The organism is Arthrobacter sp. 'calajunan' (genome assembly GCF_046940185.1).
Taxonomy (GTDB): domain Bacteria; phylum Actinomycetota; class Actinomycetes; order Actinomycetales; family Micrococcaceae; genus Glutamicibacter; species Glutamicibacter soli.
The window spans coordinates 114,692-172,362 of sequence record NZ_JBKZDY010000006.1; the positions used below are offsets into that span (position 1 = coordinate 114,692).

The 57,671-nt window shown below is 59.4% G+C and carries 52 protein-coding genes and 6 pseudogenes (2 of these 58 running past the window's edge); 37 read left to right on the forward strand and 21 right to left on the reverse strand.

Features of this window, described 5'->3' with window-relative positions; translation table 11 throughout:
• Positions 1–817, reverse strand: partial view of an APC family permease gene (locus tag RF641_RS11250; protein WP_237562315.1) — the 5' portion only. The gene continues 530 nt to the left of window position 1, outside the view; only the first 817 of its 1,347 coding nucleotides appear in the window; its start codon is at positions 815–817; its stop codon lies off the left edge, out of view.
• A gap of 204 nt (positions 818–1,021) precedes the next feature.
• A complete protein-coding gene (locus tag RF641_RS11255) occupies positions 1,022–1,711 on the reverse strand; it encodes a hypothetical protein (RefSeq protein WP_161449062.1) in 690 nt (229 codons plus the stop codon).
• Positions 1,712–1,767: 56 nt separating this feature from the next.
• Between RF641_RS11255 and RF641_RS11260 the strand changes: the two genes are divergently transcribed.
• Positions 1,768–3,342, forward strand: coding sequence for a hypothetical protein (locus tag RF641_RS11260; protein WP_161449060.1), 1,575 nt, complete (start codon positions 1,768–1,770; stop codon positions 3,340–3,342).
• A 372-nt stretch (positions 3,343–3,714) separates the two neighbouring features.
• On the opposite strand, the gene RF641_RS11265 is transcribed toward RF641_RS11260, so the two are convergent.
• On the reverse strand, positions 3,715–4,611 hold the full coding sequence (locus RF641_RS11265) for an NADP-dependent oxidoreductase (RefSeq protein ID WP_161449058.1): 897 nt from the start codon (positions 4,609–4,611) through the stop codon (positions 3,715–3,717).
• Between the two features lie 305 nt (positions 4,612–4,916).
• On the opposite strand from RF641_RS11265, the gene RF641_RS11270 reads away from it, so the two are divergent.
• Together RF641_RS11270 and RF641_RS11275 are read left to right on the forward strand one after the other, a co-directional pair.
• Positions 4,917–5,330, forward strand: a complete 414-nt coding sequence (locus RF641_RS11270) for a winged helix-turn-helix transcriptional regulator (RefSeq protein ID WP_161449055.1) — start codon at positions 4,917–4,919, stop codon at positions 5,328–5,330.
• Positions 5,331–6,165: 835 nt separating this feature from the next.
• A pseudogene (locus RF641_RS11275) lies at positions 6,166–7,363 on the forward strand (IS110 family transposase).
• Between the two features lie 31 nt (positions 7,364–7,394).
• Here the strand turns inward: RF641_RS11275 and RF641_RS11280 are convergent.
• The 5 genes and pseudogenes from RF641_RS11280 to RF641_RS11300 form a co-directional block, all read right to left on the reverse strand.
• The gene (locus RF641_RS11280; RefSeq protein WP_161449052.1) at positions 7,395–7,691 is read right to left on the reverse strand and encodes a hypothetical protein; all 297 of its coding nucleotides are present in this window, start codon (positions 7,689–7,691) and stop codon (positions 7,395–7,397) included.
• Positions 7,692–8,049: 358 nt separating this feature from the next.
• Positions 8,050–8,511, reverse strand: a pseudogene (locus RF641_RS11285) (DUF4913 domain-containing protein).
• Positions 8,508–9,356: a hypothetical protein gene (locus RF641_RS11290; RefSeq protein WP_161449043.1), complete on the reverse strand. Its 849-nt coding sequence runs from the start codon at positions 9,354–9,356 to the stop codon at positions 8,508–8,510. The pseudogene RF641_RS11285 and the gene RF641_RS11290 overlap by 4 nt, the downstream one beginning before the upstream one ends.
• 238 nt (positions 9,357–9,594) lie before the next feature.
• A complete protein-coding gene (locus RF641_RS11295; RefSeq protein WP_053799201.1) occupies positions 9,595–10,041 on the reverse strand; it encodes a nuclear transport factor 2 family protein in 447 nt (148 codons plus the stop codon).
• The gene (locus tag RF641_RS11300) at positions 10,038–10,805 is read right to left on the reverse strand and encodes a hypothetical protein (protein ID WP_161449040.1); all 768 of its coding nucleotides are present in this window, start codon (positions 10,803–10,805) and stop codon (positions 10,038–10,040) included. The genes RF641_RS11295 and RF641_RS11300 overlap by 4 nt, the downstream gene beginning before the upstream one ends.
• A 210-nt stretch (positions 10,806–11,015) precedes the next feature.
• Between RF641_RS11300 and RF641_RS11305 the strand changes: the two genes are divergently transcribed.
• Positions 11,016–12,200 carry a thiolase family protein gene (locus RF641_RS11305; RefSeq protein WP_424573194.1) on the forward strand — a complete coding sequence of 395 codons (1,185 nt, stop codon included), beginning with the start codon at positions 11,016–11,018 and terminating at the stop codon, positions 12,198–12,200.
• A gap of 88 nt (positions 12,201–12,288) precedes the next feature.
• Here RF641_RS11305 and RF641_RS11310 read toward each other — a convergent pair whose 3' ends face one another.
• Entirely contained in the window at positions 12,289–13,752 is a 1,464-nt protein-coding gene (locus tag RF641_RS11310; protein ID WP_424573195.1) for an MFS transporter, read from the reverse strand.
• A 218-nt stretch (positions 13,753–13,970) separates the two neighbouring features.
• Entirely contained in the window at positions 13,971–15,437 is a 1,467-nt protein-coding gene (locus tag RF641_RS11315) for an MFS transporter (protein ID WP_424573196.1), read from the reverse strand.
• Between the two features lie 287 nt (positions 15,438–15,724).
• On the opposite strand from RF641_RS11315, the gene RF641_RS11320 reads away from it, so the two are divergent.
• From RF641_RS11320 to RF641_RS11335, 4 genes are all read left to right on the forward strand, one after another.
• On the forward strand, positions 15,725–16,480 hold the full coding sequence (locus RF641_RS11320; protein WP_424573197.1) for an SDR family NAD(P)-dependent oxidoreductase: 756 nt from the start codon (positions 15,725–15,727) through the stop codon (positions 16,478–16,480).
• A 132-nt stretch (positions 16,481–16,612) separates the two neighbouring features.
• Complete coding sequence (locus RF641_RS11325; RefSeq protein ID WP_190264283.1) at positions 16,613–17,800, forward strand: Rieske 2Fe-2S domain-containing protein; 1,188 nt, start codon at positions 16,613–16,615, stop codon at positions 17,798–17,800.
• Between the two features lie 85 nt (positions 17,801–17,885).
• A complete protein-coding gene (locus RF641_RS11330) occupies positions 17,886–18,164 on the forward strand; it encodes a hypothetical protein (protein WP_047120458.1) in 279 nt (92 codons plus the stop codon).
• A gap of 123 nt (positions 18,165–18,287) precedes the next feature.
• Positions 18,288–19,547 (forward strand): NADH:flavin oxidoreductase, encoded by a 1,260-nt coding sequence (locus tag RF641_RS11335; protein WP_424573198.1) that lies wholly within the window; start codon positions 18,288–18,290, stop codon positions 19,545–19,547.
• A gap of 40 nt (positions 19,548–19,587) precedes the next feature.
• Here RF641_RS11335 and RF641_RS11340 read toward each other — a convergent pair whose 3' ends face one another.
• Both RF641_RS11340 and RF641_RS11345 read right to left on the reverse strand, forming a co-directional pair.
• Positions 19,588–20,703 (reverse strand): PrpF domain-containing protein, encoded by a 1,116-nt coding sequence (locus tag RF641_RS11340; RefSeq protein WP_424573199.1) that lies wholly within the window; start codon positions 20,701–20,703, stop codon positions 19,588–19,590.
• Between the two features lie 70 nt (positions 20,704–20,773).
• Complete coding sequence (locus RF641_RS11345) at positions 20,774–21,754, reverse strand: alpha/beta fold hydrolase (protein WP_424573200.1); 981 nt, start codon at positions 21,752–21,754, stop codon at positions 20,774–20,776.
• Positions 21,755–21,981: 227 nt separating this feature from the next.
• Here RF641_RS11345 and RF641_RS11350 point away from each other — a divergent pair, with 227 nt between their 5' ends.
• A complete protein-coding gene (locus RF641_RS11350) occupies positions 21,982–22,569 on the forward strand; it encodes a TetR/AcrR family transcriptional regulator (protein ID WP_204676051.1) in 588 nt (195 codons plus the stop codon).
• On the opposite strand, the gene RF641_RS11355 is transcribed toward RF641_RS11350, so the two are convergent.
• Both RF641_RS11355 and RF641_RS11360 read right to left on the reverse strand, forming a co-directional pair.
• Positions 22,566–23,099 (reverse strand): N-acetyltransferase family protein, encoded by a 534-nt coding sequence (locus tag RF641_RS11355; protein ID WP_424573201.1) that lies wholly within the window; start codon positions 23,097–23,099, stop codon positions 22,566–22,568. The two genes, RF641_RS11350 and RF641_RS11355, sit on opposite strands and share 4 nt — an antisense overlap.
• Positions 23,100–23,101: 2 nt before the next feature.
• Positions 23,102–23,452 carry an ArsR/SmtB family transcription factor gene (locus RF641_RS11360; protein WP_424573202.1) on the reverse strand — a complete coding sequence of 117 codons (351 nt, stop codon included), beginning with the start codon at positions 23,450–23,452 and terminating at the stop codon, positions 23,102–23,104.
• A 98-nt stretch (positions 23,453–23,550) separates the two neighbouring features.
• Here RF641_RS11360 and arsB point away from each other — a divergent pair, with 98 nt between their 5' ends.
• The 7 genes from arsB to RF641_RS11395 all read left to right on the forward strand — a co-directional run bounded on the left by arsB (position 23,551) and on the right by RF641_RS11395 (position 28,357).
• Positions 23,551–24,636 carry an ACR3 family arsenite efflux transporter gene (gene arsB, locus RF641_RS11365; protein WP_424573203.1) on the forward strand — a complete coding sequence of 362 codons (1,086 nt, stop codon included), beginning with the start codon at positions 23,551–23,553 and terminating at the stop codon, positions 24,634–24,636.
• A 3-nt stretch (positions 24,637–24,639) separates the two neighbouring features.
• The gene (locus tag RF641_RS11370; protein ID WP_120991767.1) at positions 24,640–25,050 is read left to right on the forward strand and encodes an arsenate reductase ArsC; all 411 of its coding nucleotides are present in this window, start codon (positions 24,640–24,642) and stop codon (positions 25,048–25,050) included.
• A 9-nt stretch (positions 25,051–25,059) separates the two neighbouring features.
• Positions 25,060–26,457, forward strand: coding sequence for an FAD-dependent oxidoreductase (locus RF641_RS11375; RefSeq protein WP_424573204.1), 1,398 nt, complete (start codon positions 25,060–25,062; stop codon positions 26,455–26,457).
• Between the two features lie 570 nt (positions 26,458–27,027).
• The gene (locus RF641_RS11380) at positions 27,028–27,201 is read left to right on the forward strand and encodes a hypothetical protein (protein WP_183043243.1); all 174 of its coding nucleotides are present in this window, start codon (positions 27,028–27,030) and stop codon (positions 27,199–27,201) included.
• Between the two features lie 36 nt (positions 27,202–27,237).
• A complete protein-coding gene (locus tag RF641_RS11385; protein ID WP_424573205.1) occupies positions 27,238–27,528 on the forward strand; it encodes a transposase in 291 nt (96 codons plus the stop codon).
• Complete coding sequence (locus RF641_RS11390) at positions 27,525–27,812, forward strand: IS3 family transposase (RefSeq protein ID WP_120991762.1); 288 nt, start codon at positions 27,525–27,527, stop codon at positions 27,810–27,812. Before RF641_RS11385 ends, RF641_RS11390 begins: the two co-directional genes overlap by 4 nt.
• On the forward strand, positions 27,743–28,357 hold the full coding sequence (locus RF641_RS11395; protein WP_424573206.1) for an IS3 family transposase: 615 nt from the start codon (positions 27,743–27,745) through the stop codon (positions 28,355–28,357). The genes RF641_RS11390 and RF641_RS11395 overlap by 70 nt, the downstream gene beginning before the upstream one ends.
• 245 nt (positions 28,358–28,602) lie before the next feature.
• Here the strand turns inward: RF641_RS11395 and RF641_RS11400 are convergent, their stop codons facing one another.
• The 3 genes from RF641_RS11400 to RF641_RS11410 are packed head-to-tail and all read right to left on the reverse strand — an operon-like array spanning position 28,603 to position 30,987.
• Complete coding sequence (locus RF641_RS11400; RefSeq protein WP_082344903.1) at positions 28,603–29,643, reverse strand: LacI family DNA-binding transcriptional regulator; 1,041 nt, start codon at positions 29,641–29,643, stop codon at positions 28,603–28,605.
• A 38-nt stretch (positions 29,644–29,681) separates the two neighbouring features.
• On the reverse strand, positions 29,682–30,011 hold the full coding sequence (locus RF641_RS11405) for a hypothetical protein (RefSeq protein ID WP_053799185.1): 330 nt from the start codon (positions 30,009–30,011) through the stop codon (positions 29,682–29,684).
• Positions 30,012–30,015: 4 nt separating this feature from the next.
• On the reverse strand, positions 30,016–30,987 hold the full coding sequence (locus RF641_RS11410; protein ID WP_220668566.1) for a DUF6772 family protein: 972 nt from the start codon (positions 30,985–30,987) through the stop codon (positions 30,016–30,018).
• A 99-nt stretch (positions 30,988–31,086) separates the two neighbouring features.
• Here RF641_RS11410 and RF641_RS11415 point away from each other — a divergent pair, with 99 nt between their 5' ends.
• The 14 genes and pseudogenes from RF641_RS11415 (at position 31,087) to RF641_RS11480 (ending at position 47,390) form a co-directional block, all read left to right on the forward strand.
• Complete coding sequence (locus RF641_RS11415; RefSeq protein WP_053799183.1) at positions 31,087–32,400, forward strand: MFS transporter; 1,314 nt, start codon at positions 31,087–31,089, stop codon at positions 32,398–32,400.
• 45 nt (positions 32,401–32,445) lie between these two features.
• Positions 32,446–33,459: an NAD(P)-dependent alcohol dehydrogenase gene (locus tag RF641_RS11420; protein WP_424573207.1), complete on the forward strand. Its 1,014-nt coding sequence runs from the start codon at positions 32,446–32,448 to the stop codon at positions 33,457–33,459.
• A 1-nt stretch (position 33,460) separates the two neighbouring features.
• On the forward strand, positions 33,461–34,957 hold the full coding sequence (locus RF641_RS11425) for an FGGY-family carbohydrate kinase (RefSeq protein ID WP_424573208.1): 1,497 nt from the start codon (positions 33,461–33,463) through the stop codon (positions 34,955–34,957).
• A 28-nt stretch (positions 34,958–34,985) separates the two neighbouring features.
• Positions 34,986–36,236, forward strand: a complete 1,251-nt coding sequence (locus RF641_RS11430; RefSeq protein WP_082344901.1) for a phospholipase D-like domain-containing protein — start codon at positions 34,986–34,988, stop codon at positions 36,234–36,236.
• Positions 36,237–36,808: 572 nt separating this feature from the next.
• Positions 36,809–38,043: pseudogene (locus tag RF641_RS11435) on the forward strand (IS3 family transposase).
• 20 nt (positions 38,044–38,063) lie between these two features.
• Complete coding sequence (locus tag RF641_RS11440; protein WP_424573259.1) at positions 38,064–38,258, forward strand: LPXTG cell wall anchor domain-containing protein; 195 nt, start codon at positions 38,064–38,066, stop codon at positions 38,256–38,258.
• Positions 38,259–38,693: 435 nt separating this feature from the next.
• Complete coding sequence (locus RF641_RS11445; RefSeq protein WP_220668565.1) at positions 38,694–38,972, forward strand: response regulator; 279 nt, start codon at positions 38,694–38,696, stop codon at positions 38,970–38,972.
• Positions 38,948–39,256: pseudogene (locus tag RF641_RS11450) on the forward strand (IS481-like element ISAar28 family transposase); the annotation flags it as partial. The gene RF641_RS11445 and the pseudogene RF641_RS11450, both read left to right, overlap by 25 nt.
• Before the next feature lie 283 nt (positions 39,257–39,539).
• Positions 39,540–39,722, forward strand: coding sequence for an FDLD family class I lanthipeptide (locus RF641_RS11455; RefSeq protein WP_424573209.1), 183 nt, complete (start codon positions 39,540–39,542; stop codon positions 39,720–39,722).
• A 105-nt stretch (positions 39,723–39,827) separates the two neighbouring features.
• The gene (locus RF641_RS11460; protein WP_424573210.1) at positions 39,828–41,111 is read left to right on the forward strand and encodes a lanthionine synthetase LanC family protein; all 1,284 of its coding nucleotides are present in this window, start codon (positions 39,828–39,830) and stop codon (positions 41,109–41,111) included.
• A gap of 86 nt (positions 41,112–41,197) precedes the next feature.
• Positions 41,198–44,182 carry a lantibiotic dehydratase gene (locus tag RF641_RS11465; RefSeq protein ID WP_424573211.1) on the forward strand — a complete coding sequence of 995 codons (2,985 nt, stop codon included), beginning with the start codon at positions 41,198–41,200 and terminating at the stop codon, positions 44,180–44,182.
• 59 nt (positions 44,183–44,241) lie between these two features.
• The gene (locus RF641_RS11470) at positions 44,242–45,975 is read left to right on the forward strand and encodes an ABC transporter ATP-binding protein (protein ID WP_424573212.1); all 1,734 of its coding nucleotides are present in this window, start codon (positions 44,242–44,244) and stop codon (positions 45,973–45,975) included.
• A 279-nt stretch (positions 45,976–46,254) separates the two neighbouring features.
• Positions 46,255–47,049, forward strand: coding sequence for a Clp protease N-terminal domain-containing protein (locus tag RF641_RS11475; protein WP_424573213.1), 795 nt, complete (start codon positions 46,255–46,257; stop codon positions 47,047–47,049).
• 32 nt (positions 47,050–47,081) lie between these two features.
• Entirely contained in the window at positions 47,082–47,390 is a 309-nt protein-coding gene (locus RF641_RS11480) for a hypothetical protein (RefSeq protein WP_424573214.1), read from the forward strand.
• A 189-nt stretch (positions 47,391–47,579) separates the two neighbouring features.
• Here RF641_RS11480 and RF641_RS11485 read toward each other — a convergent pair whose 3' ends face one another.
• Positions 47,580–48,287 carry a DNA-binding response regulator gene (locus RF641_RS11485; protein ID WP_424573215.1) on the reverse strand — a complete coding sequence of 236 codons (708 nt, stop codon included), beginning with the start codon at positions 48,285–48,287 and terminating at the stop codon, positions 47,580–47,582.
• Positions 48,288–48,531: 244 nt separating this feature from the next.
• On the opposite strand from RF641_RS11485, the pseudogene RF641_RS11490 reads away from it, so the two are divergent.
• The 4 genes and pseudogenes from RF641_RS11490 to RF641_RS11505 all read left to right on the forward strand — a co-directional run.
• Positions 48,532–48,727, forward strand: a pseudogene (locus RF641_RS11490) (ISL3 family transposase); the annotation flags it as partial.
• 51 nt (positions 48,728–48,778) lie between these two features.
• Positions 48,779–50,066, forward strand: a pseudogene (locus tag RF641_RS11495) (IS3 family transposase).
• Between the two features lie 62 nt (positions 50,067–50,128).
• Positions 50,129–50,410 carry a hypothetical protein gene (locus tag RF641_RS11500; protein WP_424573216.1) on the forward strand — a complete coding sequence of 94 codons (282 nt, stop codon included), beginning with the start codon at positions 50,129–50,131 and terminating at the stop codon, positions 50,408–50,410.
• Between the two features lie 28 nt (positions 50,411–50,438).
• Entirely contained in the window at positions 50,439–50,675 is a 237-nt protein-coding gene (locus RF641_RS11505; protein WP_424573217.1) for a hypothetical protein, read from the forward strand.
• A 510-nt stretch (positions 50,676–51,185) separates the two neighbouring features.
• Here RF641_RS11505 and RF641_RS11510 read toward each other — a convergent pair.
• Both RF641_RS11510 and RF641_RS11515 read right to left on the reverse strand, forming a co-directional pair.
• Complete coding sequence (locus RF641_RS11510; RefSeq protein WP_120991755.1) at positions 51,186–51,524, reverse strand: ATP-binding cassette domain-containing protein; 339 nt, start codon at positions 51,522–51,524, stop codon at positions 51,186–51,188.
• Positions 51,521–52,561 carry an ABC transporter permease gene (locus RF641_RS11515; protein WP_424573218.1) on the reverse strand — a complete coding sequence of 347 codons (1,041 nt, stop codon included), beginning with the start codon at positions 52,559–52,561 and terminating at the stop codon, positions 51,521–51,523. Before RF641_RS11515 ends, RF641_RS11510 begins: the two co-directional genes overlap by 4 nt.
• Positions 52,562–53,086: 525 nt before the next feature.
• Here RF641_RS11515 and RF641_RS11520 point away from each other — a divergent pair.
• Positions 53,087–54,742 carry an AMP-binding protein gene (locus RF641_RS11520; protein WP_424573219.1) on the forward strand — a complete coding sequence of 552 codons (1,656 nt, stop codon included), beginning with the start codon at positions 53,087–53,089 and terminating at the stop codon, positions 54,740–54,742.
• Positions 54,735–55,421 carry an enoyl-CoA hydratase/isomerase family protein gene (locus RF641_RS11525; RefSeq protein ID WP_424573220.1) on the forward strand — a complete coding sequence of 229 codons (687 nt, stop codon included), beginning with the start codon at positions 54,735–54,737 and terminating at the stop codon, positions 55,419–55,421. Before RF641_RS11520 ends, RF641_RS11525 begins: the two co-directional genes overlap by 8 nt.
• A 215-nt stretch (positions 55,422–55,636) precedes the next feature.
• On the opposite strand, the gene RF641_RS11530 is transcribed toward RF641_RS11525, so the two are convergent.
• Positions 55,637–57,193: an FAD-dependent oxidoreductase gene (locus RF641_RS11530; protein ID WP_424573221.1), complete on the reverse strand. Its 1,557-nt coding sequence runs from the start codon at positions 57,191–57,193 to the stop codon at positions 55,637–55,639.
• Positions 57,194–57,447: 254 nt separating this feature from the next.
• On the opposite strand from RF641_RS11530, the gene RF641_RS11535 reads away from it, so the two are divergent.
• On the forward strand, positions 57,448–57,671 hold the 5' end (the start) of the coding sequence (locus tag RF641_RS11535; RefSeq protein WP_424573222.1) for a hypothetical protein. 817 nt of this gene lie beyond the right edge of the window; only the first 224 of its 1,041 coding nucleotides appear in the window; the start codon lies at positions 57,448–57,450; the stop codon falls past the right edge of the window.

Below are 57,671 nucleotides of genomic sequence, written 5' to 3' on the forward strand. Positions count from 1 at the left end.
AATCTCTAGCCTCAGTAATTTCCTGAACACTGAGGCTGCTGGTGACCGCCACGGTAATCAATAAGTAGAGCACCGTGCATAAACTGATAGCGATGATAATCGACCGGGCAATATTACGTTTAGGGTCACGTAGATCCGCACCTTGGTTAGTGATCGTGGTGAAACCCTTGTACGCCAAAATGCACAATGCTGTCCCAGCTGGTACCCCTAGCCACCCCATCGCCAGAGAAGATTCCTGGGACGTAGTCAACAACTGACCAAGAGCTGAAGAGCCTGCCGCAATAATTCCCGCGACTGCAAGTAGGGCGATACCCAATATTTTGACTGCAGCGGTGATAGTTGCGGATCTCTCAACCCAGCGGTTCCCGAAAAGATTCACCGCTGCCGCCGAAGCGATTGCTACTACGGCAAGTACAGGTACCCACACTGCTGAATCCTGCATCCCAAACAGACGTAAAAAATATGTGCCGAACGTGCGTCCCAGTAAGCTTTCTGCCAGAACCATAGAAACATACATAAAAAGCGAAAATGAACCAGCGATAACACCAGGACCGTAAGCAGCTTTTAGAAGCATCGCAATACCACCCGAGGATGGATTTGTGGCTGAATAGCGGATGTACGAGTACGCACTGAACCCCACTACTATTGCCCCAGCGAGAAACGCCCACGGTAGATACCCGCCGGCAATTTCCGCTACCTGACCTACCAGGGCAAAGATCCCCGCACCGATCATTACCCCTGTTCCCAGGGCTACCGATCCAACCAGTGTCAGCTTCGGGCTCTTTCCCTCGGTCATGTCGCCCCAATCGTTGCTCATTCATGCCAGACATCAATGTTCGTGAGTATACCGATCTTGGAGCTACTTGAAGAAGGGGCGGGCCTAGCGTTCAGAAGCCTCCCATTCCCCGAGACACGGGAGTTCCCGCAGCTACTGAAACTCCCGTAGTTTAAGAGCCCATAATTTTGATTATGTAAAGTTTGGAATACTAATGTTTCTTGGCGGATGACGTTGGCCTTAGCCCTAACAGGTCCTTGCGGGTTCTGACATTTCCTTAAGATGCCCTGGGCCTCTTAGCCAGTGGGTTCCCCATGCATCCGTGAATCTTACCTGCACACAGTCGATTAATAGTGAGAACGGAATATCGGCATTATCGACCCAGTCAGATTTTTCAGGAATCCGCTCTCCGGGCAAAACAGTGCCGATGACCATTTCTATATTGTGATAATCTTCCGTCTCCATACCTCCCGAAGGGATCAGGAGAACTACTCCATCAATCGGGTATGGAGACGCATTGATTAGCTCTAGCTCTACTCGCATGCGTGTAGGCTTCGATTTGTCTTCAGTCCATCGGGAGCTCACTGCAACTTCGCGTGCGTGCGCAAGTCTACGGTTCTGTTCGTCCTCGATATGCCTCAGGGCCTCAGCTTCGCGTTGCTTAGTCTGCCCTTGCAAGGACAAGCTAGCGTAAATCAAGCCCCCCAGGGTTGCAAGGCCTGCCACCCAGGTCCCAACATCGCCCCAGACTGTCGCCATGGGAGCTATGCTCCAGCGCCAAAGGATAAAAATCGTTACAAGAGGGATGGCGAGAGTCCAGAAGTAACCATGCTCTCGACCTGTTTTGGGCCATAGCAAAGCCAAAAAATTTCGTCCTTCTCGCCAGGCTTGCTTCCACCAGCTAGTAGTGTGCCCCGATTCATCATGTCCCTTCATGGATAATAGTCATACCCTATGCGTGCTCTCTTGATGAGTCTCCGTAATATCGAAGCATGACGATCAACGCTTTCCCCTTTCCTGTCGATGCCAATGGTGAAGCCAAACCTAGGCCTGCTCTCTGCTGGTGGGTGCCATTGCCGGACCCTATAGGCCTAGCGGATGGCATGGAGTTGCATTTTGCTACGAGCAAGCCACAGGCGCACTTATTGAATGGAACTCCTGATTCGTCAAAAGCGCCTCCTGCCCATGAATATGACATAACCTTCTTGGTCCAACAGGTCGATGTTTCCTGGGACCAATCTCCCGGGGAGCTTGCCGCATTTCAAATGGCGAAATTGGAACAAAAGCCGACTGGTGAGAGCGTCTCCGTAAAGAAGCCAGGAAGCCACTCTGAAGCCCTTACTCGACGCATCAGTATCATACGGGCAGCCGTCAGCAACGCCACGGGAGTCGAATTCGATTCTGATTCCATTAGTAGCGCCTTTGACACCGTCATACGCCAGATAAGACGAGTGCAAGCTTCTTACTCATTAGTGTCTCAGTGGCCCATGACTTTCGCAGCTCGGGAAGTACTGCCGATGATCATACCGTTTGAAACTTTTTCGCCTGACGCAGAGGAAAACCATGAAAGAAACTTGAGCCTCTACCACCTGCATACAAACGGTTTAGAGCAAGCCGCTACCCCAGAGCCGCTGACGGACCAACAAGAACAGATGCTTCACATCGCTATAGATCGTGATCATGCTGCGTTCGCAAGCTACCATCGATTGCGTCATGACGCATTAGTTAGTCTGCGCCGTCGTGGTGACTACCGTTCATCGCTTCTATCATCTGCTAGCGCGGCAGAAGTTTATCTGGACGAGCTTTTGCTGCACATGATGTGGGAAGAGGGGATACGCCCAGAAGATGCAGGAGAGACATTCGCTGATCCTCGAACTGGGACCATAAAGCGACTCAAAACCGAATATGTGCCTCGCTTGCACGGAATATGGAATCCCACCCAAAGCGGTCCGACTCAAGCATGGCGAGATAACATTGCACGAGTTCGGAACCGCACGATTCATGCCGGTCATGAACCGGGAATCCGTGAGGCAGAGCTTGCCTATGAATCGCTCATCGATCTAGAACGTCATGGAGCCGATCTAGTAGCGGCACGTAATAGCAAGTATCCTCGCACGGCTCTGGCGATTTGCGGTGAAGAGGGCCTGCGTCGCCGCGGCAAGTTTACTCAGCGAATTCAGCGATTGATGCAAGATCCGTCGGAGCCGAGGTGGGTCGAGACTTTTGTGCGGTGGAAAAGCGAGACTATGAGGGAACGAAATCGTAGTGACGGTTTTGGTGAGGAACCAGTGGTCAATCGTGCCTCACTCCTGATGGTTGGACATCAGGAGGGCCCCGATTGGGTGCTTCACGATCCCGTTGCAGCAATGGCCGCGCGAGTGACACCAGATCTTTCTGCTTTTCCGGAAGAGCAAGCCACTGGGATCGAGTCAATGCTTGAAAACCTACATGATGGAGTAGCCCATATTCTGGATGTTCACGGATTCGTACCCAATGAAGAATGGGTTGGGCAACATCGCCGTATTCCCGGTCTCGGCACCATGGTAAATTGGGAGGATTTTTACTAACCCATGCTGTCAGCATGGGGCCATTCGCCACCTCATTGTTACTTATTGGTACGAGGAGCGCAGAGGGCCTGCCGAACTACCCGTCCGGTGAGATGTCTTGCAATCTATAGGTTGCAAGACGTCTCACCGCACGCCACTCCCTGGCAAAAAATCCACAGAATCTCAACGGTCCAAAATTCTCACAACTATGTATCGCAACCAATGGCGTAAAATCATGTCTGCACCATTAGTTGCGAGACACTTCTTGAAGGACCGATGACTAAACTGATCGGCTACGCCCGCGTATCCACCAATTCGTTCGTTGGGGTCCATGGATGTCCCGGGCCCCGGGTTGCTCGCCGTGGTGGTGGGGATGGGCATCGGCCTCCTGAGTCAGGGGATGAGGACGAGCCGTCCGCGCAGGCTACCTTCAGCCAACCTGGCGTGGGCTGCCGTTACCTCATCGAGCGGGTAGGTCTGTGCGACGCGGGCCCTAATTTCACCTTGGTCGGCGAGGCGGGAAAGCTCGGCGAGCTGGGCGCCGTCGGCCCGCACGTCGAGCGCATCGACACGGACGCCGCGTTCCGAATCCGGTTCCTGTCCCGGCCACAAGCCGACGTAGGAGCCACCGTCCTGGACTGCGGCGATCGCCTCGTTCCCCAGGCCTGCGGCGTCGAGCACACCGTCGAAGCCGGCAGGTGCAAGGTTCGCCCCGCGGGTCAGGAAGTGGTTGGCGCCGCGAGAGACGAGGAACGGTATGTCGCCGGCGGAGGCCAGCGCGGTGACCTCCAGGCCCTGTCGGTGGGCCAACTCCACTGTGTGCCCCCCGACCCCGCCGGCCGCTCCCGTGACGAGCAGGCTTTGCCCCGGCCGCACCGCCAGCAGGCCCAGGGCCTGCGCTGCGGACAGCGCGTTCAGGGGCAGCGCCGCGGCATGGACATCGTCGAGGGAGGCAGGGGCCGGGGCGATGGCTTCTGCGTCAAGCACGACGTAATCGGCATGTGTGCCCAGCGGCTCATTGTGGCCCGTGGCCAGGCCTATGACCCGGTCCCCGACAGGCCAGTTGACCCCGGCCCCCACGGCATCAATCGTGCCGGCAACATCCCAGCCGAGGCCGATCCGTTCCCCCTCACCGCCGAAGACCCCCGAACGCATGGCAGCGTCCACCGGATTCAGCGCAGCCGCGCTGACCTTGATCCTCACCTGCCCGGGTCCCGGTACAGGTACCGGGACCTCTGTGATCTCGACTGCCTCGGGTCCACCGAAGTGGGAAACTGTTGCGGCGCGCATGAACATGGCCTTCCTATGGTTTGGGTGTGGGCGGTCGTTTCTGCCGCATCGGCTGAACCTTCCGCTGTTGGGTGCGTGCGAAGCCGAACGTCAAACGTGACGGCCCGGGGTGATGGTCTCGACCGTGCAGGTCCTGTCGGTCTCGGCCAAATGATTGAAAACGAAGATGGCCATTCTTTTCAAGTGCCTTGGTCGGATGGCCCTAAACCGGTTTCTTACACATGGTGCGTAACTCCATAATGGGACAGTATTGAATTCGATACAAAAGGCACACGCGTGTGCGTAACAGGAAGGGCAGGTGCGCCATGGAATCCGACCCGAGCATCCGGCAGGCTGGGGCACTGTCCGGGCCGTGTTCCCGCTGGCCGGCGGAACACGGGGAAACCATCCGGCAGATCATCGAGCGGGCGGGCAACAAGTGGGCCGTGCTCGTGGTCAGTTCGCTTCAGGGCGGGCCCCTGCGCTACACCGACTTGCTTCACTCCATCCCGGGTCTCTCCCAGCGAATGCTCACCCACACCCTCCACCAGCTGCGGCGTGACGGTCTCCTCACCAGAACCGCCTATCCCGAGGTGCCCCCACGGGTGGTGTATGCACTGACTGATCTGGGCACCACCCTGCTCATCGCCATCACCACTCTGATCGACTGGGCCGGAACCCACCACAACGAGATCCAGGACAACCGCACCCGATTCGACACGGCAGAGGCCATCACCTGACGCCCCGTGCCGGCCGGACACCAAAAGCATGCAGGGCAAGGCCGATCGGGGGCAAGAGGGCACTTCCTTATCTACCACCGGAGTCCGCGTCCGCCCGCGCTCCATGGACCCGTCGGGATACAGACAACCCGCCGCGGAGCCGGCATCACCGGACCAACCCGTCACCTATTATCGGCTGTAGGCCGACCTGAGGCACCGGCGGCTGCCCTGAAGAGCTAACAGGATCGCCTCCAAAGCAGGAATGCCAGGGCTGGCTCGCGCCAGGTGCTCACGACCAACCAGCCACAGCCGGGTCCGAGACAGCGCAAGAGTACAGTCCATTTGAATAACGGCTGATACCAGTACTAAGCCCGGGACCGGGCCCCCTGTCTGTCAGGGTTTGAATAGAGGGTCAGCAATCACCGGGTAAGTATTATCTGAACTGTGTTCGACCTTCTGGACTACGAGATTGTCTCTGATCTCATAAGTAGTCCGAACTGGGCGTCCAGCACTGTCTACAGCCCAGGGTGCTGCAACAGTTCCATAAATTTCTTCGTTCGCATCCTGAATAAGGACATGCTCTTCGACAATCTCAGCAGACCCGTTACCTTGTTGATAGCTCCCTCACCCGAGGATGATGGGAGCTGTCGGCCGGCCAATCCCGGCATGGTGTCTTGCCCCTGCATATCCAATAGTCCGGGGGGTGTTGCCACCGGGATTGGATGGCAGCGAGGTGATTGCTAATCAGGGGCACGGCGCCAGGAACACTGGACGCCAGTCGTAACGTGGGTGTAAGGCTTTGCTACCGACGGTTGGTCGACCGTGAACAAATCATCGGTTCAAAGGAGCACCGGTCATGAACACCACGGAAATCGATATTGTCCTCGGGCTCGACGTCGGAAAGACCGACCATTGGGGCTGCGCCGTGACGGTGGAGGGCACCACCATCTGGAATAAAACTCTGCCCAACGACGAAGCAAAGCTCACCAAGGTCTACCAGGATCTCAGCGCTAAGGGCGCCGTACTGGTGGTCGTGGACCAGCCTGCGACCATCGGTGCCCTGGCCGTCGCGGTCGCCCAGCACCTGTGCATCACCGTGGCCTACCTGCCCGGGCTGACCATGCGACGGATCGCGGACATGTATCCGGGCACGGCCAAAACTGACGAAAAGGACTCGTTCATTATCGCCGACGCGGCCCGCACCATGCCGCATACGCTGCGCAGCCTGCAGGTCTCGGACGAGGAAGAAGCAGCCCTGGGCATGCTCACCGGCTTCGACTTGGATCTGTCTCGCCAGATCACCCAGACCAGTAACCGGATCCGCGGGCTGTTCACCCAGATCCATCCCTGCCTGGAGCGGGTGGTGGGCCCGTGGCTGGAGCATGATGCGGTGCTCGAAGTCCTCGCCGCTTGGCCTATCCCAGCAGCGCTGAAGCATGCCGGCAAAGCACGGATCGACGCGAAACTGACAAAGCACGGAGCCCGCCGGCACACCGCCTGGGCCGGCGCCATTCTGGACGCCGTGGATGAGCAAACAGTGGTCGTGGTCGGCACTGAGGCGGCCGGGATGGTCATTCCCCACTTGGCCCGGCAGCTAATCGCCCTGCATGCCCAGCGAGCCGACGTAGCCTCCCATCTTGAAGCTATGGTGGAGTTCCGCCCTCTTTGCCCGGTCCTGACGTCCATGCCAGGGGTTGCGGTCAGGACCACTGCGGTATTCATTGCCGAGACCTCCGGCAAGATCTTTGATAGTGCCGCCGCCTTGGCTTCCAATGCTGGGTTGGCGCCCGTCACCCACCAGTCGGGCACCTCGATCAAATCCGAACGCGTCAGCCATTGAAGGCAACAAGAGATTGAAGCGAGCGTTGTTCCTTTCGGCCTTTGCGTCCATCCGTTTCGACCCTGCCAGCCGCGCTTACTATGACCGGAAACGGGCCCAGGGAAAACGTCATAACCAGGCGCTCATCGCGTTGGCCCATCGCAGGCTGACAGTGTTGTTCGCGATGATCCGCGACGGGTCACTTTACGATGCTCCGGTGGCGGATGCTGCTTGACAAAATACATAGGGGCACCCCCCATCAGGGATTAGATCGTAGAAAATTCCTGGGGCTGTGAAGCATCTGTAATCGCTACGGATAACCGAACCGAAGCATCTTGCAGAGGTTGAGCAATCAGCCTCGTTCCGTCTTCAACTTCATAATGGACAGAGCCCTCCGATGATTCTTTACCCTCGGAGAGACTCTTATTGGGCAGAGGAACTAATCGGGCCGTTCCGCTAGAGTCAGTAATCTCAATTTTTGCAGATGATCCTGAATCGATAGCCACCTCAGTGCGGTCAATTTTCGCCTCGAATCGGCCACTTTCCATATCCGTCTCAGCCATCGGTATCTCTTCAGGAGCATAATCAGTGATCAGTTGCTCTCAGGAGCTGCTTGGTGTTTCTTCACTCGCGTATGCCGGGAAAGCAAGTGTCGAACTACACACGATACCGAGCACAGTTACAGAAGAAATATGCCGCCAGCGTCTCATGTCACCTTTACTTTTGAATTGATGAAGAACTTCAACAAAGAAGCAATAAACTGCTTCTGTCTGAATAAATTAAATCAAACAGTAGCATGTATAAACTTCACTTCGGCAAACGAGGAAGTTGAGCCAGCATTAATCGTGCTCCAGCGCCTCTGCAGTAGCTATTGAAGCAGTTTCCTTATCTTCCCGTTGGTTCGTTCCTGCGACAACAGCCCTATTGCACGGATGACCGGAAGTACCCCTCCGGAGCCTCAGCCACAGGGAACATCTCCGGTAGCTGCGGGTGCATGACCTTGTCATACGCGTGGAACGGGCCATCCTGCGCGGTGAGCCGATCCATCAGCGGGTAGAAGTAGTCCCGGTAGAACACCAGGATCTGCTGCGGGCCGTCCCACCGCATCTGCTCCCACGTCTCCTACAACGCGGTAATCACCGAATACACTTCAGGGTACTCATGCCAGTTCGGCGCCCACGCACGCCCCGAAGGCCCATACTTCCGCAGGTAACGCGGCAGCGCGTAGCCGCGCAACCTCTGCTGCGCATCCTCATACACGAAAGGCCGCTCCGGCTCCGCGTGCCCGGTGTCCCGCGACGGGGCCGCTGGCCGTGCCGTCTGCTCCTGGGTCTCGTCGCCGTCCAGATCCAGCTCATCGTTATTCGGTGGGATGCCGATCATCGCGACAGCTCCTGTCCTTGGATTCGAGCCGGGGCCGCCGCGGACACAACGCGTTTGCGGTGCTTCATCGCCGGCTGCGGATTCTGCGTGCTCGGCGGCAACGGGAAATCAGCATCCTTACCACCCTTCTGCTTCCACACAGCGATCACCCGTTCAGAGGCGGCACTGTGCTGATCTAACGGCAGCTTGCCCGCATCCTCCGGGCCAGCCCCAGCCGGGGCCGGCTTACCGGCTTCTTCGGCTTCGGCAGTTTTAGCGTTCGCCCGGTCAAGGTGTTCTTCGCCCTCGAACCGTTCAGCTTGCCCCTGATGAGCGGCCTCATCCTGCTGGGCTTCCGCCGCCTCGGCAGTAGCGGTCTGCGGTGGCAGCTTCGCGCCTTCGGGCACCAGGTGCGGGAACTTCCCGGCAATCGCCCGGTCTACCTCATCGTCGTTCCCATACCAGGACGGCACATGACTGATGGTGTCGCGTCCATTAATAGACCGGTCACTCACCGTATCCGCTGGCATGCTATCAAGCAGACGCAACGCTTCCTGCTTGCTGATCTCCACATCACGTTCCAGAGCGTTGTTGTAGTCGTAATTCCGGAACGTTCCCTGCGGCTGCGCAAACCACGGCTCCTGACCCATGGGTGGCGGCTCCGCGGTGGCTCGCTGACCAGCCAAATAGTCGTCCAGGGCATCATGCAAAGCCCGGTGCCGGTCGGTGGCCGCCGTGGGATGATCCCGGTTCAGATCCTCCACATTGATCCCGAACTGGTTCCGGATACGATCAGCACCAGTCATGAACACGCGACTGGTGCTATTGTTTGCGCCGTGTTTAGTAACCAACGCCAAAAGAGTCACCTGTCCAGCACTTGCCTCAGAACCGGTTGCATGCCAGAACTTATCGAGTACTGATTCATTGCCGGTTATCTAAGTTACGGCGCTTCAGCCTTCGCTCCGTCTTGTGTCAGCACGGAAAAACTGAACGCACCACAGCGTCATGAATGTAGCAAATACAACTTGGTTAAATCGATCGCTTCGAACCCTTGTCTCGGCTCATGCCGCGATAGTTCCCATGTCTGCCGCATCACGAGCACCACTAGTTGCTGAACAACTGTCGCGCCCATTCGCTGCCGGTCAGCAGCCGGTTCTCGCGCTTGGACACTTTCCAGCCCTCGGCGGTGCGGACGAACTCCCAGCGGTTGGCGCTGACGCGCTCGGCGGTCCACGGCTCGCCGCGGCGGGCGAAAACCAACGAGTGGTTCGTGGCCACTGCGGCGTCCCCGTCGATGCGCAGCGACGGCGCGGTGCCGACGTGCGCGCATCCAGCGGCCATGAAGTCCTTGTGGGTGTCGAATTCGACCAGCCCTGCCAGGTCTTCGTACTGCAGCGTGATGGTGTCGAAGGAGTAGGTCCCGCCTTCCGCCCAGAGCCTCTCGATGGCCTGGCCGTTGCCGGAGTCTGCAAACGGTCCGTAGCTTGCGATCAAGTCCAGGATTTCAGCCCGGTCTTCCAGCGCTTGCAGGCGCTCTTCAATGCTTTTCACCAGTCCCTCCAAGGAATGATTGTGCTCAGTGTCGAGGAGAAGAGGACTTCTCCGGCCTGTGGTGCCGAGGGTTCGGCGGCAAGCTGATGTTCGGTGCTGCGGATGGCGGAACCGGTCATTCGCGGTTCCCCGTCCAGATACAGCAGGCGGATGCGCAGCTCACCCGGCTGGTGGCTGACGGTGTCCGCAAAAGGCAGCGTGGTGTGCTGCTGGGCGTGGCTGAAGGAGAACGTCCAGCCGCCGGCAACCCCGGGGACCTTCAGCAGTTCCGGCATCAGTTCGGTGTCTTCCCAGCGGAAGCTGTCGTGCGCGTCCAGCCCGTGCGGCTCCGGGTAGCGGGTGAGCGTGATGTGCATGCCCTGGTTCGGGCGGAACGGCAGCACGTCGGGGCTGACCAGTGCGTGCGGCGCGGAGTAGCCCTTGACCGGGCGGAAGAAGGCCAGCAGTTTGCGCTCGACTCCCGGGATGATCGGGCCGCGACCCCACTGGAACGACGCTTCGCCCAGGCGGTCCCAGGCGTCGACGCTCTGCTCTACCGGGTCACGGAACCAGTACATCGCCACGAAGTCGGTGTCCGCAAACGTCGAGTCCGCCGCGTGCGCGGGGTCCTGCTCGCGCACCCGCGCCCAGCGGTCTCCCCAGGCCACGCCGGGCAGGGCCAGGTTCTCGGGGCGGTGGTCCAGTTGGTGCCAGCGGTTGTACTCGCCATGCAGCGAGGCATCGGCCAGCTGCACGAAGGAGAAGAACGCCAAATCGGAGAACATGAAAACCCTTACTCCGGAAGCTTCCGGGTCGCCGCGCGGGCCCGGTGAGGGTCCCCGCCCTCCATGCTCGCCCAGCCCCAGCCGCCGGCGCCCGAAGGATCCCGGAGAACGGGATCATCTCACGCCTGCCACTAGGACTTTTTTGTAACGTGACAGGCAAGAGGCACGCCGCGGGCCTGCCCCAGTAAACCCTGAGCTAAGGAAGCCGATTTGTCTACAGAAAAGATCGCCATTCTCGACGGCGCACGCACGCCCGTAGGCCGCTACGGCGGAAGCCTCAATTCGGTTCCGGCCCATGAGCTGGGCCAAGTTGCAGCCCGCGAGGCGCTGTCCCGCAGCGGGGTCTCCGCGGAGCAGGTCGACGAGGTCGTTATGGGCTGCGTGGGCCAGGTCGGACCCGACGCCTACCTGGCCAGACGCGTGGCCCTCGGCGCCGGACTGCCCGACTCCACGCCTGCCTTCACCGTCAACCGGCTGTGCGGCAGCGGGCTGCAGGCCATTTGGTCCGGAGCCCAGCAGCTGGCCTGGGGCGGCTCGCAGTTCATCCTCGCCGGCGGGGCCGAGTCCATGTCCCGCATGCCGTTTCTGGACTATGACGCCCGCGGCAACTCGCGGCTGGGCAACCGCACGGTGCTGGACGGCACCGTGGCCATGCTCACCGACCCGTTCTCCGGGCAGCACATGGGTGTCACCGCGGAGAACGTGGCGGACAAGTACGGCATCAGCCGCGAGCAGCAGGACGAGTTCGCCGCCGAAAGCCAGCGCCGCTCGGGCACCAGCGAAGCCCTAGCCGCGTTCGCCGAGGAAATCACGGAGGTCACCACGGGCGGGCGCAAGCCGGTGACCGTCAGCCTCGACGAGCACCCGCGCCCGGACACCACGGCGGAAAGCCTGTCGCTGCTCAAGCCCGCCTTCCGGAAGGACGGCAGCGTGACCGCCGGCAACGCCTCGGGCATCAACGACGGCGCCGCCGCGGTGCTGCTGGCCAAGCAGTCCACCGCGCAGGAACACGGCCTGCGTTCGCTGGCCACCATTGAACATGTCACCACCGCCGCACTCGACCCGGCCTACATGGGCTATGCCCCGACCTTGGCCCTGCACAAGCTGTTCTCCGAAACCGGCCTGTCTCCGCAGGACATCGACACCTTCGAAGTCAACGAGGCCTTCGCCGCGCAGGCGTTGGCAGTGATCCGGGACGCCAAGCTGGATCCGTCGCGCGTGAACCCCTACGGCGGGGCCATCGCCCTGGGCCACCCGATCGGCGCGACCGGAGCCATCCTCACGCTGCGTGCGGTCAAGGACCTGGTGCGCCGCGACCTGACCTATGCGGTGGTCACCATGTGCATCGGCGGCGGGCAGGCGCTGGCCGCGCTGATCAAGCGCAGCGGCGCCTGAGAGACCGCCGCACCGCGAAAAGAGAAGCCGGGGAGGGAACCGAATGATGGTTCCCTCCCCGGCTTCTTGCCTTCAGGTGCTCAGGTGTTTAGCCTTCGACGGCTCCGACCAGATCCTCGTCACCGGCGGCGGCCTGCGCGTTCTTCTTGTCGCGGATCAGCCAGGAAACCACGAAGCCGATCAGGCTGGTGACCAGGACGATCGTGTAGGTCAGCGTGTAGGCGGACTCGCTCGGCACCCCGGTGCCCTCCACGGTGGAGGAAGCCAGCGCCATGGTGGTCACGGTGGTGCCCACGCCCATGAAGATGGTGCGGGTGACCGTGTTGATGCCCATGCCCTCGCTGGTGTTCTCCACCGGCACCGACTCGGCGACCAGGTTCGGGAACGCGGTGTAGGCGAACATGGTGCCGATGAACACCACGTTGATCGCGATAATGTAGCTCAGCACGCTGTACTGCGCCCAGAACAGCGCCCCGTAGCCGATCACGCAGATGACCACGCCGATCAGCAGCGAACGGCGGGCACCCACCTTCGCGGCGATCTTCCCGCTGATCGGCGAGCAGATGAACGCCACGGACGCGGCGCCGAAGATGACCAGTCCGCCCATGGTCGGCGACAGACCCAGGCCCACGCCGAAACCGGCCGGGGAGAGCATGATCATCGGGCCGATGATCTGCGCGGCGACCAGCGGGCCCACGCTCAGGATCGCGGTGGCCAGCTGGGTCAACGCCATCTTGTTGGTCTTCAGCAGGCGCAGGTTGATCATCGGGTTCTGGACCCGCAGTTCCCACCAGATCCAGATCGCGGCGAGGGCCAGGCCGCCGAGCACGAACTGCAAGGTGCGGGCGCTGGTGATGCCCCAGGCGGCCGCGTTCGAAACTCCGTAGAGCACCAGTGCCACGGCCGGGGCGAAGAGCAAGCCTCCGATGTAGTCGATCCTCCGGTCGTCCTTGCTCAGTCCGGTGGAACGGTCAAGCATAGTCATGGCCATGACCGCTGCGATCAGGCCCAGGATGCCGGAGACCATGAACAGGCCGTGCCAGTTGCCCAGGTCCAGCAGCACGCCGGCCACCAGGCTGCCGCCTGCACCGGCGATGAAGGATACCGCGGCGACCAACGCGATGGCGCCGGGGACCTTGTCCTTCTCGATCCCCGCACGGGCGATGCCCAGGCCCAGCGGCAGCGTTGCGCCCGCCGCGCCCTGGAATGCGCGGCCGATGATGACCCCGATGATGGAGCCTGCCGTGAAGCTGATGATCGAACCGACCACCGAGATGCACAGCACGATCACCAGCATCTTCTTGCGTCCGTAGATGTCTCCCAGGCGGCCGCAGATCGCGGCGGAGGCCGCGGCGACGAGCAGGAAGGAGGTGGCCGCCCAGCCGGCGGTGGCCGCGTCCGTCTGGAACTCGGCCATTAGGCTGGGCAGGGCGATGAAGATCATCGCGGATTCAAAGGTGCCGACCAGTTCCGTGGCGATCAGCACGGTGATGATCTTTGCATAGCTTGACCGAGTGGTCGCGGCTTGCTGCTTGTCTAGAAACGACGCCATCGTGTTTCCTTTGCTGTTGTCAGTGCATGGTTGCGACAGCGCCCGGGGAACCGGGCGCTGGGTAATGCGTACTGAAAGAAAGTCCGGAACGGCGCGCGAGATTTGGGATGCGCCACCGGCGGACAGGTCCCCGCCCCGGACCGCTCGATGCGTCGAGCAAGCCGGGGCGGGTGGAATATGGCGGGTCCGGGCGGTGCCGGACCCGCTGCGCGCGGGGCCTAGCGTCCCTGGACGCTCAGGGTGGAATCCTGCGGATCCGCGGCGTCGGTGCGCGGCGCATCCTTGATGCGCAGCGCCAGCAGGAAGCCGATCACGCAGGAAGCGCAGATGATGATGTAGGCGGTGTTGAACGCTGACTCGGTGGAGACCATGGTTCCCTCCACGGTGGAGGAGGCCAGCGCGACGGTCAGCACCGTGGTGCCCACGGCCATGAAGATCGTGCGGGTCACCGTGTTGATGCCCATGCCCTCGCTGGTGTTCTCCAGCGGCACCGATTCGGCGACCAGGTTCGGGAACGCGGTGTAGGAGAACATGACGCCGATGGAGATCACATAGGTGTTGATGATGAAGGTGAGCAGGTTGTTGTCGGCCCAGAACATCATCGAGTAGCCAATAAAGCTGATCACGATGCCGATCAGCAGCGCACGCCTGGCGCCCACGGCCGCGGCGACCTTGCCGCTGAACGGGGAGCCGACGAAGCTGAGCGTCGCGGCGCTGAAGATGATCAGGCCGCCCACGGCAGGCGAGACGCCCAGGCCGGCCGGGTCGGTGGCCGGGGCCAGCAGGATCAGCGGGGTCAGGATGCCCACCGCCACCAGCGGGCCGATGCCCAGCACCGCGGTGCACAGCTGGGTCAAGGCCATCTTGTTGACCTTGAGCAGGCGCAGGTTGATCATCGGGTTGGAAACGCGCAGCTCCCACGCGACCCAGAGGGCCGCCACTGCCAGGCCGCCGAGCACGAAGCCCAGGGTCCGTCCACTGAATACGCCCCAGGCGCTGGCGTTGGTCAGGCCGTAGAGCACCAGGGCCACGGCCGGCGCGAAGAGCAGGCCGCCGACGTAGTCGATGCCGCGGACTTCGCCGCGGGCCACCGGTGAGGTCTTCAGCATGGTGATGACCATCAGCGCGGCGATCAGGCCCATGGCGCCGGAAACGATGAACAGCGCCTTCCAGTTGCCCAGCTGCAGCAGCACGCCGGCAATCAGGTTGCCGCCAGCGCCGGCCAGGAACGAGGACCCGGCGATCAGCGCGATCACGTTCGGCACCTTTTGAGTGGGCAGTTCCTGGCGGGCCAGGCCCAGGCACAGCGGCAGCGTCGCCCCGGCCACGCCCTGCAGCGCACGGCCCAGGATCACGCCTTCCAGCGAACCGAAGGTGAAGCTGATAATCGAGCCGACCACGGAGATCGCCAGCACGATCGCCAGCAGCTTCTTGCGCCCGTACATGTCGCCCAGGCGTCCGCAGACCGCGGCGGAAGCAGCGGCCACCAGCAGGAAGGCCGTCGCGGCCCAGCCGATGGCGGCTGCGTCGACGTTGAACTCGTGCATCATGCTGGGCAGCGCGATGAAGATCATCGCCGATTCAAATGTGCCGACGAATTCGGCGACCAGCAGGACGCTGACAATTTTCGCGTAGCCAGGGAACTTGGCCGTTTTCGGTGAGGCATGCTGCCCGGAGGACGCCATGGCGCTTCCTTTTCTGTGCGGTGTGAGTGATGTACGCCCGCGGTGCATCGGTGGTTCCCGGGGCTTCCTTCCCGGGAGTGCGCGGATCGCCAAGCGTCCTGCGCGACGCAGTTAACTGCGTGGATCGGGGGCCGGATGCCGGCCGCCCTGCGCGAGCGTGAAATTAGTATGTTGCCGATCCGAAACCCGCTCCGCGCAAAGTCCCAGACAGTGGGATATGAGGAGATCCTCGTCACATCCGCTTGGCACACTGGGTGCGGAAGCGTTGGCAACGAATAGGAGCAGGCATGGGTGTACTCGACGGCCGGGTGGCTTTGATCACCGGAGCGGGCCAGGGCATAGGCCGCGGCATCGCCCGCGCACTGGCGTTCGAAGGAGCGAGCGTAGCGCTCGCCGGACGCACCGCGCAGAAGGTGGAAGACACTGCCGCCCAGATCCGCGCCGAAGGCGGCGACGCCCACGCGTTCACATGCGACGTCATCGACCCGGAACAGATCGAAAAGCTGGTCGGGGACGTGGTGGAGCATTTCGGCTCCCTGTCCATCCTGGTCAACAACGCGCAGACCACCGTGCACGGACAGCTGCTGGATTTGCCGGAGCAGGACTACCTGCGCGGCATGGAATCCGGCCCGCTGGCCACCTGGCGCTTGATGCGCGCCTGCCACCCGCACATGCAGGGCAATGGCGCCATCGTGAACCTGGGATCCGCCGCCGGCGTGCGGTGGAACCCGACCGGCTACGGCGGCTACGCGGCCGCCAAGGAAGCGATCCGCGTGCTGACTCGCACGGCGGCCTGCGAATGGGCAGCCGACGGCATCCGGGTCAACGCAATTCTTCCGCTGGCCACCTCGCCCTCCCTTGAGCATTGGGAGCGCATCAACCCGGAGGAAGCCCGCGAGTACATCGCGACGATTCCGCTGGGGCGCATGGGTGACACCGAGAAGGACATCGGCCCGGCGGTCGTGTTCCTCTGCTCGGAAAACTCCCGCTACATCACCGGGCATTCCCTGCCGGTGGACGGCGGGCAAGTGCTCATGCGCTGAGCAACCCTGCAAGACCCCCAGCTCGCTGCACCAAACAGGCCTTCACCGATGATGGCCCTGCCATCGGTGCGCAGCTACCCTTCGGCGGCACCTTACGGATCGCCGGCACCACACCAACGCAAAGGAGAAGCCATGTCCATTGACATGACCGAAATCACCGATTCCGAGCAGTTCGACGAAGTCCGCCTGATCGACGCGGGCAGCAACCCGACCCGCTTCGCCCGCGGCTGGCACTGCCTGGGCCGCTCCAAGGACTTCCGCGACGGCAAGCCGCACACCATCAAGGTCTTCGGCACCAAGGTCGTCATCTGGGCCGACACCAAGGGCAAGCTCAACGTGCTGGACGCCTACTGCCGCCACATGGGTGGCGACCTGTCCAAGGGTGAAATCAAGGGCGACGAGATCTCCTGCCCGTTCCACGACTGGCGCTGGGGCGGCGACGGCAAGTGCAAGGACGTGCCGTACGCACAGCGCGTGCCGCTGCGCGCCCGCACCGCCGCCTGGGAAACCATGGAGGTCAACGGCCTGCTGTTCGTCTGGAACGACCCGCAGGGCAACCCTCCTCCGGCTGACGTGACCATCCCGGAGATTCCGGGCTTCGGCACCGACGAGTGGAGCGACTGGTCCTGGAACACCTTCCTGGTCGAGGGCTCGAACTGCCGCGAGATCGTGGACAACGTGGTGGACATGGCGCACTTCTTCTACGTGCACTACCAGATGCCGCAGTACTTCAAGAACATCTTCGAGGGCCACGTCGCCGCGCAGCACATGCGCTCGACCGGCCGCGACGACATCCACACCGGCGTGCAGCTGGACATGCCTGACTCGGAGACCATCTCCGACGCCGCCTACTACGGCCCGTCCTTCATGCTGGACACCGTGTACACCGTTGCCGGCGACACCACCGTTGAAACCAAGCTGGTCAACTGCCACTACCCGATCTCGCAGGACTCGTTCGTGCTGATGTTCGGCACCTCGGTGCACACCATCGACGGCGTCACCCAGGAGCAGGCCGACGCGATGGCCGACATGTTCACCGAAGGCGTCGAGACCCAGTTCAAGCAGGACGTGGAGATCTGGAAGCACAAGACCCGCATCGAGAACCCGCTGCTGACCGCCGAAGACGGCCCGGTCTACCAGCTGCGCCGCTGGTACGAGCAGTTCTTCGTGGATGTCGAGGACATCACCGAGGACATGGTCGCCCGCTTCGAGTTCGAAGTGGACACCACCAAGGCACTGGAAACCTGGAAGGTCGAGGTCGCTGAAAACGTGGCCAAGGGCATCGTTCCGGAACAGGATCCAACCAAGGCCAAGGCCTAGCCTTTACCGACTAACCACGCACCCGGCGCATCGATGCAGGGGAAAAGTACTATCGGCCCGGAAACGGGCCAGCGAGGAGCACCTCATGAAACAGATCGATTGCCAGCAGTGCGGGACCGCCGTCCTGGTGGAGAAGTTCAGCATCCCGCACACCAGTGTGCAGTGGGTCAGCGATGCGGCGACCTCGTGCCCCCGCTTCGCCGAAGCCACGGCCGATGCCCGGGACAGCGTGTGCGGCACCACCGCACTGAGCTGCTCGTCATTGAGCCAGAGCATCGATGACGCGGTGCGCGAGGGCCGCCTGCCTATCAAGTCCCGCGTGGAGCCGGTCATCGGCGACGCGCTTGTCGCCGACGCCCTCTAGGAATTTCGGCGGCGCACCCGGCAAAGGGGCTCCCACCACGGTCCGCACCATGGTGGGGGCCCCTTGTCTCTGTTTGTTATCCCCTATCCCACCACCCGGCCTCGTGCCGCGAAAAGGATGAGCATGACCACGACAATTCCCGATCCGTTCGCCCCGGTCACCCTGGGCCCGGTGACGCTGCGCAACCGCATCATCAAGGCCGCCACCTCCGAGGGGCGCTCCCCCAAGGGCCTGGTCACCGACGACCTAATCGACTTCCACTTGGGCTTCATCCGCGGCGGCGCGGGCATGACCACGGTGGCCTACTGCTGCGTCTCCCCCGAGGGCGCCTCGGCGCCGGGCCAGATCCTGATGAGCGAGAAGTCGCTGCCAGGGCTCAAGCGGCTCACCGACGCGATCCACGCCGAGGGCGGGGCGATCTCCGCGCAGCTGGGCCACGCGGGCATGGTCGCCTCCAAGAAGATCACCGGCGTGACCTCCATGGGGCCGAGCAAGTTCGTGAACCCCTCCTCCATGGAATACTGCCGCGCCATCCGCCGCGAGGAAATCACCATGGTCATCGAGCAATTCGGGGCGGCCGCCCGGATCGCGGTGGAAGCCGGCTTCGACGCCGTGGAGCTGCACTTCGGGCACAACTACCTGCCCAGCTCCTTCCTCTCCCCGCTGCTGAACCGCCGCAAGGACGAATACGGCGGCAGCATCGAGAACCGTTCGCGCTTCGTGCGCGAGATCGCCCAGCGCGTGCGTGCGGAGGTCGGGGACAAGATCGCGGTCATCGCCAAGATCAGCATGGACGACGGGCTGCCGGGCAGCATCTGGCTGAACGACTCGATCCGCACCGCGCAGCTGCTGGACGAGGACCGCAACCTTGACGCGATTGAGCTGACCCAGGGGTCCTCGATCATCCGTCAGATGTACCTGTTCCGCGGCGACGTGCCGGTCTCTGACTTCGCGGCGGTGGTGAAGGAACCGATGAAAACCGGCGTGCGGCTGTTCGGCAAGTTCGCCCTGGGCAGCTTCCCGTACAAGGACCTGTACATGCTGGACGCGGCGCGCCAGTTCGTGCCGGTCATGAAGCACACCAAGCTGATCCTGCTCGGCGGCATCAACAACCGCGAGCACATCGACACCGGCATGCGCGAGGGCTTCGACTTCGTGGCCATGGGCCGCGGGTTGCTGCGCGAGCCCGACCTGGTCAACCGCATCCGCGAGGATTCCACGGTCACCAGCCGCTGCATCCACTGCAACAAGTGCATGTACACGGTCTACGGGCGCACGCACTGCGTCATGGAGCCGAACAGCCACCACGGTGCGCTGCCGGAAGCCGACTCGCCGTATGCGGTTGACCGCGAGCGGTTGCTGCCGCTGAGCAGCGTCGGCTAACCGCCCGCTCTGAAAGCATCGTGCGGCTGCCGCGGGATTCCTACCGCGGCAGCTGCACGAAGCCCTTCATCAAGACCCTCGCGGTGCGCAGCAGCGAGGTGTGCGCCAGCTTTCCCGCGTTGTCGAAGTGCGCGGCGGCGGACACCGAGCCCGACGGCGTGCCCAGGCGGATAACCTCGCCCTGCAGGCCGCTGGCCAGCGCGGCGGGGATGCTGCCGGGAACCTGCGCCGCGGCCGCCAGGCACATGGCCCCGGTGCCCGGAACCGCCTTGTGCGTCTGCCCCATGGAAATCACCCGGATCACCAGATCCGACTCCGCGGCATCGCTCAGCGTCCCGTCCAGCAGCATCGCGGGAGCGGGAGCCGCGGCGAGCACGATCTTCGGCATCACCAACGCGGCATCTTCAGACGTCGCGCACAGCCCCATGGCCGCGGAGCCGGCCCGGCGGATCTTCTCCAGCAGTTCCATCACCGGTTTGTTCGCGTCGATCTGCTCCGGGCTTTCGGTGCCTTCCAACCCCAGCCGGGACGCCTCGATGACCACCGTGGGCAGCGCGGCGTCGACCAGGGTGACAGGGTAGTCGTGCCCCTCGACGCGCAGCGTATCCACCGGGTTGCCGGTGGGCAGCAGCCCCGCGCTGCGGCTTCCCGCCGGGTCGGGGTAGCTCAGTTCAATGGGCGCGGCGGTGCCGTGCACCCCGGGCAGCGACAGCTCGCCGCCTACCGCGGCGCGCCCTTCAATGACAGTGAGGACCACCCGGACGATTTTCGCGGTATTCGTGTTGTACAGCGTGAATTCCCGCCGACCGTCCCGGGCTTTGACCAGCCCTGCTTCCAGGGCGAAGGGAACCACACCGGAGGACAAGTTGCCGCAGTTCCCGGCGTAGTCCGTTTCACCGGTATCCACCGCGACCTGCCCGAAGGTGTAGTCCAGGTCCACCCCCTCGCGCTGCGAGCGGGAAACCACCATGACCTTGGACAGCGAGGAGATCCCGCCGCCCAGGCCGTCCAACTGGCGGCCGAAGCGGTCCGGGGAGCCCAGCGCCTCGGCGAAGGCCCGGTTCCGGTCGGATTCATCCTCAGGAAGCCAGTCCTGAGCGAAAAACAGGCCCTTGCTGGTTCCGCCGCGGACGAATGCCGCCTCAATCCACTGCACGCAAACTCCTCATTGCCGTCCTCGCAGACCGCAACGCGGCCCCTGCGGCAATTCTAGGTGGGCATCAGCCTCAGGCGTTCACCCGGTCCATGTCGTGCAGGAATTCAAGGAACTTGTCGGTGACCTGCGCGGCGCGCTCCATGGCGATCAGGTAGCCGCCCCCGGGCACGGTCTGCACCGAGCGCACGTCCTCGTGCTGCGCGTCGAGCTGCGCCTGGATGCCGTCGCCGTACTGTTCGGCCAGCTGCAGGTCGGTCTCCGAGCCCAGGAAGTAGTACGGGACATTGGTGCGTCCGGCCGCGCGGGCATTGCGGTATTCCCAGTTCAAATCCGCCACCCGGTACCAATTGATGCCGCCGCCGAAACCGCTGCGGGAGAAGTCGCTGACATAAGTTTCCAGCTCCCATTCATCCAGCCAGGACCAGGGCAGGGCCGGCGGCTGCGGCAGCGCCTGGCGGTAAGCGGTTCCCGGCGGGTTGGCGTACACCGCGGCGAAGTCTCCGTCGGTGGACAGCACGTGGAAAATCTTGGCGATGATCTCGCGCGGGTGCGCGTCGTAGTCCGCCCGGGCGCCCTGCGGGTCCACATGGTAATAGGCCATGTGGTTGAATGCTTCCTTGCCGCGCTCGATCTCGGTCTGCGATGGCAGCGCGTCGTAGTGCGGCAGGCCGGCGTATTGCAGGCCGATCAGCGCGCGCACCCGTTCGGGGTGTTCGGCGGCCAGGTCGTAGGCGGCGAACATGCCGTAGTCGGTGCCGGAGACCACCGCCTGCTCCGCGCCCAGGTGGTCCAGCAGGCCAACCAGGTCCGCGGTGATGACATCGGCCCGGTAGGCCGCAAGCTCCTCGGGTGCTTCGGTCTGCCCCATGCCGCGCAGGTCCGGTGCCACCACGCGGTAGCCGGCCTCGGCGAGCGCGGTGATCTGGTGGCGCCAGCTGAACCAGGTGTGCGGGAAACCGTGCAGCAGCAGCACCAGCGGGCCCTGGCCTTCTTCCACGTAGTGCATCTGGATGCCGTTGATCCGGGCGTAGTGGTGGGTCCAGTTCCTCATGGGCTGCTCCTTCGGGGAAAGAAATCGACGGCGGTCCGTTCGCGCCGCCCACCATTACATCCCGGCGCCATGGCGGGCCGAGCGGTGCATCCCGGTGGCCGGGACGCGCCCCGCGCCAATAACGAGCGCTTGGTTAGTTGTTAGGATGGAATTCGACCCCGCAGCGCCCGGCGCGCGGCGAATACCCGGAACCTCCTGCACCTGCACCTTCTGCGAAAGAGCGACATATGGCTGAAAAGACCGCCCCGGCCCGACGGACTGTCATCCTCGACAACGCTGCCCGGCTCTTCGCCGAGCAGGGCATCGGAGGCACCTCGGTGCGCGAAATCTCCGCCTCGGTGGGCATGCTTTCGGGCAGCCTCTACCACCACTTCGCTTCCAAGGACGAAATGGTCGAGGAGATCCTGACCGAGTTCCTCGAGGAGCTGCAGGGCCGCTACCGCAGCGTCACCGATTCGGGCACCGAACCGCGCGAGGCGCTGAACCAGCTGATCCGCATCACCCTGGAAATCATCCGCGACTTCCCGTACGCCACGCAGATCTACCAGAACGAGGTCGCGTACATCCAGAAGCTGCCCAAGTCCACCGGTGCGCGCGCCATCAGCAGCGACATCGCCAAGCTCTGGGTGGAAGTCATCGAGCAGGGCATCGCCTCCGGCGTGTTCAAGAAGGACCTGGATGCCCACGTGGTGCACCGCCTGATCCGCGACGCCCTGTGGCTGACCGCCCGCTGGTTCTCCCCGTCCAAGAAGTACACGCTGGACCAGCTGACCAAGGACTGCAGCGCGCTGTTCCTCGACGGAATCGTGGCCTAGGTTTCCGCTGCTGCGCCCGGCTCCAGGCGCAGCTCGTACAGGACCGTGTCGATCCACTGGCCCGCCAGGGGGCCTGCCGGCGCTTGGGCAATGCGCTCCCGGTAGCCCACTTCGCGGAATCCCGCCTTGCGGTGCAGCGCCCTGCTCGCGTGGTTCTCCGCGAAGATGGCGCACTGGATCGTCCAATAACCCCGCGCCCGGGCCCGGGCGCCCAGCGCTCCGAGCAGGGCGGTGCCCACGCCCCGGCCCGCCTGCGCTGCGTCGACGTATACCGAATGCTCGATCACGCCGCGATAGGCCCAGCGTGCGGACACCGGCGACGCGGCAATCCACCCGATCACGGCACCGTCCCGGTCGACCGCGACCAGGCCCAGCTGTGCAATTTTTCGCGCCGAGAAGTCCTCCCAGGAAGGGACGGTGCCCTCGAAGGTGGCCAGCCCGCCGGCGACGCCCTGGCGGTAGATGCGTTCCACGCCCGGCCACTGCCCAACGGCCATCGGGCGCAGCTGAACACCGGCGGGCGGCTTCACGTTCAAAGCTCCGAGATCAGCGCGGCGGCTTTGTCCAACGACCCCGGAACCAGGGTGTAATAGGCCCAGGTCCCGCGCTTCTCGCGGGCGAGCAGCCCGGAATCCACCAGGATCTTCAGGTGGTGCGAGACCGTGGGCTGGCCCAGCTGCAGCAGTTCGGTCAGATCGCACACGCAGGTGCCGTCCGCGGGCCCGTGCTTGACGATGGACAGCAGCCGCAGGCGGTTCGGGTCGGCAATCGCCTTCAGCAGCCGCGCGGCCTCGCGCGCCGCGGCTTCGGCCAGCGCCGGCGCGGCACAGGTGGCACAGCAGGCTGCGCTCGCGGCGTCGTCCGCCACCGGGGTTGCCGTCATCTGGAGCACCTACCTAAATTGACATTCTTCGATATAAGTCATCATACTCGAACCGGAAACATATATCGATGAACATCAATATTGCCTAAGGATGCTTCGTGCCACCAACGACAACTCCCGCTGCGCGCCGGGCTCCGGGGAAGCTCTCCACCCTGGACCGCTACCTGGCGGTCTGGATCCTGCTGGCCATGGCCCTGGGCCTCGGCCTGGGCCGGCTGGTCCCGCAGCTCGGCCAGATCGTGGATTCCGTTCAGGTCGCCGGCGTCTCGCTGCCCATCGCGCTGGGACTGCTGGTCATGATGTACCCGGTCCTCGCCAAGGTCCGCTACAACGAAACCGGGCGCGTGCTGGCCGACAAGAAGCTGATGATCACCTCGCTGGTGCTCAACTGGCTGCTGGCCCCGGCCTTCATGTTCCTGCTGGCCTGGCTGTTCCTCCCCGACCTGCCCGAATACCGCACGGGACTGATCATCGTGGGATTGGCCCGCTGCATCGCCATGGTGATGATCTGGAATGACCTGGCCTGCGGCGACCGCGAGGCCGCCGCTGTGCTCGTTGCGGTCAACGCGATCTTCCAGGTCGTGGCCTTCGGCGTCCTGGGCTGGTTCTACCTGCAGGTCCTTCCCGCCTGGCTGGGCCTGCCGACCACCAGCGCGGAGTTCTCCGTCGGCGCGATCACGCTCTCGGTCCTGGTGTTCCTGGGCATCCCGCTGCTGGCCGGATTCCTCACCCGCACCGTGGGCGAAAGGGCCAAGGGCCGCGACTGGTACGAGGGCGCCTTCCTTCCCAAGATCGGCCCGTGGGCGCTGTACGGGCTGCTGTTCACCATCGTGCTGCTCTTCGCCCTGCAGGGGGATGCGATCATCAGCAACCCCTGGGACGTGGCCCGCATGGCCCTGCCGCTGCTGATCTACTTCGTTGTGGTGTTCGGCGCCGGGATGCTGATCGGGCGCGCCCTGAAGCTGGGCTACGAGCGCACCACCACCCTGGCCTTCACCGCCGCCGGCAACAACTTCGAGCTGGCCATTGCGGTCGCCATCGCCACCTTCGGCGCCACCAGCGGCCAGGCCCTGGCCGGGGTGGTCGGCCCGCTGATCGAGGTGCCGATCCTCGTCGCCCTGGTCTACGTGGCGCTCTGGTCGCGCAAGTACTTCCCCACCCCGGCACAAGAGCTGAAAGGCTAGCCCATGACCACTCCCAAGCCATCGGTCCTGTTTGTCTGCGTGCACAATGCGGGGCGTTCGCAAATGGCCGCCGCCTATCTGCAACGCCTTTCCGAAGGCCGGATCGAAGTCCGCTCGGCAGGTTCGGCCCCGGCCGACCAGGTGAACCCGGCCGCCGTCCAGGCGATGCGCGAAGAGGGCATCGACCTGTCCGCCCAGACCCCCAAGATCCTGACTACGGCGGCTGTGCAGGCCTCCGATGTGGTCATCACCATGGGCTGCGGGGACACCTGCCCCATCTTCCCCGGCAAGCGCTACGAGGACTGGACGCTGGATGATCCAGCAGGCCAGGGCATCGAGCCGGTGCGCAAGATCCGCGACGAGATCCGCACCCGCATCGAACATCTCATCAGCGAACTTCTCCCGCAGCGTTAGGAACCCGCCATGAAGAACGGCCATCCCATCGTGATCATCGGCGCAGGTCCCATCGGGCTGGCCGCCGCCGCGCACCTCAGCGAGCGCGGAGAACAGTTCCTGGTCCTCGAAGCAGGCGAAGCTGCCGGGGCGTCCATGCGCGAATGGGCGCACATCAAGCTGTTCTCCCCGTGGAAATTCAATGTCGACGCGGCCGCCCGGCGGCTGCTGGAAACCCCGGCGGGAAACTGCCTGGGCGACTGGGCCATGCCGCGGGAAACCTCCCTGCCCACCGGCGGCGAACTGGTGGAGCACTACCTGCTGCCGCTGGCCGCGCACCCCGCCCTGGCGCCCTCCATCCGCTACCTGCACCGCGTCATCGGCGTTTCGCGCGTCTTAGACGACGGGATCGGCCTGGACAAGACCCGCACGGCAGGTCGCGACCAGGCGCTGTTCCTTGTCCGCACCCAGTCCCCCGAAGGCATCCGTGACGTCACCGCCAGGGCGGTGATCGACGCCTCCGGCACCTGGAATACCCCCAATCCCGTCGGACGCGCGGGGCTCGAAGCCCCGGGCGAGGCAGAAGCCCGCTCCCGCGGCGCCGTCACCTCGCCGCTGCCCGATCCGCTGGGCGCGGACCGGGACGCCTTCGCGGGCAAAACGCTGCTGGTGCTCGGCGCCGGGCATTCGGCGGCGAACACCCTGATTTCCTTGGGCCGGCTGAAGAGCGCCCACGCGGACACGAAGATCCTGTGGGGACTGCGCGGAACCGCCAACCCGGTCAAGCTCTACGGCGGCGGCGCGGCGGACCAGCTCCCGGCCCGCGGGCAGCTGGGCACCAGCCTGCGCCGCCTGGTCGATACCGGGCAGGTCGACCTCATTGAAAACCTCTCCATCGTGCGCCTGGAAAATGGCGAGCGCACCCTGGTCGTAGGCGCCGACGGGCGGGAACTGCACGTGGACTACATCGTTCCGGCCACCGGCTTCCGCCCGGATCTGTCGATCCTCTCCGAGCTGCGCCTGGAGATGGACCCCGCGGTGGAAGCCCCGCGCGAGCTCGGGCCGCTGATCGATCCGGAGTTCCACAGCTGCGGCACCGTCAGCGCGCATGGGGAGCGCGTGCTGTCCCACCCGGAGCCGAACTTCTACATTGCCGGCATGAAGAGCTACGGCCGCGCCCCGACCTTCTTGATGGCCACTGGCTACGAACAGATCCGGTCCATCGCCGCCCATCTGGCCGGCGACCTGCAGGCCGCCGCGAGCGTCCAGCTCTCCTTGCCGGAGACCGGGGTCTGCTCCACGGATCTCGGCGGATCCTGCGATGCCCCGGCCCAGGACGCATCGGGCTGCGAAACTGGCCAGCCGGAGCCCGAATCCTGCTGCGGGACGCCGCAACCGGTTACCTCAGGGTGCCTACAAAGTCAGTGAGCAGCTACCAAACCAACCATGGCTAACACCGTTCCCGACTGATATCGAAGCTTCCGCATCACCCTGGCAAGGTTCCGGTATCCACGCTGCTTCAACAAGGTGATGACGATGTTCCGCAGAATTGCCATAACCTTCAGCGCGTTAGCCTTCCTCACCTGAGACTTATCCTCGTTCCAGTCATTTCCCGCCGCCAACGCAACCAGTTCTCAATGCCCCAGTGGTCACGGATGAGCCCGCCAATCTCCGCTGGGCCAGCCACATGAGTGGGCAACGACGTCAACGCCTGCACCGTTTCCGTATGCCACTTCGTTGAACCTGTCGCCCGGGATTTACGGGTGACCTGTAATGCCTGGGCTACGTGAGGGAAGCTGATTCCGGCCGTCACCGTCGCGCACTTGATAGTTTAGATCGTCCTGCGCCCATTCTTCGATTCCACGCTCTGGTTCCCAGCCGGCACTTGATCCCAAGGAATCTATACGAGCTCGTCATGCAGCTCGGGCTGGTTACCTTTCACCGTAAACACATCATGCGCCCCGCGACCATGCATATGGCGGGCATGGCGGTCTGCGTATGCAGCGCATCGACGGTGATCGCTTTGCCCTGCAGATCCAGAAAATGGTCAGGCAGGGTGGAGAACTGTGTGATCTCATTCGTCTTGGCACCGACGGGATCTTGGCCGCAAACGGCGCAGGTGCCTTGGTCCAAAGCGACCAAAAGGTGCGCGCTGAATCGCACCGGGTTTAATAGAGGCAAGGAAATTGGAAAAGGAACACTTCTCTCTTGCCGATCAAATACACCGACGAACTCAAGACCCGCGCCGTGGACCTTGTGATCCATGCGCAGGCCGAGCCAGGCACAGCTAATGGCGCCATCCGACGCGTGGCCAAGGCGCTGGTCCTGAGCAGTGAAACGCTGCGCACTTGGGTGCGCAACTACAAGAACAGCGGCGCGATGACGCCGGCCCAGTCCATTGACCTGGAAGCCGAGAATAAGCGCCTGCGCGCCGAGCTGGCCGAGACCAAGCGGGCCAATGAGATCCTGAAGAGGGCAGCGACTTTCTTCGCGGCGTGAGCTCGTATTATGCTGCGAAGCAACGGCCGCCGTCGGCCCGCAGCGTTCGCGACGAACAACTACTGCCTAAACTTCGTGCGGTCTATGAGGAGAACTATTCCTGCTACGGGGTACGGAAAATGTGGCATGCCATGAACAACCAGCATGGCGATCAGTTCGGGACGATTGCCCGGTGCACCGTGGAGCGGCTCATGAAGATCACCGGGATCGATGGGTGCGGCGCAAACGGAAGAAGCCTAAGACCCGTTCAGCGGACCCGGAATCGTGTCCGGTGGATCTGGTGAATCGCCAGTTCACCGCAGCAGCCCCCAATCGGCTCTGGGTCGCTGACATCACCTATGTTCCGACCCACGCGGGGTGGGTCTATGCCATGTTCATTCTTGATGTGTTCAGCCGTGAAATCGTGGGCTGGCAAGTGACCAACCACATGCGGGAATCCTTGGCCAGGGACGCTTTGATGACGGCCTTGGCAAGGAAATACAAGGATGGCGAGGACGTGACCGGCCTCGTGCATCATTCAGATCGTGGGGTGCAATTCCGGCCCATCAGATACGGGCAGGCGTTGGCCGAGTCCGACGCGATCGCTTCGGTGGGTTCCAAGGGCGATTCGTGCGATAATGCCATGGCCGAGGCGCTTAAATCGGTCTACAAGGCGAAGCTGATCGACCGGAAGCAATGGTCTGGACAGGTTGAGGTCATGGCCGAGACCTCCAGGTGGGTTGGCTGGTACAACTCCCAGCGGCTGCATTCGGCACTCGGATACAGGCCGCCGGCTCACGTGCATCAACAGTGGACCGAACGGACGCAGACGGACGTTGCGGCTGCTTAGAAAAACAAGTTAAAGAGTCTCTACAAAACCCGGGGCTTGACAGCTCTCAAAGAGTCAAATATTGACCATATCCGGTTAATTCTCGCGTGTTCCGGGTACTTTCCCCAGAAATATCCAGAGATTCCCGAACCTTAAGTTTTCCACGCGTAGATGGCAGGGTCCTATTCGAGACTGGCCAAACATGGACCATGCAACTTAATTGTCGCCCTGACGTAAGAGACAGTTTCTAACTGACAGATTTGAAGTTAAGTTGTTCGTTCAGCTAATACAGCACTGCTAGCGCGCACCTTGAGCTCTGGACGGATCAGTCTTCGTATACGTGGCCCTGAAGCTCCTGCTACTCGTTGAAGCAAGGTAGCTACCGCCAATTCTCCGACTAATGTTGCAGGCAGGTCTACGGTGCTGAGGGCAGGCGAGACCCACTCAGCAAAGGGAAGTCCCCCATATCCAACAACCATTACTTCCTCTGGCACACGCCGGCCCGATTCCTGCAGCGCTTTGAGAGCGCCAAGGGCAAAGAAGTCATCCCCAGTTATTACCGCGTCGTACGTGCGGTCCTCGCTAAGGCGATCGTTCACAATAAGGAATGCTTCGTGAGCCCGCCACTGGGGGCCAGTATTCTCAAAACGTCTGGTGTGTACATCTGCGAAGTCCACAGTGGCCTGAGGGGACTCCTCTAGGGCTCGTCTGATCCCCGACTTCCTGGCTTCCACTGTGCTGATCGCCAGATTCTCATCGATACTGAGGATCCTTTTCGCACCCGAGCCGATAAGGTGTCTTGCAGCTGCATAGCTTCCTGCTTCACTGTCCACGCCGATGAAATCGGTTGGGCTTTCAGCAATTTCACGAGTTGTTGCAACGACTGGGATTCCTGCTGCCTGTACAGCAGCCCAAGGATGGCTCCGCCCTTGGACGGGTATAGCAATGACACCGCTGGGTCGGGAAGCGATGATTTGCTCCGCAATCTGTTGCTCTTGCTCCGGCAGTTCCTCCGTCGCGTATAAATCCAGCGAGTATCCTGCTGCCCGCACTCCGGACTCAATCGCGGCTAAGAGTTGGGCTGCGAACGTGTGTGTTGCCGACGGCACTGTCACCGCGATGGTATCGACGCCGGTAGTCGGATGCTGTTGCGGGATAACGTACCCAACTTTAACCGCCTCGCTGAGGACAAGCTGGCGGGTTCGTTCACTTACTCCATCACGGCCTCGTAAGGCGCGCGAGACGGTATTGGGAGAAAGGCCAAGTGCAGTGGCGATGTCGTCCAATGTGTGACGAGTAGATTTCATTCCCGCTCCTCCCGCGCGCCTGAGTGCGCTCTAACTGATTATTCCTTAAGCACGAGGTAAACCCGTGTCAGGGGAGCCGAGGTAACTTCTTCCGGCGTGATGACGAGACGAAGCCAATGCCCGAAATCCCGCACAGAGGTGGTAATCACTCCCCTCATCTCGCCTACGGCTGGCTCGGACTCGTGATCGACCCAGGTCAGGCCATCGGCCGAGATCTGCGTCTTGGCTTGCACCCGGCCAGTATCGGACTCTAGGAATTGCACGAACCAGCGGGCTTCCGTCGCCCAGGCAGCTTCGAACGGTTCTGTTGCAATTTCTCCTTCAAGAACGACACCGCGTTCGAGGACTGCGGTTTGAGATTCACGCATGATTTTACCAATCTGCCGAGATAACGACGGAGTCGAGGAACAAGAAGTTTCGCTGGCCGCTCATCGAACGTACCGAGAAATAGAAATTCAGAAGATTTTCCAAAGATCCATAGCGTTCTTCGTAGATGGGCACTGGGACATCAGACCAATCCATGATCTGATCATTCAGCTGCAATTCAACATTGCGTCGAGTTTCGGTGTTGATGACCCATCGCAAATAATGCCAGTTCACTTTGGTCGGGACTTCGTTCATGCAAAGCTCTTGGGGCTCACCGTAGACTTCCCAATCTTCCGGGTTAGGAGCTGTGAAATCAGCCGCATAGGGGAAGTCCACTTTGCCCTCAAAGTGCTCGCGAGGAGTTGGTTCTGGAACGGTCGGGTACCTCCATTGACGAAGCATGTTCCCATCTTCGTCAGCATTCTGGTAGCGGGCGACTGTATGGTAGCGGATTCCATCATCTCCGCAGAGGTCAGTGGCGACAGTGAATGCGCCAAATTGCGCTTCTGAGGGATGGCTGTTGCCGTCGAACTTCATTTCCCCGAAGGCTTCATCTGCATCCGGGTCGACCACTGCTTCGGCTTTATATGCCAAGTAGGCTTCGATCTGCAGCAGGCCTCTCCCGCTCATGGTAAGCCGTCGGATAGCTGTCGCGGTGTGGCCAGGATAAGGCCTCGACGCCAACTTCAATGCATACGTTCCTGACATCGCTCCGTGTGTGCCAACATCGAAAAAGTCGCAGGACGAAAGCTGCGGTGGGCGAAAATCTCGGAAGTGCCTGTCTAGGGATTCGTACTCTCCCTTGCCGTTGTAGTTGCCGCCGAGTTCAACCCACCCGTGTAAGCCGGAGTTGAACTCATCATGCGCAAGGATGCGGGGCAAGGGTTTGAATTTGGATAATTTTGGATCCGCGCTCTGAACAGCTTTCCTGATCGTAGCGCTGAGATCTGTTTCTGGGGTGTTGTGCATATTTTGCATATTCCTAACGTTAGATCGTCATTGAAAAAAGTACAAGACTATTGAAAAAGAATAGTTTAGTTATAGAATCAATGTGACTCACACCACCGAAAGGGAATCATGGCACCCAAACGCCCTATTTCAAAAGCAACATTGGCATCGACTGTAGGTACTGCTCTCGAGTGGTACGACTTCTCGCTGTACGGCATAGCCTCAGCACTCGTACTGTCGCAGGTATTCTTTCCTGGAGAGAATCAAACATTGGCTGTGCTGGCATCGCTAGGAACATTTGCGGTCGGGTTCTTCGCCCGCCCTGTGGGCGGTGTCATTATCGGTATCCTCGGGGACCGCTTCGGACGAAGACTGATGCTTTTCGTCACCCTATTGCTCATGGCAGTGTCATCGACGCTCATCGGATTGCTCCCGAGCTACAGCCAGATCGGAGTATGGGCTCCCATCCTCCTGGTGTTCCTTCGAGTTCTCCAGGGCCTTGGCGCTGGAGGTGAATACGCCGGCGCTATGTTGTTATCCGCTGAGCACGCCCCCGCAAAGCGCCGAGGACTCAACGCCGCGATCCCTAGCGCGGGAAACGCGCTCGGCTCTCTCATGGCGACAGGTATCTATTTCTTGGTTCAGTCCGTCCTGCCTCATGAAGATTTCATTGCCTGGGGCTGGAGAGTCCCTTTCTTGCTCAGCATCATCCTTGCCGTCGCCGCCTTCATCATTAGGCTCCGGGTAAGCGAAAGTCCAGAGTTCGAACAAGGACACCAGGAAGAAAAGCCAGCGGTTCCTCGTTTCCGCGAAGTTTTCCGTCTCGGTGGCCGCCGCATTCCTCTAGCCATGGTCATGAGCATCTCGCCGAACGTGCTTTCATACCTCCCTTCGGTATATGCGCTGAGCTATCTGGCAACCACGGTGGGCGCTTCCGAATGGATAGGGCTCTTTGGCATCATCATCGCCAACCTTCTGAAACTCATCACCATTCCGTTAGCAGGGTTGCTTTGCGATCGTTTCGGCGGCAAAAGCCTGATGATCATTGGTTCTGTATCCGGCGCGGTACTTTTCTACCCCTTCTTCTGGATGCTCGATACCGGAACCCCAGTTTGGATCTGGGCCGCACTCGTCTTGATCTTCACTTTGTGTTGCGATCTAACCTTGGCCTCGCAAGCCACTATGCTTTCAGGGCTTTTCGATGTGCGCGTTCGTTACACCTCAGTGACGTTCAGCCGAGAAATCACAGGCGCCCTAGTCGGCGGAACCCTTCCCTTTGTCGCCGCGGCGCTGACCAGCAGCTCGGACGGTTCGCCATGGCTCGTGGCAATGTATTGCTCAGTGATGTGCTTACTGTGCGCTGGTGCAACCTACTTCCTGCCTTCTACTCGGCATATGGACCCCCACGCCATCGAGTCCCCCGCCCAAAGCGTGTCCAGATAATGCATGTCGACTCAGAATCGTTGAGCGTTTAAGAAAAGGATTGAAATGGCAAATTTCGCCGCAGTAATGACTGACCTCGGAACTATGGAACTTCGAGAAGTCGCAGAACCGACCCTTGAGCCGGGGCAAGCAATCATTGCCCCTCGCGCCGTGGGGGTATGCGGTTCAGACGTCTCCTATTTCGTCTCAGGAAAGGTCGGGCCCTTCGTCGTCTCCGGAGATTTCATCCTCGGACATGAGCTTTCCGGAGATGTTCTTGCCATCGCCCCGGATGTCACCAATGTCAAAGTTGGAGATCGGGTCGCCGTGGAGCCCGGAACCCCCTGCCGCGACTGCGCTCAATGCCGCGCCGGACGCTACCATCTATGTCCAGATCTCGAATTTCTGGCCACCCCGCCTTATGACGGCTGCCTCGTCCAGCGTCTGGCAGTCGATGCGCGTTCCCTACACGTCATGCCCGAATCCATGAGCTACGAAGCAGGAGCACTACTCGAACCGCTCTCCGTTGGACTGTGGGGATGCAGAAGAGCTGGGCTACTTCCAGGCGATAAGGTATTAGTCACCGGCGCAGGACCCGTCGGCATCCTCGCCGCGGAAGCAGCAAGGGCAGAAGGTGCCTTGGAAGTGGTAGTTTCGGATGTTTCAGAGACACGACTAGAACTCGCTCGAACCCACGGATTCCACACTTTCCACAGCAATGAAATCAAAAAGCATGATCCTAGTTTCGATGTCCTTCTAGAATGCAGTGGAGTGCCACAGGTACTTAACGCTGGGTTACACCTATTACGGCAAAATGGCAGAGCAGCTTCAATTGGCATCGGCAAGACCGACGTCGAATTACCTTTGCATACGCTGAATTGGAACGAAATCACCCTCGCCACGGTCAACCGCTATAACAACACCTGGCCTTTGGCAATGGCTCTAGTCGCCAGCGGAAGAGTCGACCTCTCAGGGCTGCACACGGGAAGCTTCCGACTCTCCGAATCCAGTCAAGCCCTACTGGCAGGTCGAGTCGACGAGCATGCAGTGAAGTCAATCATCTACCCGCAAGAAGTTTGATATGACTTCAGCAAACACAGGACAAGCATCAAAGGATACGCCGATATCCGTGACTCTCGGATTTGATGTGGGGACCTCTAGCAGCAAAGGAGTGCTGGTCGATTCGCAGGGGAATATCCTTGCGCAGGCAACAAGATCGCATGAGGTTTCACGGCCAGAACCTGGATGGCATGAGATGGATCCCGAACTCTGGTGGGAAGAATTTCAGGATATCTCGCGCGAGCTACTGGCACATGGACACTACAAAGTCGCTGCGGTAGGCGCTAGTGGCATGGGACCCTGCGTCGCCATCGCAGACCGCCACGGAGTGCCCTTACATCCAGCTATCCTCTATGGAGTAGACACCCGTGCAACCCAACAGATCCAAGCCCAAAATACACTGCTGGGTGCCGAAGATATTTACACTCGCTGCGGGTCCTTCCTGTCATCGCAATCTGTTGGGCCGAAGCTGCAATGGCTTGAGGAGAATGAATCCGAGTCATTTAAAGAAGCCCGCATGTTCTTCATGCCTTCGAGCTGGATCGTCTACCGTTTAACCGGCCAATACGTTTTGGACCATCATTCAGCGAGCCAATCCACACCTCTATATGATCTGTCTTCAGCAGGCTGGTACGAACCATGGTTTGAGAAGATCGCGCCTCAGATCAATAGGCCTCGCTTGCTCTGGCCCGATGAACAAGCAGGAACCATTACTGCTGAAGCGGAACTTCAAACTGGAATTCCTGCCGGAACTCCAGTGATCGCCGGCACCGTCGATGCCTGGGCCGAAGCCATTTCTGTGGGAGCAACTCGCACGAATGACACCATGCTCATGTACGGCACAACCTTGTTTATAGTCCACCACACTCAGCGATCACTGCGTCACCGCTCCCTATGGAGCACCGCAGGAACAAGACCCGGTGCCTACTGCTTGGCCGCTGGGCTAGCGACTTCCGGAGCAATCACCCAATGGATCCGCGAACTAACCCACACTGACTATGAAAACCTGTTCCGAGCAGCCGAAAAAAGCGGGCCGGGCGCTAAAGGCCTCGTTATGCTCCCCTACTTCAGCGGCGAACGAACACCCCTCCACGATCCCCAAGCCCGGGGAGTGCTGGCCGGCTTGGAGCTGTCTCATACGCAAGGTGACATCTTCCGCAGCGCGCTGGAAGGAGTTGGCTACGCAGTACGCCATAACTTGGAAACGTTCCAGCAAGCTGGCGGAACAACACAACGAATGTTCGCAGTTGGCGGTGGAACAACGAGCAAGCTATGGCCACAAATTATCAGCGAAATCCTCGGGACAGAACAGATCATCCGCAAGTACGCCATCGGTGCCAGCCTGGGTATGGCATTTCTTGCAGCCTCGCTGTTCACCGATCCAGACATCGAACGCTGGAACCCCGTTCTGTATAAAACACAACCCATCAAAAATCCGGTGTACGAAGCCAGATACCAACAATTCCGAGATTTGTATCCTGCAACGAAGAATATCGTCCACGATCTGTCCCGGAAATAATTCCGGTCAAAGACAATAAGGATTTGCCATGAAAATTCCAACCAAGATCAGTGCCCTAGCATTGGCTACGACGTTGTCGGTAACTGCTATCCCAGCGGCGAACGCCCAATTGGCAGGTTTGAGCACTTCGCGTTCCACCAATCTGCAAGAAGCTACCTACAAGCAAGCTGAGGTGCCCTGCGCACAAGCGAAGGAAGTACAGGTCGAAACAGGTGCAGTATTCAGTGATCCACTCCAGAACAGGGCAGGAGCTGTTGCCGAACGACTATGTTCCTACTTCAAGCAAGCTGATACAGGTTCAACGATCTCACTAGCAGCTTTCGTCATTTCTGGCGCATCTGGTGAAGACTATGTCAATGAACTTCTGGCTGCCTACCAGCGAGGGGTCAATGTCCAGGTAGTTATCGACGGCTGGCAAATAAGTTCTGCTCCCGCAGCACGGTTGATTGATGCCCTAGGCACAGACATTAAAGCAAAGTCATGGGTCGCCGTATGCAAGCACGAATCCCCTGAAGGAAATACTTCATCGTGCCAAGGCACCAAAGGGATGCACAACAAGTTCGCCTTGTTCTCCTCCGTTTCAAATGAGCGAAACGTCGTAGTCCAGTCATCAGCCAACGTCACGGACGTCAACCATACAAGCTACTGGAACAACGCTCTGACCGTGAAGGGAGATGAGAAGCTCTACCGCGCATACAAGAAGTACCACAAGGACCTTTCTAAGATGACGCAGGATCCGGACTACTACAAGGAGCATCATTCACGCGGTGAAGATGGATTCAGTGTCGCCCGGTTTTTCCCGTCTGGCTCACTGGATCCAGTGAGCGAAAGACTCTCCCATCTAGATTGCATAGCAAATGAGACGACGATTGCGGTTGGGATCAGCGAATGGGACTCGACGCGAACAGCTATCGCAGAAGAGCTTGCCAGACTTAGTAATGCCGGTTGTAACGTATCAGTTGTCGCTGGTCCTGTAGCGCCCAACATTTCAAAGATCTTGAACAACTCACAAGTTCCCTTAGGCGACTTGTCTCAGACAGACACTACCGGTCGGATCCATTCGAAATTCTTTGTAGTAGACAAGGCCTACGACGATTCCAGACCTAACCAGCATGGCCCGAGCTCATTCGTTTTCACCGGAAGCCACAACTATAACGAAACAAGCCTCAAGCGCAACGATGAAGCAATTCTCGAACTGCATAATCAACACGTTGTTCAGCAATACATGGAAAACACCGAACGCTTATGGGAAGCAACCCTAGAAGCGGAAGACTCCTAAGACGTGGGACGCAGATTCCACTACGGCATAAGAGAATTAGATCAGGGGTAGACCAAGGGATGCAGCGTCCAGGATTCGTTGGATGTTGCATCTCTTTGTCTCAATTCTCCTGTAGGAGGCGCAACCTGCCAGCCCTTGGGGGAAACTGACAAGTTCCAATAGGCTTCGCCAATATTGGGGACCTGAACGGTTCTCCCACCCACTGGTTTAGTCTGCGCATGCAGCAAACGGGTCTATCTCAATTGGCGACCTGCTTTTCCGGCTCAACTGCATGTTGAATCATGCACTCACCGGGAGATTGCGTATCGGATGAACTGTGAAAGACGCCTGCTGTAACTCACATAACCGGCACACCACCGTAGCTGGTTGCATCGCCCCTGCAAGCAACATCAAGAATAAAATGTGGATTGACGGATCTTCTCGCGGATACCACGCCCTCTCGCTTCCTACACGAGGCAAACCGTCTGCACCGTAAAGACCGTCATTGAATGAATGACACTGAGGTTAGCCTGAATTAGTGGACACCCGAACAAGCGGGATCACCCGATCCCACATTTGAGAGGATGTCACTAATGAGCAATATGAAAAAGCAACGCAGGTCCTTCACCGAGGAGTACCGCAGGGAAGCCGCCGGCCTGGTCATCGACACCGGACGCACCATCAGCGCGGTCGCCAAGGAACTGAACCTCGGCGAGCAAACACTGGGCACCTGGGTGAAGAAAGAACGATCCCGCCGAGGCCTGGACGGTGAGCCGACCGGAGCATTGGACGAGTCCGAACGTGAAGAACTCAAACGCTTGCGCAAGGAAGTCTTCGAACTGCGGGAGGACAACCGTTTCCTGGGAAAAGCGGCGTCCTTCTTCGCGTCGAAGCAACATCGGTCGAACGGTTCGAACTGATGCACGCGTTGAAGGATGAGTTCGCCTTGACCCGCATGGCGTCATTGCTTCACGTTTCGAAATCCGGGTACTACGCCTGGAGGCAACGCTAATCCGCTGGCCCGTCCCCGAGGGCTGCCGCGCAGCGGGCACGGGATGTGAAGGTCGCCAAGATCTTCAACGACTCCCATCAGACCTACGGGGCGCCGCGGGTGGCCGCGCAACTGGCCCGCGAGGGATCCCCGGCCGATCCCAAGACCGTCGCTGCTTCAATGCTGCGCCAGGGCATCGAAGGGATCAGCCCACGGAAGTTCACCCCCGTGACCACGATCCAAGGCGTTGACACGTACCACCTGCCGGATCGGGTGCGCCGTCAATGGGACCAGGGAGCCTTGGACAAGGTCTGGATCAGCGACATCACCTATCTGCGCACCAATGAGGGCTGGCTGTACTTGTGCGCAGTGCGTGATGGCTGCTCCCGCCGGGTGCTGGGCTGGGCGCTGGATAGCGTGCAGAACACCGATCTGGTGGAACGGGCCCTGCGCATGGCCAGAACCCTGCGCGGACAGATTCCGGGTCAGGTGGTGTTCCACGCGGACCGTGGCTCGCAATTCACCTCGGCCCAGTTGCATGAGGTGGCCATTGAGTTGGATTTGCTGCAGTCCGTTGGGCGCACGGGCGTGTGCTGGGATAACGCCATGAGCGAGTCATTCTGGTCGACGTTGAAGACCGAATTCTATGACCGCTACCGATGGGCTACCCGGGCGGACGCCAAGCAGAAGGTCGCGTGATGGATTGAGGATTTCTATGACCGACGCCGGCTGCATTCAAGTCTGGGGATGGTTCCTCCGGTGGAGTTTGAGCAGCTGCTTCGCAGCCAGCAGGAACGCGTTGAGCAGCATGGGACCGCGCTAACGCTGGCTGCATGAGCTAGATCACGTGTCCACTAATTGCGGGGAACCCCACTGCATCAGGGAGAGAAGTAGTTGAAAAAACTGAAGTTGCCTCGTCCAAATCTACGCAGGTAGAAGGTGAGCTTGCCGAAACAGGAGCCAACGCCTCGATTACTATCGTTGCCGGTGGCCTGTTGCTGGCCGCAGCGGGTATCGCACTGACCATGTCGCGACGTCGGAACAAGCACTAAACATTCAGTAGGTAGGTCATCCGTCTGACCCTGCAGAGATTCTTCTTGGGCAGGCGGCGATGAATCCGCTACCCAGGGCGCTGTACCAATCATGTGATTGGTACAGCGCCCTGGGTTTTTCTCCCACCAGCATTGGTTCCCCGTTCTTTCTGATGTCCGTATCGTGTGGAAAAGGGGCAGAACCCTTTCGGATGCCAGCAAATTTTGAACAGTTCTGAGAACCATAGTGCTAATTCGTTACCGGTTCTGAACGGTTCAATTCGCGGCTCAAAGAATCATTAGGTAGACGATACAGAGAGATTCGGGGGAGGACAGAACATATACTTCGTCTCATAGCTGCGCAACATAGTGTACTGGTAGTGGAAGATGATGCAGCTCTCTCCATGATGCTCAAGGAATTGTTCGAAGGTGAAGGTTACGAGGTTGTAGTTGCTCGTGACGGGCAGCGGGCTTTGCAGCTCGGGTTTGGCCGTCACTTCGTTGTCTTGGTTTTCGATCGGGGGTCTACCCATTATCGAGGGGCTTGATATTTTAGAGCGTTTACGGCGAAAAGGCATTAGTTCTCCTGCACTGATTTTGTCGGCTTTGAGCAATCCGGCGGATAGGGTTGAGGGTCTTGACCGTGGGGCGGAGGACTATCTAGGTAAGCCACCACATTTGAGGACACCAGCCCGACTGCGGGCAAGGACGCGGCGGCGAGCCCGGAACCGGTGAAGCTCGGTGCCACGCTGCGGGCCGAACTGATGGAGCCTGCCGGCAGCCAGCTGATGCGCGTGAACAAGAACCGGTGCTTGAAGGTGGCTGGCGCCTAGCTCTATCTGGGCAAGCTACTGCGCTCAACGTTGGTGAAAGTCCTCTGGGACCAAGCGGAGCTGATGGTGATCTCGATGGATGACGAGCTGATCACTAAATACGACTATCCGTTCCCCGCTGGGGTGACGTACCTGAGCTTGCGGCATGCGAAAGAGAAGTTCCAGAACACGCCTGACGTGAAGTGACTGTTACCGATGTCTCGAGACATCACACCTCTTATTTATAAATGGCGATACACGCTGACTATGACTAGCAAAGTGCCGAATCTACGTGTCAGCCGTATCTGGCTCCAAATTATAGATCAATAAATTTCTGATGGAAATGACCAAACGGATAAACTTTTTTAACCTTCCATTGAATGTATTTATTGATATATGTGGGTAGATTTTCACATCAGGGAACATAATGTTGCCTCACGGCGGATAGATGCTGTGTCAGTGCCTGCGGGCTCAAAGTAAGGAACGTTGAATGTCGAACTATTCATCCAATCCGTTTGATCTGGACGTGCGAGTTTCCAAGCCTGGGGATGGCGATATCGCATCGCCTGCAAGTTGGACTCCAGCCAGATCCCGGACCATCAAGTGCACCAAGGCCACTTGCCGCTGCACAGACACGTGTGCGAGCTGCTCGCCTAATGGGATTTTCTGCTAACTCCGTAGACGCGTAGAAAGCTATCGCGGGGCTTGGCGTCGTTGTGCGACGCCAAGCCCCATTTCCCCGATTTGGAGTACCAAAATGCCTAGCCTCCCTCTAGCCTTGCAACGACACCTTGCAGCCGCCGGAAAAATGATCAGCGACCGACTCACAGTTCCCGCAAGTGTCGAAGCTATTAGTTATGCAGCTGCAGAAGCAAATAACTCGATTCGTATATGGGACGGAGTCACCTTAGCTAATGGTCATGCGGGGCTGGCCACACTCTTTGCGACACTAGCTGCAGAACCTCACTGGCAAGGAGCTAACTACCAAGCCGCGGCTGTAGAACATATGGCAGCGGCTATGCAAGCAACGACAAATGATCCAATTACAGGCAACGACTTGTATTCTGGTTCGTCTGGATTGGCATTCGCACTCAACCTCTGTGCAGAAGTCGAACCTCGATTCTCACGTGCTCGGGATGCGGCACGCCTAGCAGCGTTGAAGCACGGAATGGAAGAATACTCTGTTCAAAGAGCAGACGGTGTTGCCCCTGAGGATTACGACGTCATCAGTGGGCCTTCGGGATACCTTGGGTGGTTACTCAATTTGCCAATGGACCTCTCAGCCGACGCAATCGATATAGTCACGGATACCATGCTCAAGATTTTCGAAGAGGGGCCAGGCGACAGCTTATTACCAAAGTGGAGAATTCTTCCTGAATTAACACTCGAAGAGGAAAGGTTGAAGATCGCACCAGATGGCTACACTGATATGGGACTAGCTCACGGCATCCCAGGCTCCATGGCAGCGTTGAGCCTTCTTCCTGCACCCAGTCAACGAATAAAAGAAACAGTTTGGCAGTTGGCTCAATGGATTATTTCCCAGCGGAGCTCCGATATGTTCGGATTAAACTGGCCAAGCATAGTGCCAGTCGGAGAAGTACCCAAAGGTAATCAGTCCTGGAAACACAGCCGTACCGCGTGGTGCTATGGTAGCCCCGGCGTTCTGTCAGCGCTCTCACTTGCGCAAAACAGGTTTCCCGAATTTGAGCTCGGGGATTTGATCGCCGAAGGGACCCACGCATTGGCATCACGAGTGATTACTACGCAACAGTTCTCAACTCCAACCCTTTGCCATGGATCTGCCGGAGTAGCTGTTGTACTGCGTTATTTGCAATTCGAACAAAAAGAAGCGCTGCTCGAAGAAGCACTTCAGAGTGCATGCGAGCATCTGCTGTCTCACGTTGATGAGGATGCACCGTTTGGCGTCCGTGAGGTGGAGCCAGGAAATCAACGTGTGGACAATCCAACCTTATTGAACGGTGCAGCAGGCGTTGCACTTGGCATCCATGCTGTTCTATCGTCCAAGCGTCAGCCCTGGACACGAATGATGATGATTGGTTAATAATGAATATATCGTCAAATAACTTCCAACCACTCGGATTTGCGATGCTCAGGTCGCCTCTATTGCCAATCGATGATTTCATCCGAATGCTCGACGAGGAAAAGACAGAAGCTCAAATCGATAAGGAAGTGCTAAATAGGTCGCTTTTGGAACCTTATGCCTCAGCGCTCCGTATCAGTTCACCCTCGCTCTATGCATCGATGTCTTCAGACGGGCTTTCACCAAAGTCAAGTGCACGGCGTAGCTCATCGTTATACCGCTTCTTGGCTCGCGCCAGTACTCGCTCAACACCATATGGTGCCTTCGCCGGTGTAGGACTGGCGAAAATTGGAACTCAGACCTCATTAATTCGTGCTGACGGTATGAGACTGTTTGCTCGTCCAGATACTTCTTGGCTCATAGCGGTAAGCGAGGCTCTAACGAGCGTCGCCTCTCCCTCTTCCAGCACCTTGATAGCCAACCCTCAGCTACTTATCCACGGGGGTCGAGTAACCCTTCCATATGCAGACACTAAGGGAACTGCGGATGATCGACGTGTCGACGTCCGTTTAACGGAAGCCGTCGAAGCCGTCCTTTCTGCGTGTGACGGAGTCAGGGGGATCCATGAAGTGACCGAGGAAGTTCTACAGCAACACCCAAATTACCCTCGGGACTCTGTCGATGAATTGTTGAGTACATTAGTTGAGCTAAACATTATCTCTCCAGCCAGTCTTATCCGGGTTGGTAGCAACGAACCCGACCGACTGCTTCAAGAATTTGCGGCAGAGGTTAAGGAAAGCCATCCCATTGCTGAAGTTACAGCTAGTCTCAGGAAAATATCCCGGCTAACTTGCGAAACAGGCGAGAAGCTTCGATCCATTGAAGAGGCACAGTCCTATATAAGTCCGGGTAAACCAGGTGAGACAATCCAGATTGACGGATCATTAGAGTTGAATGATGCAGTTATTTCTGAAAAAACTGTACTGAAAATCAGGGATGCCGTTGAGGTTCTCTCTCGGATTGCGCCATCGCAACGCTCACCTCATTTAGAAGAATTTCACTCCCGATGCGTAGAACGCTACGGGATATACGCCGAAGTTCCACTAAAAGAACTAATCTCCGAGGAATCGGGCGTGGGCCCACCCAACGATTACATAATGCCTAGTCCCAAGGCTTGGCATCCACTCGCGCCATCGCCCCCGCCAACTGATTGGCAGAAGGTCTCTACGCGTCTAACGGCTGAAGCACTTATGGATGGCTCAACGAGCATAGATCTGCGTGCAGCGCTCAAACTCATGCCTGAAGTTGACCAAGCTCGATCATTGGTTCCATCACTCGACGTATATGCATCTCTTATAGCACCCAACACAGAAAGTACGGAAAAGTGGTGCGCTGCGCTAGCTGCCGAGGGAATTACTGAGGGTGGTCGAACATTTGGGCGATTCCTTCATCAACTGCCGGATAATGCAACTTTGGCTCTACGAGATCTCTATCAGCATGCCTACCCGGCTGACGATTTTCTCCTAGCAGAGATCCGTTATTTACCCACTTCGGGAAGAGCTGCCAATGTTACGACAGTCCCTTCTCTTACAGAAGCTGAGATCGTCGTTAACCTAGCGCCTTCGGATCCCGACGTTTCTGTCGTCGATTTAGATGATGTGCTTGTTTATCTAGCTAATGATAGATTCGCTTTCCGCTTGAGAGGAGATTCAAGGGAAATGAAAGCTGTGCAATCACATATGTTAAACCCGCAAATGGCACCCAATCCACTGCGGTTCTTAATTGAGGCAACGCAAGAAGCTAGCGGCATTCTGCCGTATCTAGACACCAGCCACCTGGGGTCACTCAGCTATGTGCCGAGGTTTATCGTCGACGATGTGATTGTCAGAGCTTCCCGATGGGTAGTCCGTGCAGAAGACAAAGTGTTTGATACCGCGCAGACGTTCGAAGCTTGGAGAGAGCGTTTTCGGGTCGCCCGGTATATTTATGTTACCGAAGCCGACAACCGATTATTAGTCGACTTGGACTCACCAATTGCGCGTAGAGAACTTGCGAGGGTACTGGAGCAAAAAGTTGAGTCGGACTCATCCGTCATCTTAGAAGAGTGTATCCCTCAGCCAGACGAAATGTCGCTCAGTGACCTTCGTGGTTCTTCCTATGCCCATGAACTGGTTATTCCATTCTTGAATTCATCATATAAACCACAGAAACTTATAACCGATGCCATTGCACGACAGTCGATTGAACGTATGGGGCATGGCTCGGTTGCCGAAAGAGCATATGGCCCCGGAAGTGACTGGACGAGCATTAAGGCCTATGCGCCATTCGAACGGCACGATGACATTCTCCGTGAAATCGTTGGTCCTACGCTTAGTACTTTGGATATCCCTTGGTTCTACGTCGAATATGCGGACCCTTACCCACACCTACGTGTGAGGGCACGGACTTCAATGGACGGACGCTCCGCCACTTCGCTAACGAATGCATTCGAGAAAGCCCGACTGAATGGAATCATCTCCAGGTTCGAAATCGGCACCTACGATCGCGAAATAGAACGTTATGGGGGGGCACAAACTATCGAGTGGGCAGAGAATCTTTTTTATGCATCTTCGCAGTTCAGCATCAAAGCCATTGAGCTCTCACACAAGAGGAAAATTGATCGGGAATGGCTCACCGTCCTTGCCCTAGAGATAATCGCCAGTCCTTGGGAAAGCGGTTCAATTTTGGATCTTAGCGGGGAGCCCACGATTGCCCCGGGCACTCGTAAAGAGTTCTACCGGATATCTCGGAGCTTGACAGAAATGCTTTCATATTGGCGCGGGGATAGCCTCGCCGAAGAAATTCGCGCTAAATTGGCAATAGAGGTTGAACACCTCCAGCGGAGCTCTCATTCTTTCCATGACGAAGTAACAAGGCGACTCGCAAACGTCGAGCTAATGAGTGACCCCACAAACATTATGGCTAGTGTGTTGCACATGCAATGCAATAGATTACTCGTAGGCGACCGGACAGACGAAAAGAAAGTTATGCATCTTTGGCATCTCGCTAGAAACGCAATTGCCAAGCGACCACTTAAGGTCGATTCACTGTGAAATTCTCTCAGAATGAGTGGGCTCGCGCCGGAAAGCTTCTGTGGCACGAAAGCCCCCTGATGACTATAGCGGTGATATTACTTACTTTTTTTTCAGGGCTAGCTCCGGCTGGAGTAATTCTTTTTACAGAGCGGACCATTACTGCAGTTGCAGGATCCCTTGATAGTGGTGAATTACAGTCAACTGCCATCACCTCCGCGAGTTTGTTAATTGCTATCACGATGGCTGCTTTTACCCTGAACATCATTGACTCTTACGTGCAGAGTCTCCTTCAAGTGAAGCTTTCGAACAAGATAAATCTCGATATTGTCCGGAAAGCAACTAGCCTTGAGCTGCAACACTTCGAAAGCTCTACCACCTACGATTCACTCCAGCGCGCTACCAGTGAAGCTGGAAGCAGACCGTATCAGTTGTTTGTCGATGCATTACGAGTTCTCAGTGGTCTCACTTCACTTTTCTCAGTTTCCGCGTTGCTTTTCGCCTGGAACCCCTGGATAGCAATTCTTCTTATCGTCTCTTGCCTACCTGCTTTCGCCGCTGAAATATTTTACGGTCGAGTCACTTGGAAGCTTGAACACGACCGAGCTGCAAAACGACGGTGGGCATCGTATCTTCAATTCCTAACCACAAACGATAGGAACGTAAAAGAAGTAAAATCATTCGGACTGGGCCGCCTCCTTATTCAGAGGGTGGCGGACATACAGCGTGGATTCTATGATGTCGATAAATCCGTAGAAGGTAGACAAGCAAAAGTCACTGCTTTGGCTGGGCTACTCAATGTCGCTGTTTCTGGAGTCGCGATTATCATAGCCGTTCGTTCTGCTCTTGAAATTGGAAATGTTGGCCAACTCGCAGGAACTATTGCTGCGGTAACCGCTGTACAGTCCGGTGCCTCAGGAGTCTTCGTAGGTTTAGGCCAGTTATTCGAACACAAGCTTTTCCTTGGCGAATTATTTTCGTTTCTTGACACACCACACGACGTCATAAAGTCGGGGACGAGGAGCATCCCCCGTGAGCTGAAGAGCGGCATCACTTTCGAGAACGTTTCCTTCACATATCCAGGAACAGACAAAGCAGTTCTTTCCAATATCAGCTTTACGGCAGCTCCCGGTGAAGTCATCGCTTTTGTGGGGCGAAACGGCGCGGGAAAATCAACGATCAGCAAACTTATTAATCGTCTCTATGACCCAACTAGTGGACGAATAATGTTGGATGGCCACCCATTGGCCGAGTATGACATCTCACAGCTTCGAAGTACGGTCGGCGTTGCATTCCAAGACTTTGTCCAATATGAGTCAAGCGTGCAGGAAAATGTCACATATGGAGCTGTCAATTATCTCGATGACAGGGTAGTCAGCGCCGTGGCATTGAACAGGGCCGGGGCGGACTTTGTAGATGAACTTCCATCAGGGCTCGAGACGCGACTTGGCCGATGGTTTGAAGATTCTCATCAGTTGTCAGGTGGTCAATGGCAACGCGTTGCTATCGCTCGCGCTTTGGCCGGAGACTCACAGATCATTCTTCTAGATGAACCGACGGCAGCTGTAGACTCTGAGACCGAAGCCCTACTTTTCCGCCGTCTTCGTGAAGTTACCCAAGGTGCAATTTGTTTTCTAATCTCTCATAGATTCTCCACCGTTCGAGCGGCTGACAAAATTCTCGTTCTAGAGAACGGCAACGTAGTTGAGATGGGAGACCATCGAACTCTCATGAATAATGGAGGCCATTACGCCTCAATGTTTGCCATTCAGGCCGAGGGTTATCAGGATGTGGAGACAAATACGCGAAAATGAGAGCAACCTAGGTTGACACATTAATGAGATCAGCGTAGGTTGGCAATTGTGGAACCAGAAGAAATTGCAGCTCGGGCTAAGAACATCTCAGAGCCCGCGGGTGGCCTGGTCGCTGTAAGTGCCCTACGCCGGATTGTCGATATGCTCGAATTTGAACAGGTGCAGGCAGCGGTGAAAAACGGACTCAGCTGGCAGGATATCGCCTACCACCTAGGTGTTAGCCGACAGGCTGTCCACAAAAAGTACTCACGCCGCGTAAGAAATGATTAACACGGAGGCATGTCCATGAATAAATCAATGACAACTGAGTCTCGCTTTATCGCCGAAGCAGCTGCCAAGGAATGCCAACTAATGGGATCGCACGAAATTGATGAAGACCATCTCTTTCTGGCGCTTCTGGTGTCGGGTGGTCCCGCTGCGAAGTTTCTCGTCGAGTCCGGAGTTGAACTCACCGCGGCACGCGCTTCCGCTAGTCGTCGGCTTGTAGACCTTGCCGGCAGCATCGGATTGAAGTTCACCGCTCAATCAGAAGTTTCCAGCGGCAGTGGGAATGTGGTGCCTAGCGTCGCGTGGTCCGCGCGTGCCCAAACCCTGATGAGGTCAGTGCGTGCCCATGACACGGATATGGCTCTTCTTGAGGAACTATGGGATTCACCTACCGGAACCACCCGCGATATCATTAACGGTTGCAGCATTCCGCAATTGGACCCGAAAATGGCCCTAGCTAGCTACCACACAGAAACAGATTTAGAAGGAACTTACGAGCAGATTGCCCCGGTCTCGTCTAAACAGATCAAGCAGGTTCTGAACCTCGAAGCAATGAAGGTCTTTGATAGCGGAGTTCCAGCAAGTTTTCAGCAAAACTCGAATGGAACTGTGAGCCTTGTAATGGGGCAGCGCGATAGAGAAAGGGAGACGGTGTTCGAGGTCATAGAAGGAAACCCCGCGCGGGTTCGCGCTTCTGCAGAATTCAAGCCCACAGCACTAGGCAAACTACTGACCAAACCAATCAATAGTTCATTACGCAACTCGCTCCGGAGAAAAGTCATGCTTATTATCCAAGCAGTCAAATAGTAACTCGACAGACGAAAGCGAGAACCGTAATAGTGGCTGAACATACTTCGAAGGGCACGGCGGATGATACATGGAAGGTCTCAATTGAACAGAAGGAAGACATGGCCCCTATTCGCCTACTAAAGACTGCTTGGGCAGTTTTTCTTAACCAGGCGTTGGGTGAAGGCGACGGTACTGCAAATGTCTATCAAGCAGTCGTTCGAGAAAAGCACTCTGGTGATGAAGTTTTAAGTACACCCCTGGGCAACCACGAAGATACAGCAGCGACCGTTTCTCAAATGCAGCTCGAGTTATCGACTTTGACCTCGTCTGAGTTTCTACGCCACTGGTCAACAAATTAGCATACATCCTAGCGAGCACAGGTGGCACCAGAGCCGCGAGCTGCGACTACAGCGGGTACACGGAGCGGAACCGCGATATCCCGAATCTATAATGCATAAGCAGGCCTCATTGTCATACCGCCAAGTCCAGAAACCCAAACGTTAGGATTCTGCATCTTAGCTCGGTCGATACGTAATGCATTCGTAGCTTCAGCTTCCCAACCTAAGGCTTTCAGGAAGCGATTTCACTAAGTCTTTGGCACGGATTGTTCCTGCATCACAGGCGAAGAGGGTGAGGTGAACGCGCTTGGTTATTCCAAGATCTGTGAAGATATCAAGCAGCCGTTTTTTTATTGCACCCTCACTCATGAACATTTCTCGCGCGATTTGAGAATTTGTCATTCCCAGAGCAACACGCTGGACTATGGCTTGGTCACGTGGATTCAGACTGCGCAGATAGGCTTTATAAAGACCTTCTCTCAAGGGATTTTTAGCGCATGGACCACCGCTCAGCGGTCGAATAAAAACCCAGTATCCCTCCGCTATCGCTCGAATATAGTTGGGCAGCTCTACGCCGATCATGTGTTTAGAAATAACACCAGCAATTCCTGAGTCATAAGCATCGTCTAGCACCTGCATGGTGGGATTTAACGTCAGAAGTGCAATTTTTGTCTCTGAAAAATTTGATACAACTTCTCGGAGGTATCGGTCTGACATCGGATCCGAATCGGGGAGACTAATTAGCAAAACATCGGGAGGTACAATTCCACGGTGCTTTAGATACTCTTCAAGAGAGAAAAAACAGTCCTCCACAAGTAGATCATTCGTTTCATTAAGTTGTGCTGCAACGCCCTTTCGGGAGAAACAGTCGGCATCAACGAGATGCACTCTAACTTGAGAGTCGGGCAGGGCGTTCATGGAGGCAAAGTCCTTCTCGGCGCAGAAGTTTCGATGAGTCTTGTTAGTATCCTATTGGTTCTGATGTAAATTGCATCTGATGTTTCTACTGAATCGCACCAGGTTTAATGGCCCTTCAGGATTGAGAGTGTAACCACTCCAACCCAACACCTCGGACCCTGGACGCGTCATCAAGACAATAAAAAGTCGAGGTCTTCCAAAAGACTGAAAGTTACCAGTCGAACATTCTCGAAAGACCTCGACGTTGCTCAATTGTACCTTCATCGCACCGGACCTTACGGCTTTCACTGACTTGGACCAGCTGGGCCTGACAGCGATGGGACGACAGATCAACGTGGTGAAAGCCGAAATCCTCTGCCATGTCACCGCCCCGAACCCTTGGCGCCGCACCTGCGGCGGCGGGGGAACACCGATAGATACCGTCACCCGCCAGCTCGCCCTGAACCGTCCCGGGTTTGATGCCGCTGTCTTTCGAGAGAAAGATAGCAACCATGCCCAAGAAATACCCTGCCGAAGTCCGCGACCGCGCCGTAGCGATGGTTCTGGACCGGCTCTCCGAATATCCTTCCGTGTATGCGACCTGCAAGGCCCTGGCTCCGAAGCTGGATGTCGGTCCCGAATCATTGCGCCGCTGGGTGCTGCAGTCCCAGGTCGACGCCGGTGTGAAGGACGGGCCGACCACCGATGAACAGGACGAGCTCAAGCGGCTACGCGCGGAAAACCGGGACCTGAAGGAAGCCAACGAGATCCTGAAGGCGGCATCGATTTTCTTCGCGAGGGAACTCGACCCTCGCCGCCGCTAATCTGTCGGTTCGTTGATGAACAACGGGCCGAAGGTCATGCGGTCGAGTCGATCTGCGCGGTCCTGCGCGAGCAGGGCGTACAGGTTGCCGCACGAACCTACCGGGCATGGAAACAAGGGTTCCGGCCCTGCGAGCAGTTGAAGATGCGAAGGTCATTGACACGTTGCGCGGGCTCAACAAGCGAGATGCCAAAGGACGACCCCGGCCGGAAATCCTCTACGGCCGCCGGAAAATGACCGCATGGCTGCGCCGCAACGGCTTCCCCGAGGTCTCCAAACACACCGTTGAACGACTCATGCGTGACGAGGGCATGAACGGCCTGATCCGGGGCCGCAAGACCCGCACCACCATCCCTGGCAAGGACGGTCGGCGAGCCGGCGACCTGTTGAACCGGAACTTCAGCGCCAGCGCCCCCAACCGCATTTGGGTCACGGATTTCACGTATGTTCCGGTGTATTCCGGATTCGTCTACGTGGCCTTGGTGATCGACCTGTATTCGCGGGCCATCGTCGGGTGGGAAACCTCCACGGTCAAGGACACGGCGTTCGTGGAGCAGTGCCTGAAAATGGCGCTGTGGCGCCGAAAATACAGCAATAGACCGGTTGACAAGGGACTTTTGCATCACTCAGATGCGGGAAGCCAATACACCTCGATCCGGTACACCGACACCTTGGAAATTGAGGGGCTGGTTCCTTCGATCGGCAGCGTCGGCGACGCTTACGATAATGCCGCCGCGGAGACCGTGATGGGCTTGTTCAAGAACGAGGCCGTGGCCAAAGGTTCCCCCTTCCGCGCTGGTGCGTTGAAGACCGAATCCGACGTCGTGGAGGTCGTCTTCGACTGGGTCTTTTGGTACAACAATGATCGCTTGCATTCCTCGCTGGGCCACCAGACGCCGGAGGAATTCGAGCAAACCTACTATGATGAAAATTCCGGCTCGTTACCCGACGCTGCCGCACACAAGACGGCGGCATGATTTCCGGGACGGTTCACGGATACGCCAAAATCTCTCTGGGCATAGCCAAACTTGTAACCAAAATGAGCAAAGCATCCAAAACAAGCAGCCTTGGGAAATCTTATGCCGCATGGAACAAGCTCGGAACATCAAATAAGGCCAAATTCAACGAGTTGATTGCACGGGCAAAAAACTTCGCTCAAGACGTCGTCAAGAAGGGCGCGTCCTCGGCCTTTGCGAAGCACAGGAAGCAGAGCACCAAATCCGCAGCTATGCTGGTTCTCTTGAGAGAAGGCGGCCTCGTGGTGGCCAGTGTCTTCGGTGTAAAATCCTGCTTTGAAGTCGTAAGGGAAGTCTGGAAATAGTGAACAACTACATCGAAGGTTACGTATCATGAACCCCATCATCACCTGGGCTATGTCCTTGTTGCTTTTTTTCATCGTTTTCTACACCGCGCGGAAACTCCAGCCGGTCCAGGCCGCGGACCAAACAACTGGCGCAAAAGCACCGTTAAGTAAACGAATTTCTGGATTCATCGCCACGTTCGATTATCTCAGCTGGGCTCTACTAATAGCCGCGGTTTGCTTCCTGATTGCTGCCATAGCGCAGACCATCGGAACGTTTAGCTAAATATTTCCATTGGGACGTCTGGAGAACTTTCCAGGCGTCCCAATTGTGTGCCGGTACTTATTGGAAGCATTTAAGTGACCGCACAGACGACTCGTCCAAGGGGTTTGACGTCCTTCCGTGTCTCCTTTTTCGATGCGCCTAAAGGTCTGCTCTGACTGCTGCTGCCGTTTGGAAACTTACGGGAATCGAAGTAGCTGCGAGAACTCCCGTCCATCAGCAAATCCACCGTATCTGTATGTCAGGCTGACTTTGTCTGCTTCGCCGCTCTTGGGATCGGCGGCTACTCTTGCCTCTCGAGCTCTTGCGGGCGTAGTTTTCCTGCATCTAATGCATGTTTCCATGGTTTAGGGGCGTCGTGAGTGATGTCGTTCCTGGCTTCGTCCCGCGGATGCTGGTGGATCCGGACATTGGGCTATTCCGGGCAGACGAACGAGTGTACACTGCAATGCTGGATGGGTGGCAGGCACAGATGCTGGCCCGCGGGCTCCCCACTCAGACCATCAAACAGCGCTACCAGCCTCTGGAACGGTTCCAACGGTTTACGGGTGAGTTCCCATGAGCTTGGGCTTTCGAGCTCAACGCCGTCAGCTCGTGTTCATCGAGCCGCACCTGACCGGAATCCGGTTGTGACAAGGATCCGGCCACGGCCAGCAGGGAGGACTTGCCAGAGCCCGAAGGTCCCACGATAGCGGCGAATTCGCTGCGGGCAACATGAAGATCAACTGCATCCAGCGCCCGGACTTGCTGGTCGCCGTCACCCAAAACCAGCGTCACCGCACTGAGGGAAAGTCCAGATCCGGTGCTCCTGTCCTGCGTGGGTGACGAGTGCGGTGCGGTTTCTTGGCTCATCGGTTTCCTCCAAGGGCGGTCAGCGGGTCAACTTTGGCAATGCGGACAATCGAGACGGCGGCACCGAGCAGGCCCAGCGCTATGGACAAGCCGGTAGCAACAGCGATCGGCCCGCCTTCCAGCGAGAACGGAACCCCAGTTGGCATGAGCACTCCCAGTCCCAAGCCTGCGGCCAGCCCGATGAAGGTAAATCCGACCAGCAAGATTGCTGCTTGGGCGATACCGTCGCGCAGCAGGTAGCCGACGGGGGCGCCCATCGCCCGCACCACGGCAATTTCTTGTTTCCGCTGGATGGTCCACACCGAGAAGAAGGCGCCAACCACCAGAGCGCAGATGGCGTAGAGGAAGGTCTGGATCATATTGAGAGTCGTCGTTTCTGCTTGGTAGCCGGGTGATGCATTGAAGGCCTCGGAGAGCTCCATGCTCGTCGTCGAAGCGGCGGCATCGCCGTCAGACAAGGAGGGTGTGCTTCCGGGAACGAATTGAAGTGCGGCGACGCTGGCATAGTCGAAGTCGAGCTTGTCGATGTCATTCTGGGTGGGAGCACCCTCCGGGGCCCGCCCGGAAGCGATCAGCTGCCATGTCTGCAACGGCAGATAGGCCACGTCCACGTGGCCGAAGGTCGCTTGTCCCTGAGTGAATCCAATGACCGTCAGCTGAGTGTCGAGACGGTCAAGGGTCAGCACCGTTCCCAACTCCACGCCTTCTTTCCGCAAAGTATCGGAGACGACAATGCCGTCGACCTTGCCAAGCCGAGAACCCTCGGAGACTTCAGGGGAGAGGAAAGAATCCGAAGCAACACCAAAGAGCGCCACGTCAACCTGCGCACCATCATTGATGACCCCGTTGGCCATGGAACTGCCCATGGGCTGGGCACTTTGGATTCCAGGTTGCCCAGACCAGATGTCAATCTGCTCCATCTCAAGCATGGATCGCGAAAACGCGTTGTCGGTCTTGGTGCCCTCGTCGAAGGCGAAAGCCGAGGCGGGCATGGATTTGAGTCCGGAGACGCCGTCATTGACGAGTCCCGCCGACATCCCCGAAAGCATGACTGAGAGAATCGCGATGAGAGCGATAACCGCCCCCATAAGGCTGAAACGCCCTTACGCATACGCCAATTCTCGTAGCGCTAAAAACATGATGAACCTTAGGTTGAGAGAATTTTTTCGACAGGTTGTCGATAAGATGCAAACATCATGTCGGAAAGAATCGATCGATCGCAAACTGGATTCCGCACTCAGGAATTCTGAACGGTCATGCTGATTCCGGAAGCTACAGAATGGCACCCCTACTGCGGGCCACAGGACCTGAATGGATAAACCGTCGAATGGATGCAAGGTCTCTCACCGTCCGCGTCAGACCTAGGGATACGGCCTTGGTTGCGTTACTCCCGCCCACCGGGACAGCTTCCGCGTTGCATTCCCAACCTCAGTAGCCTCGAACTATTTCCCCCCGCGCATGTCCCAACGGGTCTGCCGAGCGGAAATCCAGCTGGATTACGCCAACACAGAGCGTCCCCACAGTTGCGGACGGTGCTGCGAAAAGACAAGGGAGCCACGTGCATGCACAGCCATGAGCAACCGCAAACCATCCCCGCCCTGGTGGCCTACGCCGCCGAGCACTTCACCGACCGGGAAGCGCTGGTCGACGGGCCGGTGCGCCTGAACTTCGCCGAACTGGCCGAGCAGGTCCGCCAGGCCTCCGCGGCGCTGATCGCCAGCGGCGTGAAGCACGGCGACAAGGTCGCCATCTGGGCGCCGAACACCGCGCGCTGGGTGATCGCGGCACTGGCCGCCACCAGCGTGGGCGCCGCCATGGTGCCGCTGAACTCGCGCTACCGCGGCGTCGAGGCGCACCAGATCCTCTCCCGGGCCGAGGCCCGGGTTTTGTTCGTCGCCGAAGGCTTCCTGGACACCTCCTACACCCGGCTGCTGGTCGACGGGGCCGCGCAGCTGGGCTACACCGACGAATCCCACGTGGTTCCGGGCCTGCCCAAGCTGAAGACCCTGGTCAGCCTGCCGGCGGGGCCATCCGGCGCTCCGGTGGACTCGGCGGTGCTCCCGCTGGCCAGCTGGGACGACTTCCTGGCCTCCGGCCTCGGCGTTGACCCGGCCCTGGTGGCCGAGCGCGCAGCACAGGTCACCGCGGACGACGTCGCGGATGTCATCTTCACCTCCGGCACCACCGGGCGCAGCAAGGGCGTCGTCTCCGCGCACCGCCAGTCCCTGGGCGTCAGCTACGCCTGGGCCGGCCATGCGCAGATCTCCGCGGAAGACCGCTACCTGGTGGTCAGCCCGTTCTCGCACACCTTCGGCTACAAGGTCGGCATCCTGGTGTGCCTGGCCACCGGAGCCGCCATCTACCCCATGGCGACCTTCGACCTGGATGAAACGGTCCGCCTGCTGCGCGAGGAAAAGATCAGCGTCATCCCCGGCGCCCCGACCATCCACCAGTCGATCCTCGACCACCCGGACTTCCCGGCCGCGGAAAAGACCAACTGGCGCCTGGCCGTGCTCGGCTCCGCCATGGTCCCTGACCGGCTGCTCGAACGCCTGCGCACCGAGGCCCAGGTCCAGCAGCTGACCACCGCCTACGGGCTGAGCGAGGCGGTCGTGGTCACCATGTGCCGTCCGGGCGACAGCGCCCACACCGTCACCACCACCGCGGGCCGGCCCACCGCCGGCTTCGAGGTGCGGGTGGTGGACACCGGCGGACGCAACGTCCCGGCCGGCACCCCGGGAGAGATCCTGGTGCGCGGCGAGAACGTGATGCTCGGCTACCTGGACGACCCGCAGGCCACCGCGAAGGCCATCGACGCCGACGGCTGGCTGCACACCGGGGACATGGGCAAGCTCAACGAGGACGGCTACCTGAGCATCGTTGACCGCATCAAGGACATGTTCACCGTGGGCGGGTTCAACGTCTACCCGGCCGAGGTGGAGAACACCATCGGTTCGCTGGACGGGGTCTCCGCCTGCGCAGTGCTCCCCCAGCCCGATGCCCGCATGGGCGAGGTCGCCCACGCGGTAGTCGAGGTGCTGGCCGGCTCGCAGCTGACCGAGCAGGACGTCATCACGCACTGCCGCAAGTGGCTGGCGAACTACAAGGTGCCGCGCACTGTGGAAATCACCGCCCAGCTGCCGCGCAACGCGGCCGGCAAGATCCTCAAGCGCAACATCCGCCCGCTCGCACCGGCCTCGGCAGGCGCCAATGCCTAGCCTGCGACTTGAATCAAGCACCGCGATCCTGGACCTGGGCGGGGGCGAGAACCGCCAATCCCTGGCCTGGCTGCAGGAGGTCAACGACCTGCTGGACCAGGTGCTCGCCGGCGAAGCCACCGCCCTGGTCACCATCGGTTCGGGCAAGTTCTACTCCAACGGGCTGGACGTGGCCGAGGCCGACGGCCCGGTGGAACTGGACCCGGACTACGTGCGCGAGCTGCAGGCGGTGTACGCAAGGTTCCTGACCCTGCCGATGCCCACGGCGGCGGCCGTCAACGGCCACGCCTTCGGCGGCGGCGCGCTGCTGGCCATGGCCCACGACTACCAGCTGATGCGCACCGAACGCGGGTTCTTCTGCTTCCCGGAGGTGAACATCGGCATCGCCTTCACCGAAGGCATGGCGGCCCTGGTGCAGTCCAAGCTCAGCGCTGCGCAGGCCCGCGACGCCATGCTCACGGGGCGGCGCTTCGACGGGGATCAGGCGGCCGCGGCCGGGCTGGTCGACGAGGCCGTCCCGGTGGAACAGCTCGTCGAGCGCGCCGTGCAGCTGGTTTCCGAGAACACGCCGCAACACCTGGACACCTTGGGCGCCGTCAAGGAGATCATGTACGCCGACGCCGTCAAGGCCCTGGCGCTGCCGCACCGGCCAGCTGGCGCGCTGGCTGGCTCCCGCTAGGGACAAACGCCGCAACATCGCAAGCAGAACCACGCAGCCGGGGCCGCATCCATCATGGATGCGGCCCCGGCTGCGTTGCGCTGTGAAAACCCGGCAACGGCGCACGCAGGGCGCCGAGCGCAGAGAACAGAAAACAGAGAACAGCAAAATAGCCGAAGCCGGCTGGCGCAGGTGCGCCAGCCGGCTTCGGCTTGTGGACTTCCCGGCGGACGGTCCTAGACGGACTGCGCCTGGGCCGGTGCCTTCAGGGTCTGGGCTGCGCGGTAGGCGAAGACCATACCCGAACCCAGCGGGGTGCCCGGACCCGGGTAGAAGCCGCCGGAGAAGGATGCGCTGGTGTTGCCCACCGCGTACAGGCCCTCGATGGCGGTGCCGTCCTCGCGCAGCACGCGGGCGTCCACGTCGGTGCGCAGGCCGCCCTTGGTACCCAGGTCGCTGAGCACCATGCGGGCGGCGTAGAACGGCGCCTGGTCCACAGGGATCAGGGTCGGGCCCGGACCGTATTCAGGATCCGCGAAGAACTGGTCGTACGGGTTCTCGCCGCGGTGGAAGTCCTCGTCCACGCCGGTGACGGTGAAGCCGTTGAAGCGCTCGATGCTTGCCTGCAGCGCGTCGGCCGGCAGGCCGGTGGCGGCAGCCAGCTCTTCGAGGGTGTCGGCCTTGACCCAGGTGCCGGCGTCCAGGTGCTCCTGCGGGGAGGTGTTGAACGGACGCATGATGCCCGGCATCTGGCCGCCGAAGCGCGAGTCGAAGATGAACCAGGACGGGATGCGCTCAGGCGCGACGGCCAGCACGCGGCCCATCTGGTCGTAGGGCAGGCACTCGTTGGCGAAACGCTTTCCGTTGGCATCCAGCCACACGCCTCCGCGGAAGCCCAGCGCGAAGGCCGCGTTGCCCTTTGGCTGTGCGGCGCCCGGGCACCACCAAGCCTGGTGCAGCTGCTCCACCGCGCCGCCGGCCTTCTGGCCGGCGCGGATGGCGGTGCCGATGTTGGCGCCGGCCGGAGCCATGGTCCAGCCCGAGCTGCCCGGGGTGCCGTTCACGGTACGCAGGTCCTGGTTGGCTTCGAAGCCGCCGGCGCCCAGGATGACGCCTTCGGTGGCGTGGATGCGGCGGGTGCCCTCGGCGTCCTTGACGATCGCGCCGGTCACGCGGCCGTCCTCGGTGACAAGGTCCACGAGCTCGGTTTCCAGCTGGATGGTGCCGTTGCCGGTGTTGGTCAGTGCCAGCAGCAGGCGGCCGATGAGAGCCTGGCCTGCGGTCAGCGGGCCGTCCGGGTGCGGCTGGTTGTAGCGGTCGTATTCGACCAGCGGACGCACCAGGTCGGCCAGCTCACCGATTTCCTCGCGCGGCAGGTCCACCGGCATCATGGAGCGGCCCAGCGGCTTGCTCTCATGGGCGTTGAAGTAGTCCGGGAATGCGGTCCAGTAGAACTCGATGGCAGGATCCGACTCGAAGAATTCAACCAGTTCAGGAGCGGTGTCCACAAACGCCTCGCGGCGTTCAACCTCGTGGTCACCCATGACGGCCTGCAGGTAGGCCTTGGCGGACTCGCCGGAGTCCTCGACATCCGCGCGCTGCTGCACCTGGGTGCCCGGCAGCCAGCAGGAGGCGCCGGAGTAGGCCGAGGCCCCACCCAGAAGGTTGGTCTTTTCCACGAGCAGGGTCTTCAGGCCGCGCCGTGCCGCCGTGTAGGCGCCGGCCAAGGCCGCAGCGCCGGAGCCGACAACTACGACCTCGTATTCGTCGTCCCAAGCCTGGTTGTTGGACATAGTTTCTCCTTTGTCGTCCACATGGGTGTGAGCGCTACCCAATCAGACCCGGCAGGATGCGCGGATGGCGCATCCCACCCAGTAGGACAATTCGGGACAAACCCGCTTCGAGGGTTTCTGTGACGTCCCGCACACCGGGATTCACCGTTTCCAAAACGGAAATTTATGGCTAGATATAGATTTACGCCTTCTTCCGGGATCGGTCTCCGGAAAGAGCGTCTCCAGGTCAGGTGTGACGAAGGAATGGGATGCACATGGTTCGGGTCGATCCGCAGCCGCTTGGCGATCAGCCGCCGAACGCTGATCCCGCGCGCTACGCGCGAGGCTGGCACTGCCTTGGCCTGTCCCACAGATTCCGCGACGGCGGCGTGCACCGCCTCGCCGCCTTCGGCGTGACGCTGCAGGTGCAGGCAGATGGCCAGGACCAGCTGACCGCCCGGCTTGAGGCCGGACACTCCCCGCAGGAGCTTTCCTGCCT

Coding starts and splice junctions, on each gene's coding strand:
- RF641_RS11530 (WP_424573221.1), bottom strand. CDS start 57,193: ATGTCCAACAACCAGGCTTGGGACGACGAATACGAGGTCGTAGTTGTC.
- RF641_RS11485 (WP_424573215.1), bottom strand. CDS start 48,287: ATGAACGCCCTGCCCGACTCTCAAGTTAGAGTGCATCTCGTTGATGCC.
- RF641_RS11270 (WP_161449055.1), top strand. CDS start 4,917: ATGGAATCCGACCCGAGCATCCGGCAGGCTGGGGCACTGTCCGGGCCG.
- RF641_RS11260 (WP_161449060.1), top strand. CDS start 1,768: ATGACGATCAACGCTTTCCCCTTTCCTGTCGATGCCAATGGTGAAGCC.
- RF641_RS11320 (WP_424573197.1), top strand. CDS start 15,725: ATGGGTGTACTCGACGGCCGGGTGGCTTTGATCACCGGAGCGGGCCAG.
- RF641_RS11525 (WP_424573220.1), top strand. CDS start 54,735: ATGCCTAGCCTGCGACTTGAATCAAGCACCGCGATCCTGGACCTGGGC.
- RF641_RS11515 (WP_424573218.1), bottom strand. CDS start 52,561: ATGTCGGCGGGACTCGTCAATGACGGCGTCTCCGGACTCAAATCCATG.
- RF641_RS11330 (WP_047120458.1), top strand. CDS start 17,886: ATGAAACAGATCGATTGCCAGCAGTGCGGGACCGCCGTCCTGGTGGAG.
- RF641_RS11430 (WP_082344901.1), top strand. CDS start 34,986: ATGAAAATTCCAACCAAGATCAGTGCCCTAGCATTGGCTACGACGTTG.
- RF641_RS11520 (WP_424573219.1), top strand. CDS start 53,087: ATGCACAGCCATGAGCAACCGCAAACCATCCCCGCCCTGGTGGCCTAC.
- RF641_RS11265 (WP_161449058.1), bottom strand. CDS start 4,611: ATGCGCGCCGCAACAGTTTCCCACTTCGGTGGACCCGAGGCAGTCGAG.
- RF641_RS11415 (WP_053799183.1), top strand. CDS start 31,087: ATGGCACCCAAACGCCCTATTTCAAAAGCAACATTGGCATCGACTGTA.
- RF641_RS11425 (WP_424573208.1), top strand. CDS start 33,461: ATGACTTCAGCAAACACAGGACAAGCATCAAAGGATACGCCGATATCC.
- RF641_RS11510 (WP_120991755.1), bottom strand. CDS start 51,524: ATGAGCCAAGAAACCGCACCGCACTCGTCACCCACGCAGGACAGGAGC.
- RF641_RS11400 (WP_082344903.1), bottom strand. CDS start 29,643: ATGAAATCTACTCGTCACACATTGGACGACATCGCCACTGCACTTGGC.
- RF641_RS11465 (WP_424573211.1), top strand. CDS start 41,198: ATGCTCGACGAGGAAAAGACAGAAGCTCAAATCGATAAGGAAGTGCTA.
- RF641_RS11420 (WP_424573207.1), top strand. CDS start 32,446: ATGGCAAATTTCGCCGCAGTAATGACTGACCTCGGAACTATGGAACTT.
- RF641_RS11380 (WP_183043243.1), top strand. CDS start 27,028: ATGCAGCGCATCGACGGTGATCGCTTTGCCCTGCAGATCCAGAAAATG.
- RF641_RS11375 (WP_424573204.1), top strand. CDS start 25,060: ATGAAGAACGGCCATCCCATCGTGATCATCGGCGCAGGTCCCATCGGG.
- RF641_RS11350 (WP_204676051.1), top strand. CDS start 21,982: ATGGCTGAAAAGACCGCCCCGGCCCGACGGACTGTCATCCTCGACAAC.
- RF641_RS11410 (WP_220668566.1), bottom strand. CDS start 30,987: ATGCAAAATATGCACAACACCCCAGAAACAGATCTCAGCGCTACGATC.
- RF641_RS11505 (WP_424573217.1), top strand. CDS start 50,439: ATGAACCCCATCATCACCTGGGCTATGTCCTTGTTGCTTTTTTTCATC.
- RF641_RS11255 (WP_161449062.1), bottom strand. CDS start 1,711: ATGAAGGGACATGATGAATCGGGGCACACTACTAGCTGGTGGAAGCAA.
- RF641_RS11475 (WP_424573213.1), top strand. CDS start 46,255: ATGTCCATGAATAAATCAATGACAACTGAGTCTCGCTTTATCGCCGAA.
- RF641_RS11315 (WP_424573196.1), bottom strand. CDS start 15,437: ATGGCGTCCTCCGGGCAGCATGCCTCACCGAAAACGGCCAAGTTCCCT.
- RF641_RS11455 (WP_424573209.1), top strand. CDS start 39,540: ATGTCGAACTATTCATCCAATCCGTTTGATCTGGACGTGCGAGTTTCC.
- RF641_RS11500 (WP_424573216.1), top strand. CDS start 50,129: ATGAGCAAAGCATCCAAAACAAGCAGCCTTGGGAAATCTTATGCCGCA.
- RF641_RS11325 (WP_190264283.1), top strand. CDS start 16,613: ATGTCCATTGACATGACCGAAATCACCGATTCCGAGCAGTTCGACGAA.
- RF641_RS11370 (WP_120991767.1), top strand. CDS start 24,640: ATGACCACTCCCAAGCCATCGGTCCTGTTTGTCTGCGTGCACAATGCG.
- RF641_RS11405 (WP_053799185.1), bottom strand. CDS start 30,011: ATGCGTGAATCTCAAACCGCAGTCCTCGAACGCGGTGTCGTTCTTGAA.
- RF641_RS11300 (WP_161449040.1), bottom strand. CDS start 10,805: ATGTTCTCCGATTTGGCGTTCTTCTCCTTCGTGCAGCTGGCCGATGCC.
- RF641_RS11345 (WP_424573200.1), bottom strand. CDS start 21,754: ATGAGGAACTGGACCCACCACTACGCCCGGATCAACGGCATCCAGATG.
- RF641_RS11360 (WP_424573202.1), bottom strand. CDS start 23,452: ATGACGGCAACCCCGGTGGCGGACGACGCCGCGAGCGCAGCCTGCTGT.
- RF641_RS11280 (WP_161449052.1), bottom strand. CDS start 7,691: ATGGCTGAGACGGATATGGAAAGTGGCCGATTCGAGGCGAAAATTGAC.
- RF641_RS11310 (WP_424573195.1), bottom strand. CDS start 13,752: ATGGCGTCGTTTCTAGACAAGCAGCAAGCCGCGACCACTCGGTCAAGC.
- RF641_RS11335 (WP_424573198.1), top strand. CDS start 18,288: ATGACCACGACAATTCCCGATCCGTTCGCCCCGGTCACCCTGGGCCCG.
- RF641_RS11470 (WP_424573212.1), top strand. CDS start 44,242: ATGACTATAGCGGTGATATTACTTACTTTTTTTTCAGGGCTAGCTCCG.